General features: G+C 50.1%; 41 protein-coding genes, 1 pseudogene and 1 CRISPR repeat array (1 of these 43 only partly in view). Of the genes and pseudogenes, 21 read left to right on the forward strand and 21 right to left on the reverse strand.

Annotation, left to right across the window (positions count from 1 at the left end; all coding sequences use genetic code 11):
• Window positions 1–558 carry the end of an MFS transporter gene (locus AB2U10_RS15430; protein ID WP_367915738.1) on the forward strand. The gene continues 696 nt to the left of window position 1, outside the view, so the window shows 558 of its 1,254 coding nt (coding positions 697–1,254); the start codon falls outside the window, past its left edge; its stop codon occupies window positions 556–558.
• On the opposite strand, the gene AB2U10_RS15435 is transcribed toward AB2U10_RS15430, so the two are convergent.
• A complete protein-coding gene (locus AB2U10_RS15435; protein WP_367915737.1) occupies window positions 543–1,799 on the reverse strand; it encodes a sterol desaturase family protein in 1,257 nt (418 codons plus the stop codon). The genes AB2U10_RS15430 and AB2U10_RS15435 overlap by 16 nt on opposite strands.
• A gap of 181 nt (window positions 1,800–1,980) precedes the next feature.
• Between AB2U10_RS15435 and AB2U10_RS15440 the strand changes: the two genes are divergently transcribed.
• Both AB2U10_RS15440 and AB2U10_RS15445 read left to right on the forward strand, forming a co-directional pair.
• Window positions 1,981–4,053, forward strand: a complete 2,073-nt coding sequence (locus AB2U10_RS15440) for a fibronectin type III domain-containing protein (protein WP_367915736.1) — start codon at window positions 1,981–1,983, stop codon at window positions 4,051–4,053.
• Window positions 4,054–4,223: 170 nt separating this feature from the next.
• The gene (locus tag AB2U10_RS15445; RefSeq protein WP_367915735.1) at window positions 4,224–10,616 is read left to right on the forward strand and encodes an Ig-like domain-containing protein; all 6,393 of its coding nucleotides are present in this window, start codon (window positions 4,224–4,226) and stop codon (window positions 10,614–10,616) included.
• Here the strand turns inward: AB2U10_RS15445 and rfbC are convergent.
• The gene (gene rfbC, locus AB2U10_RS15450) at window positions 10,611–11,150 is read right to left on the reverse strand and encodes a dTDP-4-dehydrorhamnose 3,5-epimerase (protein ID WP_367915734.1); all 540 of its coding nucleotides are present in this window, start codon (window positions 11,148–11,150) and stop codon (window positions 10,611–10,613) included. The genes AB2U10_RS15445 and rfbC overlap by 6 nt on opposite strands.
• A gap of 128 nt (window positions 11,151–11,278) precedes the next feature.
• Between rfbC and pyrF the strand changes: the two genes are divergently transcribed.
• Together pyrF and AB2U10_RS15460 are read left to right on the forward strand one after the other, a co-directional pair.
• Window positions 11,279–12,103 (forward strand): orotidine-5'-phosphate decarboxylase, encoded by an 825-nt coding sequence (gene pyrF, locus AB2U10_RS15455; protein WP_367915733.1) that lies wholly within the window; start codon window positions 11,279–11,281, stop codon window positions 12,101–12,103.
• Window positions 12,104–12,250: 147 nt separating this feature from the next.
• Window positions 12,251–13,507 carry a DUF2851 family protein gene (locus tag AB2U10_RS15460; protein ID WP_367915732.1) on the forward strand — a complete coding sequence of 419 codons (1,257 nt, stop codon included), beginning with the start codon at window positions 12,251–12,253 and terminating at the stop codon, window positions 13,505–13,507.
• A gap of 50 nt (window positions 13,508–13,557) precedes the next feature.
• Here the strand turns inward: AB2U10_RS15460 and AB2U10_RS15465 are convergent, their stop codons facing one another.
• The gene (locus AB2U10_RS15465; protein WP_367915731.1) at window positions 13,558–15,018 is read right to left on the reverse strand and encodes a CCA tRNA nucleotidyltransferase; all 1,461 of its coding nucleotides are present in this window, start codon (window positions 15,016–15,018) and stop codon (window positions 13,558–13,560) included.
• Window positions 15,019–15,116: 98 nt separating this feature from the next.
• On the opposite strand from AB2U10_RS15465, the gene AB2U10_RS15470 reads away from it, so the two are divergent.
• Both AB2U10_RS15470 and AB2U10_RS15475 read left to right on the forward strand, forming a co-directional pair.
• Entirely contained in the window at window positions 15,117–15,287 is a 171-nt protein-coding gene (locus AB2U10_RS15470) for a hypothetical protein (protein WP_367915730.1), read from the forward strand.
• A gap of 3 nt (window positions 15,288–15,290) precedes the next feature.
• The gene (locus AB2U10_RS15475; RefSeq protein ID WP_367915729.1) at window positions 15,291–17,123 is read left to right on the forward strand and encodes a M1 family metallopeptidase; all 1,833 of its coding nucleotides are present in this window, start codon (window positions 15,291–15,293) and stop codon (window positions 17,121–17,123) included.
• Between the two features lie 6 nt (window positions 17,124–17,129).
• On the opposite strand, the gene AB2U10_RS15480 is transcribed toward AB2U10_RS15475, so the two are convergent.
• The gene (locus tag AB2U10_RS15480) at window positions 17,130–17,633 is read right to left on the reverse strand and encodes a nucleoside/nucleotide kinase family protein (RefSeq protein ID WP_367915728.1); all 504 of its coding nucleotides are present in this window, start codon (window positions 17,631–17,633) and stop codon (window positions 17,130–17,132) included.
• Window position 17,634: 1 nt separating this feature from the next.
• On the reverse strand, window positions 17,635–19,185 hold the full coding sequence (locus AB2U10_RS15485) for a helicase HerA-like domain-containing protein (protein WP_367915727.1): 1,551 nt from the start codon (window positions 19,183–19,185) through the stop codon (window positions 17,635–17,637).
• Between the two features lie 234 nt (window positions 19,186–19,419).
• Here AB2U10_RS15485 and AB2U10_RS15490 point away from each other — a divergent pair, with 234 nt between their 5' ends.
• Complete coding sequence (locus tag AB2U10_RS15490) at window positions 19,420–20,703, forward strand: citrate synthase (protein ID WP_367915726.1); 1,284 nt, start codon at window positions 19,420–19,422, stop codon at window positions 20,701–20,703.
• A gap of 102 nt (window positions 20,704–20,805) precedes the next feature.
• Here the strand turns inward: AB2U10_RS15490 and AB2U10_RS15495 are convergent, their stop codons facing one another.
• The 5 genes from AB2U10_RS15495 to AB2U10_RS15515 all read right to left on the reverse strand — a co-directional run bounded on the left by AB2U10_RS15495 (window position 20,806) and on the right by AB2U10_RS15515 (window position 24,329).
• Window positions 20,806–21,132 carry a LytR/AlgR family response regulator transcription factor gene (locus AB2U10_RS15495; RefSeq protein ID WP_367915725.1) on the reverse strand — a complete coding sequence of 109 codons (327 nt, stop codon included), beginning with the start codon at window positions 21,130–21,132 and terminating at the stop codon, window positions 20,806–20,808.
• Between the two features lie 52 nt (window positions 21,133–21,184).
• Window positions 21,185–21,721, reverse strand: a complete 537-nt coding sequence (locus AB2U10_RS15500) for a hypothetical protein (RefSeq protein WP_367915724.1) — start codon at window positions 21,719–21,721, stop codon at window positions 21,185–21,187.
• A gap of 325 nt (window positions 21,722–22,046) precedes the next feature.
• Complete coding sequence (locus tag AB2U10_RS15505; RefSeq protein WP_367915723.1) at window positions 22,047–22,481, reverse strand: DUF3299 domain-containing protein; 435 nt, start codon at window positions 22,479–22,481, stop codon at window positions 22,047–22,049.
• A complete protein-coding gene (locus AB2U10_RS15510) occupies window positions 22,474–23,700 on the reverse strand; it encodes an ABC transporter permease (protein WP_367915722.1) in 1,227 nt (408 codons plus the stop codon). The genes AB2U10_RS15505 and AB2U10_RS15510 overlap by 8 nt, the downstream gene beginning before the upstream one ends.
• A 2-nt stretch (window positions 23,701–23,702) precedes the next feature.
• Window positions 23,703–24,329 (reverse strand): ABC transporter ATP-binding protein, encoded by a 627-nt coding sequence (locus AB2U10_RS15515; RefSeq protein WP_367915721.1) that lies wholly within the window; start codon window positions 24,327–24,329, stop codon window positions 23,703–23,705.
• Between the two features lie 130 nt (window positions 24,330–24,459).
• On the opposite strand from AB2U10_RS15515, the gene AB2U10_RS15520 reads away from it, so the two are divergent.
• Together AB2U10_RS15520 and AB2U10_RS15525 are read left to right on the forward strand one after the other, a co-directional pair.
• Window positions 24,460–25,098 (forward strand): peroxiredoxin, encoded by a 639-nt coding sequence (locus AB2U10_RS15520; RefSeq protein ID WP_367915720.1) that lies wholly within the window; start codon window positions 24,460–24,462, stop codon window positions 25,096–25,098.
• Between the two features lie 131 nt (window positions 25,099–25,229).
• Complete coding sequence (locus tag AB2U10_RS15525) at window positions 25,230–26,066, forward strand: CvfB family protein (RefSeq protein WP_367915719.1); 837 nt, start codon at window positions 25,230–25,232, stop codon at window positions 26,064–26,066.
• A gap of 10 nt (window positions 26,067–26,076) precedes the next feature.
• On the opposite strand, the gene AB2U10_RS15530 is transcribed toward AB2U10_RS15525, so the two are convergent.
• The 3 genes from AB2U10_RS15530 to AB2U10_RS15540 form a co-directional block, all read right to left on the reverse strand.
• Window positions 26,077–27,273 carry a DUF255 domain-containing protein gene (locus AB2U10_RS15530; protein ID WP_367915718.1) on the reverse strand — a complete coding sequence of 399 codons (1,197 nt, stop codon included), beginning with the start codon at window positions 27,271–27,273 and terminating at the stop codon, window positions 26,077–26,079.
• Window positions 27,274–27,277: 4 nt separating this feature from the next.
• Window positions 27,278–28,525, reverse strand: a complete 1,248-nt coding sequence (locus AB2U10_RS15535; RefSeq protein ID WP_367915717.1) for a thioredoxin family protein — start codon at window positions 28,523–28,525, stop codon at window positions 27,278–27,280.
• 115 nt (window positions 28,526–28,640) lie between these two features.
• Window positions 28,641–29,681, reverse strand: coding sequence for a thioredoxin family protein (locus AB2U10_RS15540; RefSeq protein ID WP_367915716.1), 1,041 nt, complete (start codon window positions 29,679–29,681; stop codon window positions 28,641–28,643).
• Window positions 29,682–29,764: 83 nt separating this feature from the next.
• Between AB2U10_RS15540 and AB2U10_RS15545 the strand changes: the two genes are divergently transcribed.
• On the forward strand, window positions 29,765–30,112 hold the full coding sequence (locus AB2U10_RS15545; RefSeq protein WP_367915715.1) for a Spx/MgsR family RNA polymerase-binding regulatory protein: 348 nt from the start codon (window positions 29,765–29,767) through the stop codon (window positions 30,110–30,112).
• 28 nt (window positions 30,113–30,140) lie between these two features.
• Here AB2U10_RS15545 and AB2U10_RS15550 read toward each other — a convergent pair whose 3' ends face one another.
• Entirely contained in the window at window positions 30,141–31,655 is a 1,515-nt protein-coding gene (locus AB2U10_RS15550; RefSeq protein ID WP_367915714.1) for a glycosyltransferase family 39 protein, read from the reverse strand.
• A gap of 419 nt (window positions 31,656–32,074) precedes the next feature.
• Here AB2U10_RS15550 and AB2U10_RS15555 point away from each other — a divergent pair, with 419 nt between their 5' ends.
• The 3 genes from AB2U10_RS15555 (at window position 32,075) to AB2U10_RS15565 (ending at window position 36,335) form a co-directional block, all read left to right on the forward strand.
• Window positions 32,075–32,701: a gluconate 2-dehydrogenase subunit 3 family protein gene (locus AB2U10_RS15555; RefSeq protein WP_367915713.1), complete on the forward strand. Its 627-nt coding sequence runs from the start codon at window positions 32,075–32,077 to the stop codon at window positions 32,699–32,701.
• Window positions 32,702–32,726: 25 nt separating this feature from the next.
• Window positions 32,727–34,433, forward strand: coding sequence for a GMC oxidoreductase (locus AB2U10_RS15560; protein ID WP_367915712.1), 1,707 nt, complete (start codon window positions 32,727–32,729; stop codon window positions 34,431–34,433).
• A 246-nt stretch (window positions 34,434–34,679) separates the two neighbouring features.
• Window positions 34,680–36,335, forward strand: a complete 1,656-nt coding sequence (locus tag AB2U10_RS15565; RefSeq protein WP_367915711.1) for an FMN-binding glutamate synthase family protein — start codon at window positions 34,680–34,682, stop codon at window positions 36,333–36,335.
• Between the two features lie 119 nt (window positions 36,336–36,454).
• Here AB2U10_RS15565 and rlmB read toward each other — a convergent pair whose 3' ends face one another.
• Together rlmB and AB2U10_RS15575 are read right to left on the reverse strand one after the other, a co-directional pair.
• Entirely contained in the window at window positions 36,455–37,237 is a 783-nt protein-coding gene (gene rlmB, locus AB2U10_RS15570; protein WP_367915710.1) for a 23S rRNA (guanosine(2251)-2'-O)-methyltransferase RlmB, read from the reverse strand.
• Window positions 37,210–38,481 (reverse strand): GWxTD domain-containing protein, encoded by a 1,272-nt coding sequence (locus AB2U10_RS15575; RefSeq protein ID WP_367915709.1) that lies wholly within the window; start codon window positions 38,479–38,481, stop codon window positions 37,210–37,212. The genes rlmB and AB2U10_RS15575 overlap by 28 nt, the downstream gene beginning before the upstream one ends.
• Before the next feature lie 102 nt (window positions 38,482–38,583).
• Between AB2U10_RS15575 and AB2U10_RS15580 the strand changes: the two genes are divergently transcribed.
• Together AB2U10_RS15580 and AB2U10_RS15585 are read left to right on the forward strand one after the other, a co-directional pair.
• A complete protein-coding gene (locus AB2U10_RS15580; RefSeq protein ID WP_367915708.1) occupies window positions 38,584–38,976 on the forward strand; it encodes a group III truncated hemoglobin in 393 nt (130 codons plus the stop codon).
• A gap of 94 nt (window positions 38,977–39,070) precedes the next feature.
• Window positions 39,071–40,708 carry an ABC-F family ATP-binding cassette domain-containing protein gene (locus AB2U10_RS15585; protein WP_367915707.1) on the forward strand — a complete coding sequence of 546 codons (1,638 nt, stop codon included), beginning with the start codon at window positions 39,071–39,073 and terminating at the stop codon, window positions 40,706–40,708.
• A 3-nt stretch (window positions 40,709–40,711) separates the two neighbouring features.
• On the opposite strand, the gene AB2U10_RS15590 is transcribed toward AB2U10_RS15585, so the two are convergent.
• On the reverse strand, window positions 40,712–41,263 hold the full coding sequence (locus AB2U10_RS15590) for a DUF1572 family protein (protein WP_367915706.1): 552 nt from the start codon (window positions 41,261–41,263) through the stop codon (window positions 40,712–40,714).
• Between the two features lie 478 nt (window positions 41,264–41,741).
• Between AB2U10_RS15590 and AB2U10_RS15595 the strand changes: the two genes are divergently transcribed.
• The 3 genes and pseudogenes from AB2U10_RS15595 (at window position 41,742) to AB2U10_RS15605 (ending at window position 43,681) form a co-directional block, all read left to right on the forward strand.
• On the forward strand, window positions 41,742–42,680 hold the full coding sequence (locus tag AB2U10_RS15595; protein ID WP_367915705.1) for an AraC family transcriptional regulator: 939 nt from the start codon (window positions 41,742–41,744) through the stop codon (window positions 42,678–42,680).
• A 222-nt stretch (window positions 42,681–42,902) separates the two neighbouring features.
• Window positions 42,903–43,248, forward strand: a pseudogene (locus AB2U10_RS15600) (MauE/DoxX family redox-associated membrane protein).
• Window positions 43,249–43,375: 127 nt separating this feature from the next.
• Complete coding sequence (locus AB2U10_RS15605; protein ID WP_367915704.1) at window positions 43,376–43,681, forward strand: DUF6520 family protein; 306 nt, start codon at window positions 43,376–43,378, stop codon at window positions 43,679–43,681.
• Window positions 43,682–43,881: 200 nt separating this feature from the next.
• Here the strand turns inward: AB2U10_RS15605 and AB2U10_RS15610 are convergent, their stop codons facing one another.
• From AB2U10_RS15610 to AB2U10_RS15625, 4 genes are all read right to left on the reverse strand, one after another.
• Window positions 43,882–45,243 carry a RagB/SusD family nutrient uptake outer membrane protein gene (locus AB2U10_RS15610; RefSeq protein ID WP_367915703.1) on the reverse strand — a complete coding sequence of 454 codons (1,362 nt, stop codon included), beginning with the start codon at window positions 45,241–45,243 and terminating at the stop codon, window positions 43,882–43,884.
• Between the two features lie 30 nt (window positions 45,244–45,273).
• Window positions 45,274–48,483, reverse strand: a complete 3,210-nt coding sequence (locus AB2U10_RS15615) for a SusC/RagA family TonB-linked outer membrane protein (RefSeq protein ID WP_367915702.1) — start codon at window positions 48,481–48,483, stop codon at window positions 45,274–45,276.
• Window positions 48,484–48,495: 12 nt separating this feature from the next.
• Entirely contained in the window at window positions 48,496–49,824 is a 1,329-nt protein-coding gene (locus tag AB2U10_RS15620) for a TlpA family protein disulfide reductase (RefSeq protein ID WP_367915701.1), read from the reverse strand.
• Between the two features lie 325 nt (window positions 49,825–50,149).
• Window positions 50,150–50,368: a hypothetical protein gene (locus AB2U10_RS15625; RefSeq protein WP_367915700.1), complete on the reverse strand. Its 219-nt coding sequence runs from the start codon at window positions 50,366–50,368 to the stop codon at window positions 50,150–50,152.
• A 175-nt stretch (window positions 50,369–50,543) separates the two neighbouring features.
• Between AB2U10_RS15625 and AB2U10_RS15630 the strand changes: the two genes are divergently transcribed.
• Together AB2U10_RS15630 and istA are read left to right on the forward strand one after the other, a co-directional pair.
• Window positions 50,544–51,203 carry a helix-turn-helix domain-containing protein gene (locus tag AB2U10_RS15630; RefSeq protein ID WP_367915699.1) on the forward strand — a complete coding sequence of 220 codons (660 nt, stop codon included), beginning with the start codon at window positions 50,544–50,546 and terminating at the stop codon, window positions 51,201–51,203.
• Between the two features lie 41 nt (window positions 51,204–51,244).
• A CRISPR array of direct repeats spans window positions 51,245–51,793; the repeat unit is 29 nt; unit sequence GTTTCAATTCTACAAAATACGATTAAGAC.
• 177 nt (window positions 51,794–51,970) lie between these two features.
• The coding region (gene istA, locus AB2U10_RS15635) for an IS21 family transposase (RefSeq protein ID WP_493820686.1) at window positions 51,971–53,162 on the forward strand (1,192 nt) is incomplete at its 3' end.

Here is a 53,162-nt window from a genome sequence, read left to right on the forward strand (position 1 = left end):
GGAATAGGACTGCCCACCTGGTTTTGTATCGGCATACTGGTTTACCTGAGCAACCAGTTCGGCGAAGCCCTGGGTATTTCTGAAAAAGTGATCCCCGGCATGGCCATCATGTGGGCATATGTGGGCATTTCTGCCGGCGACCTCCTCAGCGGCTTCATCAGCCATTGGATGGAATCCCGGAAAAAGGCCATCGCTTTTATGATGGGAATGTCGTTCCTGGGGGTGCTCTATTACCTTTTCGGCGGGATGAAAAGCGTTACCACCGTATACATCGTATGTGTGTGGCTGGGTTTCTGGACGGGCTACTGGGCCATGTTTGTTACCGTAGGTGCAGAACAGTTCGGTACCAACCTGAGGGCTACAGCCGCCACTACCATTCCGAACATGGTACGGGGTGCCGTAGTGCTTATGACCACCCTGTTTATGTATTTCAAGCCCACCGTAGGCACTATTATGGCAGGAGCCCTCGTAGCAGCCCTCTGCTACGGCTTAGGGTTTTACTCTACCATCACCATTAAAGAAACGCATAACAAAGACCTGAACTACCTGGAAGACTGATCCAGCTCGGTTCTGAAAAACAGCAGCGAAAGCAGCCCGGATAAAACAAAATACCCGGCCAGGATTTCTTTGCCTTCAGGATACCCGGTAAACAGGGACTCCCAGAAAGAAGTATCGTAAAGCATATAAAGACCGAAAGCATTTTTTAACAGCTCAAAAAACAGGAAAGAACGGTTCCTGTCCATAAAATCGGTATACGCATATACGTTCAGGAAGATCAGGAAGCCGAACGTCATCAGGCCGTAAACGTCCAGTACGGCCACATGGCCGAAAAACCATACCAGCATCAGGAGGGTAAACAGGAACTGCAGCCAGATAAAGGTGCGCCCGGCCGGGGAAAACTCAGTACGGTATTTCTCGAAATGATAAGGGTCTTCGATTTTCTGTACAGGATATTTCTCTTCAAACCCTGCCGGCCGCCAGCCGGTAGGCATAAACCAGATGCGCAGCTTGTCTTTTATGTTTTCAGCCCGCCACGCATCGCTGATCAGCAGCGCCAGGTGCTTGAAATTGATTTTCATGGGATTCCACGTGCTCATAGGCCGGGTTACCCCGTAAACGGGTGGAGAAGAGGGCAGCTCTTCCTGGAACGTACCGAACAGCTTATCCCAGAAAATAAAGATCTGCCCGTGATTCTTATCAATATACTCCTTGTTAATGGCGTGATGTACCCGGTGATGGGAAGGAGTTACTATGATCTTTTCCAGGAAACCCATCTTACCGATGTAAACGGTATGGTACCAGAACTGGGCAAACAGGTGCAGCGGTGCCACTACCGCAATTACCTCCGGTTTCACGCCCAGGATAGCCGCAGGAACCAGGAAAAAGGAAAAAATATTAACAAAAACCGAAATGCTCTGCCGCAGGGCACAGGCCAGGTTAAACTCTTCACTGCTGTGATGGATCACATGCCGGTTCCAGAGGAAATTAATGCCGTGCGACAGCCGGTGTACCCAATACCCGGCAAAATCAAGCGCAAAAAAAGCCGTCACATACACCCAGAAGGTAGACCGGATCTCGAAAACAGCCACATGCCGGTAAAACCACTCGTACCCGAGAATGGTCACACTCAGCCCCAATACATCTTTTAATACATTGGTATACCCCGAGCTCAGGCTCGAAATAGTATCCATTGTCCTGAACTCATGCCCGAACTTCAGGTATCCGTACAACTTTTCCGAAAGCACCAGCACCAGGAAAACCGGTGCGGCAATTAACAGGATTTTGGCATAACTCTCCATTATTTACCAGCCATTTTCGCAAAAATAACAATAAACCTTGTCATTCCGGAAATGCCCGCCTCTTAAAATGCATTAATATTTTTATACCGCATCCTCATAAATTTATAAAACTTATTTCGGGAAATATGAAATCCTGTGTAAATTTGTGGTATTATCGATCATTGGAATAAACAAACCCTCCATGAAAAGAACCTTACTACTCATTTCATTAGTTCTGATCTCAGTTTTCACGTATGCACAGGTGAATGTACCTACAAGTGTGAAGGCTCAGCAGGTTGACCTGGAAAATAAAGCACTGATTGAATGGACGGCCCCCACAGGCGGTGCAGTGGCCGGTTATAAAGTTTACTATAACATTAAAGGGGCTACCACTACAGATTCTGTAAGAGTAACCACCACCAATCATACCCTGACAGGCCTGACCGCTGACACGGTTTACGTGATAAAAGTCAGAGCCTTCAAAGTAACTACCAGTCCGGCAGATACTACCTATTCTAACTACACTATTCCAATGAATGTGGTCATTTCCAAGCCGCTGGTGGCACCGGAAATTGCAATAGAGCCTTCTTTCACCACGCCCGACCGCATCACCATGCGCCTCATCGATGCCAACCTGTACGAAACCGGGTTTGAAATCAAGCTGGAGAGCGACGGCCCGGATATTATACTTACCGCCGGTAAAGCTACTCCCGAAATAGTGGTGAACGCCCAGAGCCTGAAGCCCAAAACCAAATACAAGATTACGGCAAGAGCTATCCGGAAAGTAAGCGAAACGGTCACTCATAACGGCCCGTGGTCGGAAGTCAAATATGAAACCACCAAAACCGCCCTGCCTCCTGCTGCCGTAAACTTTAAAAAAGAAGCCGATTGTCCCTACGGTGTTGCATTCACGTGGGACTACTCCGAGCGTTCGGAAGACATCACTTACGTGGTGGTGCAATCGTCATTTGACGGGTGGAACTTTACCAATATCGGTTCAGTACCTGCCAACGAAAAATTCTTCTACTACAGCGGTGCCGAACCGGGGGTAAATTACTTTTACCGGATCAATACCCAGAACAGCACAGGAGAAACCTATTCTGCGCCTTTCCAGATATTTACGCAAGCATACAAAGCCCCTAACCCGCCACAGAATCTCCGGTCAATTGAGAAATATACTGACTTCCTGACCGTAGCATGGGATCCGGGTATTGAAGATAATGTGTGTAAAACCAATATTATTGCCAATACGGAAATCGCTGTCCGTATCAATGGCGAACCCATGAAGGTAGTGGCCAATGTTCCGATCTGGATCAAGAGCTACAAGATTGAAGGCCTGAAACCCAATGATGCCGTAGAGATTTTCTTCAGAAACTATAGCGACAAAGGGCTTTACAATGACCAATGGGTTTCTTTCAGGGATACTACCTACGGCCCGCCTTCTAAACCTCTGCACTTTATTGGCGTTCTGAATAAAAACAATTTCGGTGAGCAGGTGCTTTATCTTTCCTGGGATGACACCGCCGATGAAGCCCAATACTATATTGAACGGTCAACAGACAAAGTAAACTTCACCCTGCTCGCCTTCCTGAAGCAGGATCAGACCCGTCTGCCCGATACCTGGTTACAAGAAGGGGTAGACTATTATTACCGCGTCAAGGCTGAAAACTGGGCCGGATCATCGCCTTATTCCGACATAATCGGACCCTTCAATATCGACTATACCTCCGCTCCCAATGCACCTTACGGGCTCGTAGCCAAGAAAAATGGCAACGGTGTGGACCTGACATGGATAGACGACACCATCAAAGAGAAAGGGTATATAATAGAGAAATCTGTTGACAATGAAAATGCCTATGTACAAATAGGTGAGTTGGGAAGAAATGCCGTTTCTTTCCGCGATGCGAACATTTCAGCCGGGAAAACCTATTTCTACCGGGTGAAAGCATGGAACGACACGTTTGGATCATCACAGTATTCAAAATCAGCGAAAATAGAGATTCCGGCTGCTACCTCCGGTTTTGTCTTTGATGCTACCGTATACCCGAACCCTGTTTCGGAAACACTGAACATCAAAGCCGAAGGTATCAACAGCAATTCCGCGTATCACCTGCGGGTTTTCGATCCCAACAACCAGCTGGTTATTGACAAAGAAATCCGCTTCGGGCAGGAAAACACGGCCAGCGTGGCGATTCGCTCCCTCGCTCCCGGAGCCTACAACCTGGTTCTCTCCAGTGGAAAAGAAAAAGTTTCCAGGAAGATTGTCAAGCTTTGAGATTATCCTCTATAGAAAAGGGCCGGAAGAAATTCCGGCCTTTTTTGTTTAACCGGCCGGGAGAATACCCTCTATTTTTTATCTGCAGATAATTAATTTTCAAAAAAGAGCCCTGGTATTTGTAAAACACAAGCGAGTAGTTCAAATTTACTCCCCTAATCCATGCGCTCATGAATCTGTTCACACGCCTTCTGGCAGCATGTTTTATCTGCTGCCGCCTTTCTGCACAGGATCCTTATTTTGTGCAGGATATATCTGCCGACAAAGCCCATCCCTGCCGGGGAGAACAGGTACTGCTCTCGGCGCAGGTGGTACAGGCCACCTTTTACGAGTTCCAGTTCCGGGATCCGCAATCGGGTGAATGGATTCATTTATCCTCAGGAAACACCGATACCACCTTATCGGTTATTGAGCACCTCTTTCCATCCGTTCAGGCTTCGCTTACGGTACGGATCGTATTGAAAAACATGTATTCACAAATCACAGGCGCTGCGTTTGATATACAGGTTCATTTCCCTGTTTTCGACATTCAGCCGCAAGACCTGGTCCAATGCAACGGCGGCGAGGTTATTTTCAGGGCATCAGCAAGCGGAACGCAGTCCTGCCAATGGGAGAGTAGCACCGGCGGGCACGACTTCAGCCCCTTATCGCTCACCACCAAATTTAGAGACGTCAATACCCCCAACCTGAAAATCACGGGCATCATTAACAGCCATCATGGCCTGGCGTTCCGTTGCCGGGTAAAAGATGCCTACGGATGTGAAGCGATCAGTGAGCCGGCGGTACTTTCAGTTAACCAGCTCAGCACAGCAGTTTCACCTACTACTGCCACGGCTTTCTGCGAAGGTGATACCGCCCGGTTCTTTCCTTCAGCGGTAACCGGCACCCCCGTTTCTTTTCAATGGTACCTCCGGAAAACGGGAGAAACTACCTATGCTCCCCTCGCAGAAACCGGGAAATTCACGGGAACCTCTGCCTTGCAACTGCAGGTTAACGGGATACTGCCCCACGAGAACAGCTACCGGGTAAAGGCCGGGTTCACCGCCCTCGCCCAGAACCTGTCAGGACACGCAGACAGCACCGTCTGCTACCTGGAAAGCACCCGGGCCAATTATACGGTACACCCCAGGCCTGCTCCCCCGGGCCGCCTTGACTCTCTGGAAAGCTGCGGGCCGGCAAGCTTCCTGATCACAGCAGCAGAAAATTATTCCTGGTACGAAGACACCCTCACATCTCCGGTGAAGCAAAATGCCACCTCTTACCAGACACCCGTGCTTGCGGCTTCCCGTACGTACTATTACGCTGTAAAAGATACCCGGTTATGTGAAAGCTACAGGCTCCCGGTAAAGGTAAGGGTACACCCCGTACCGCACCAGGTGTTTTCCCTGCCTGACGGCGTATGCCCGGAAGCAAGCCGGGTAACCATCAACCTCACTGAGGCAGAAAATATGCCCCGGTATATTTTTGCGGGCTGTCCGGACCTGGAAGGCTTTACAGCCGTTGACAGCCTCCCGTTCAGCTCTGAAACAGGTATCAGCCTGCCTTTGCACAAAAATACAGGTATTTATACCCTGGAGCTGTACAGTAAAAATGAGCACTGCATTTCTCCCGTTACAGTCCTGCCGCTGAAAGTTTTTCCAATCACCCGTATTTCATCCGTCCCGGCAGGTATCACCGTATGCGAGGGGGAAAAGATCCGTATCCAACCCCAGCTGGAAGGCATGAACCCGGTAAGCATCAGCTGGTACCGGAACGGGATGGAATTGCAGGATATAACGGCCGACTCGCTTGTCATTGCGGCGGCAAAACCCGGGCATGCGGGCGATTACCGCGTCAGCATCAACGGCAGGTGCGGACAGGCATCGGCTTCTTTTCCTGTACAGGTGCTGCCGGCTACCACTATTCTTGCCCAACCCGAAAATACAACGGTTTGTGAAAACAGCAAGGCCCTTTTCCGGGTGAAGGCCACTGGCGAAGGCCCGCTGAGTTACCAATGGTTTATCAATAACCGGCCGGTTCCCGGAAATGCCGACAGCCTGCTGTTAGCTCATACAGATACAGCGCTTAACCAGGCCAGGGTATACTGTACAATTACTTCTGCCTGCTTAGGGGAGATCAGCTCGGATACGGTTGTCCTGAGCGTTCATCCCCTGCCGCCCCTTCCGGCCGTGAGAGATACCCTGGTTTTCTGTACCTCCGCAGCCACCATTCTTTTAAGTGCAAAAGAAGATATCTATACCCTTAACTGGTTCGATCCTGAGGGTACGCGCCTTCCTGTTCCTCAAATAAACACTGCGGGAGTAAAAGACCAGACCTGGTTTGTATCGCAAACCGACGCAAACGGGTGCGAAAGCCTGCGGAAGCCTTTCATAACCCGGATCTATCCTTCATTTCAGATCACCGCCATTTCCGAAAGGGAAGAGCTGTGCCTTACCGGTCACTTCAACCGGCAGGTACAGCTGGCCGTTTTTACCAATGCTGCGGGTCCGGCGGTTTTCCGTTTATGGCAGGATAGTCAGGTACTGGATACCAATTCCACGGGCAACTTTTGGGTAAGCCAGCCGGGCTTGTATACCATTGAAGGCATCCGGGGGTACTGCTTTGCCACAGACAGCCTGGTGATCCGCCCGGCTGCGGCAGCACTCCCGCACCCTCCGGCCGTATCTGCAGCAGCGGCCTGCCCGGGCGGAACGGTCATAGTACAGGCAATCTCCGGGTACAGCAACGGAACCTATTACTGGTGGACAAGCAGCGACGGTCCGGACGGTTTCTCTACCGGATCAGAAACCGGGATTTCAGGTATCGTGTCCGACACCACCTTCTATGTGTCTTACGGCAGGCAGCAGGACGATCTTTTCTGCGAATCTCCCCGAAGCAGGGCAGACGTGAAAATCATGTACACCCAACCGCTCAGGGCCGGTCGTATTGCAGAAAACAGCACCGTTAATTGCGCAGGTCATAACCCGCCCCTGATCAGCAGCTCCGAACCGCCTCAATCTTACGACCGGATTCAATGGCAGTTTACTGAAAACTGCGAAAACCCGCAGTGGCGGGATATCAACGGAGCCACCGCACTCACGTACAATCCCGGTGTTTTGCAGGTAACCACCTGTTACCGGAGAAGAACCTGGAACCGCTGCGATACGCTCGCTTCCAATACGGTAACTATCCATATTGTACCCGATCCCGGCATTGTCCTGTCGGCCGATAAAAATACCGTTCTGCCGGGAGACAACCTCACCCTTCATCCCACCATCAGTGGCGGTACCGGTAACTGCACGATTCAATGGCAGATCAACCGGGTATCTTCTGCTGCTTCAAATCCCAACTGGACCGATGCAGGTACCGGTGAGGTGCTGCATTACGCCCATCCGGGTTCAGACATCACCCTCCATTTCAGGGCGCGGATAAGCTGTGACCTCAGCTCCTGTAACCTGGCCGTATCCAACCCGGTTTCCGTCAGGTTTCTTCCCCGGCCGGTAGCCCTGCATATTCTTTCCCAGACGCAGGAAATGGTCAACTGCTACGGGAGTGTTTCTCAACTGCAGATCCGGGCAGAAGGAGAAGGCACACCGGCTTACCGGTGGCAACGGATGCTGCCCGGCGATTCGGTCTTTACAGATATAACAGAAAATAATTATCTCAGCGGTGCGCAGTCATCTTCCCTGCGGATAGCCGGAACCGGGAATGCAGAAAGTCCGCACCAGTCGCGTTTCAGGTGTATGATTACCGATGCTTCCCGTGAAATCTACAGTACCGAAATCCCACTGACAGTCAACCGGCTCACCGGAAGCCTGCCTAACCAGACACACTGCACCGGCAATGACCTGCACGCCGACCTGGCCGCTTCACATACCCTGAGCGGGTCACCCCTGCACTACGAATGGCAGCACCGTACCGGAACCGGGCAGTCCTGGACAGCCCTGAAAGATACGGGGAATGTATCCGGAAGCACGACTCCTTACCTGCACATCCGTGACCTGCCTGAACTGGACCAGGAACAGTACCGGTGCGCGGTGACGTTCTCTTCTTCTGCGGGCTCCTGTGTAGAAACAACTGACCTGATGACGTTGAAAGTGGGTGCAATCCCTGAAAAGCCCGGCGATATGGACAAAGAAGTTTGCCAGGCTGAAAAGCCGGAAAAAATAACGCTATACCCGCCGGATAACCTGAAAGCGATATGGTATGACCTCCACGGAACTACCGCTCTTCCGCGCCAGCCGGAGATCAGCACCGGTACTCCCGGCGATTATTTCATGCAATATGCCTACATCACCGACAAAAAATGCGAAAGCCCGAGAGCACTGGTCCGGCTCACCGTACACCCGGCTCCCTCCCAGCCGGTCAATACTACACCCAACGTTTACGACGAGAGCGAATCCCTTACCTTTTCGGCTGAGGGAGAAAACCTGAAATGGTACCGGACAAAAACCCTCAAACAATTTGAGCTGTACCCGCCCACCTTTACCTCCACCGGCAAAAAGAGCTACTACGTCAGCCAGACCAATACCTGGGGCTGTGAAAGTGAACGCCTGCTGATCAGCTCCGAAATCCAGGCGGTATTCGGGATTACCACGCAGCCCCGGGACCAGGCCAACTGCGACGGCAATACAGTCACTTTCACCGTACGAACGGCCGGCGGGAGCGACATAAGCTACCAATGGCAGCAGGAATACCAGGGGCTATTTATCAACATTGCAGGAGCTACTGAACGCGATTATAAAATAGCCGATGCCGGGAAAGAGCCCGATATCAGCGGATCCCGCTACCGTTGCATCGTTCGTTCGGGAGAAAAGCAGCTGGTTTCTGAACCGGCCGTGCTGCAGGTAAACCGGCTCAGGCCTTCCCTGCCGTCTATTGACCTGTGCCCGGGCACAGCCATTGACTTCTCCCGCTACCGCGACAGTGTAACCGGTACAATAGAAAAAATGGAATGGCAAAAGAGAACGGGAAATACCTACAGCACGGTCTTCGAAGCCCCTGCACTTACAGAAGCCTTTACACCGGAGCCTGGCGATTCGGGCAGCTACCGCTTACGCATCACCTTTCGCAGCTCAGGCGGCACCTGCGTCAGGAACTCTAATGTTATCCATCTGACCCGGCACCCGCTGCCCGATCTGGGCAACTTTGATTCGGTAGCCGTATGCGAAGGCGTAACCGTGGCCGCCTTTCTTGAAACCCTGCCGGCAGGGCTTACCCTTCTGAACCGTGACAGCTCCCGGGCCGCCACCGGTTATCTGCTGCAGGCAGGCGATCGTTTCCTGCTCAGTGCCTCCAATGATGCCGGCTGTTATGCTCCTTTCCGGGAATTCCAACCGCAGGTTCTGCCCCGGCCGGCACAAAATCCCGTTGATACACTTATCCATGCATGCCGGTTCTCACCGGCGCTGAACGGCCGTGCCCTGATGAAAGATAAAACCTGGTGGCAGCTACCCGGTGCTGCGTGGAGCCCTGAACTGGATATATCTACTGAAGAGGTCGCTGTGCACCTCATTGCCTTCAAAACAGAAGGAGAAAACGGTTGCTTTTCCCGCCCGGCCCGAATGACCCTCCAGATCAGCCCCTGCTACTTTGCCGGGCAGACCGATACCTGCATTGACTTCCCGGCTCCCGGTCTGCAACCGGGCACCTGGAATTATTTCTACCGGGAAAACGGTGAGATTTTCGCTGCGGTACATCCGCAGGGCGTACAAACCGGCCGTGTTCACCTGAAACTAACCTCCACCGCCGCCGCCTTCCTGGATGATCCCTTCGGGAACCGGTTCTACCCCAGGAGCCTGTCGTTCAATACCTCCCGTAAACTGTCTTCTAAAGTAAAAATACGCTATTATATGAGTCAACATGAAATCCATAGCTACCCTGCTGAAACCGGCAAAACGCTGGTGCTTCTGCACCGCAACGAGCTTCCCGCCGACTGCACGCCGGGTACCGCTGTTCTGTGGGTCAAAGACACACTGCAATGGCTGGCCAACGAAGACTTCCCCTACCTCGAATTTGAAACAGAAGCACCGGGACAATACTTCCTGTGGGAAAACCAGGTACCCAAAGGCCGGCTGACCCTGGTACCCGAACAGTCTTCCCTCCCCGGTCTCGCTGTGGAAGATCTTCGTGTTCTGCCCTTCGGGAGATACCTGATCAATAAAAGCAGGGACGGCACTACCTGGCAGGAATGGACGTCGGGAATCAGCATCACCCACCCGGTAAAAGATATTACGCCTTACATTCCCGAAACCTATTACCAGCTGGCCTTTGATTTCGGAAACCGTATCATGGCCGCACTCGATATGCAGAAAGCAGAAATCTCAGGCCGGGTACCCGGGTGTGTCGTACCCGGAAATCCCTTCAGCGATACACAGGCCATCAGCCTTTATTTTCCGGATCTCGATAAAAGCAGCACAAAGCTGCTTACGCTCAACGGGCAGGAAGTGCCATTGATGAAAATCACGGAAAAAGATGAATATTACCGGATAGACCCGGTCAACCGGCTGGCAAAAGGCATCTATTACCTCACCGCCAGGAACCGGTCGGGTGTTTCCTGTACAAAAAGAATTATAAAATTATAAAGTGGCTTTGATTGCACTGAAAGCAGGTAATTCCAGGTCTTTTTCGGAAACAACAGGATGATTTACCTGCCAGTCAATAGCCAGTTCAGGGTCATTGTAAATAATACCGCCTTCTGAAGCCTTATGATAGACATTCGTACATTTATAGGAAAAAACGGCATCTTCCAGTGTGGAGAAGCCGTGGGCAAAGCCGGGAGGCAGGTAAACCATTTTCCGGTTTTTTTCGGTCAGCAAAAACGACTCGTGCCGGCCAAAGGTAGGCGAACCGGGCCGGATATCTACCACCACATCCAGCACAGCCCCCCGGATAACCCGCACCAGCTTGCCCTGTGCATAAGGCTCACGTTGAAAATGCAGGCCCCGGATCACTCCTTTAACAGAAAAAGACTGGTTGTCCTGGAGGAAATCTTCCGCAATTCCGTTTTCCCGGAAAAGATTGACGGTATAGGATTCGAAAAAATATCCTCTTTCATCTTCAAATACGCGCGGAGTAATCTCGATGACCCCGGCTAAGGTGGTAGGTGTAAATTGCATTAACTTTTCTTATATCTTTCAATAACGTAAAAACCAGGGCATTTGTGAACGGGTGGTCGGTTTTTCAGCTTCAAAATTATTCAAAAGCAGAATTACATGGCTAACTTTACGGTAAATTTCGGGCCTTTATGACAAAACAAGACATTATTTACCAGATTTTCAAAAAAAAATCCTACCTCTGTGTAGGCCTCGATACCGACATACGGAAGGTACCGGAACACCTGCTGGATTTTCCTGATCCTGTTTTTGAATTTAACCGGCAGATCATTGATGCCACCCGTGATTTTTGCGTGGCTTACAAGCCCAACATCGCATTTTACGAAGCTGCCGGCAGGAAAGGATGGGAGAGTCTTGAGAAAACACTCGCGTATATCCCCGGCGATTGTTTTACCATAGCCGATGCCAAAAGAGGCGATATCGGGAATACATCAGGGCTGTATGCACGGGCATTTTTTGATAAAAGTGCCTCGGGTCTCGATTTTGATGCCGTCACCGTAGCTCCGTATATGGGCAAAGATTCGGTTACCCCCTTCCTGGAATACGACCGGAAATGGGTGATCCTGCTGGCCCTGACGTCCAACACCGGTGCGCAGGATTTTCAGAACTCCGCCCTGGCAGAAGGCGGCCGCTTATTTGAAAAGGTACTGGAAACATCACAGGCCTGGGGTTCGGAAGAAAACCTGATGTACGTGGTGGGAGCTACCCGCGCAGCCAGCCTCCGGGAGATCCGGAAGATTGTCCCGGGGCATTTCCTGCTGATACCGGGAGTAGGCGCCCAGGGCGGAAGCCTCGAAGAAGTGTCGCGGTATGGCTTAACCCCCGACTGCGGATTACTGGTAAACTCATCGAGAGGCATTATCTACGCTTCTTCGGGCCAAGACTTTGCCCTGCGGGCGCAGGAAGAGGCCGCTGCTATCCAACGGGAAATGGCGGGCTACCTGGAACGGGCGTGAGCCCCGGCTGAAACCCGGGAATAGTTACGTGATGCCTCAGCGAAGCACCTGAAACAGGGTCATTTTTCGGTTAACAGGCAGGCCGATTGCCAGAGTCCTGTAAACCGGTGACCGCACACATCGTTTAAATTCAAAGCTTTTATCCACATGAAAAACGAAGAGCTATTGCACTATGTCTGGCAATACCAGCTGTTTGACGCTGCCGGCCTTCAAACTGACGACGGCCAGATGCTGCGGGTCATTAAAACGGGTACACCCCACAGCCACGCCGGCCCCGATTTCGAAAATGCACGTATTGCCCTTGATGGCATGATATGGGCCGGTAAGGTAGAAATTCACCTGCTGGCCTCTGACTGGGAAAAGCACGGCCACCAGCACGATGCCGCCTACGATGCGGTAATCCTGCATGTAGTCTGGAAAAACGACCGGGTTATCTGCCGCCGCGACGGCACGGCGATCCCTGCCTTATCCCTCCACGAGCGCATACCCGCGGCCATCCGGGACAAATACCGTTATCTCAAAAACAGCCAGAAGAAAATCCCCTGCGAATCTCTTTTCGGGCCGGTTCTCTCTTTGTCAAAAGTATCGATGATTGAAAAAGCCCTGGCATTCCGCTTACAGAGAAAAGCAGAAGAAGTATTGCAGATGTACCGGTCTGCCGGGCATGACCTGGAAGAAACGGCCTACCAGCTGTTGATGAAAAACTTCGGTTTCCATCTCAATTCCGAAGCCTTCCTGCGGCTGGCCAGGGCACTTCCACACAAGATACTGGCCCGTTACCGGGGAAACTCCTGGCAAATGGAAGCACTTCTTTTCGGGTTGGCCGGTTTTCTCGAAGAGCCTGCCGATGCCTATGCCCGCCGGATGCATGACGAGTACCGCTTTCTGAAACATAAGCACGACTTGTCAGGAAACGCCCTGAGCCGCTCCGACTGGAAATTCCTGCGTACCCGGCCGCATAACTTCCCCACCGTACGGCTGGCCCAGGTGGCTACCCTGCTAAACTGCAACGGCAGCTTCTTTAATGCCTGCATAGAAAACCGGTTAAACCTGGACAGCGGGGTATCGGCCTACTGGCAAAGCCATTACGATTTCGCTAAACCGGGAAAGAAATTCACCGGGCCAGGGAAAGAGTCGGTTGACAACCTCCGGATCAACACGATCGTACCGCTCCTCGCGGCTTACTACCGGCTGACCGGCAACGATAGCTACTTTAATGAAGCGCTCAGGCTGCTGGAAGACATTCCGCCGGAAAAGAATTTTATTACCCGCCTGTGGGATACCCTTAACCTGAAAAGCCTGTCGGCCTTTGACTCGCAGGGGCTTATAGAACAATACAATGAGCTCTGCACACAGAAAAAATGCCTGCAATGCCCTGTAGGCCTTACCTTGCTCAAACTCTGAACAGGTCCGGGTCACATCAGCGGGTTACACAAAACCGGGAGAGGGTCTTCTTATAGGGTAGGGTCTTTAACGGGTACAAAGCCCATTTTCTTTCCGGTTTCTACCAGGAAAGGATAGGCCGACTCCCAGGTATTTTCAATGCGGCAATCCAGGATGGCCTCCCGTACTTCTGTCTTGAGCTGGCCTACCTCGCGGGAGGGTCCCAGGCCAAAAATCTCCATGATTATCTCGCCGGTGATCACGGGCTGGAAATTCCGCAGCTTATCTTTTTCCTCGATCTCCCGGAGCAGCTCCTCTACCCGGTCGAAGTTCCGGAGATACCGTTTGACCCGTGTAGGGTCTTTCGACGTGATATCGGCACGGCACAGGATCATCAGGTCGTCAATATATTCGCCGGCCTCCACCAGCAAGCGGCGCACGGCCGAGTCGGTAACCCCTTCTTTCGCCAGCGCTATAGGGCGCAGATGCAGGCGAACCAGCGTGGTTACTTTCCTCATTTTCTCATCCAGCGGCAACTTGTATTTCCGGAAAATTCCTTTCACCCACCGGGCTCCCAGCTCTTCATGGCCGTGGAACGTCCAGCCCACCTTCGGCGAAAACCGTTTGGTAGCCGGTTTGGCAATATCGTGCAGCAGCGCCGCCCACCTCAGCCAGAGATCAGATGAACGCAGGGCTGTATTTTCCAGCACCTGCAGCGTATGGTAAAAATTATCTTTGTGTCCTTTTCCGTCCATGGTCTCCACTCCCATCAGGTTGACCAGCTCCGGGAAAATAAGGGGCAATATACCGGCCTGCTGCAGAAGCTTGAACCCATAGGCAGGCTGCGGAGACAGGATAATTTTGTTCAGCTCATCGGTAATGCGCTCCTGCGAGACGATCCCGATGCGGTCGGCCATAGAACGGATTCCCTCAAAGGTATCGGGATCTATATCAAAGCCCAATTGAGAGGCAAACCGTACGGCCCGCATCATTCGCAGGGGGTCATCGGAAAAGGTGGTTTTCGGATCAAGCGGCGTTCGGATGATCTTTTCACGAATGTCGTTCCAGCCGTTAAACGGGTCTACCAGGGTACCGTAGTTGCCGGCATTCAGCGAAATGGCCATGGCGTTGATGGTAAAATCACGCCGGTTCTGGTCTTCCTCCAGGGTACCGTCTTCCACCAGGGGCTTCCGGGAATCAGACCGGTAAGATTCTTTCCTGGCCCCTACAAATTCATATTCATAGCCGTCAACAACAAACTGGGCTGTTCCGAAATTTTTAAATGTATTCACGTGAATTCCCTTTCCCACCAGGGCTGCGGTAGCCGTGGCCAGCTCTATTCCGCTTCCCACACAAACAAAATCCACATCCTTGCCGGGCCGGTTCAGGATCAGGTCACGCACAAACCCGCCAATCACATAGGTTTCCACACCCAGCCGGGCAGCTGCCTCACTGACCGCCTGGAACACGGGATTGAGATGTAACGCTGCTATAAAATCTTCTCTTTTCATTCCGGATGCAAAGTTAGCCATTCCGTTCGGGTTTTTACGTTATCCGGGGTGTATTGTCAGGCAAAACCGCACTAAAACCGCTCTTTATTCGTTATACAGTATATCAACTGACCTGTGTAATGAAACTGCTGACCTTATGGATGGCCCTGCTGATCTTCCCTGTGGAGAGCTTTGCAACCGAACACGCCCCTGTTTCGGAGCAGGCCGTGATGTTCAAAACCAAAAAAAAGAAGGGCGGCCTCTTCAAACGCATTTTCAAAAAGAAATGCAAGTGTCCTAAAGTAAGCTAAAGGATGCTCCGCCTGGTATTGCTGCTGCTTTTCCTGGGTTTCCAGGCATGGTCTCAGAACCGGAAAATCGCCAATTACACCATTGAGGTATCGCTGGATCCCGCGGGGAAGATGTTGCAGGGAAAGCAGCGCCTCACCTGGACCAACACCAGCACCGTTGCTGTAAACGAGCTGAGGTTTCATACCTACCTGAATGCCTTCAAAGACACGGAATCTACCTTTATGAAGGGTTCCGGGGGGATGCTACGAAACGACCGGCTGAACACTTCGGTACCGGGTCATTTCGGGTACATCAAAATAAACCGGACCCTGCTGAACGGCAGCACGGTTCTTACCGGGAAATACATTCAGCCCGATAACCTCAACGATAAAGACCAGACCGTCATGCTCTTCGGGCTGCCCAGCCCCGTTCAGCCCGGAGAAACCCTCACGCTCGATATGGATTTTACGGCCCGGCTGCCCCGCATATTTGCCCGCACGGGCTGGGCGGCCGATGATTACTTTTTTGCGGGACAGTGGTTTCCGAAAATCGGGGTTCTTGAAAAGTCGGGCACCTGGAACTGCCACCAGTTTCACGCCAACACCGAATTCTTTTCCGATTTTGGTGAATACCGGGTGAATATTACCCTGCCCCGCCGTTTTACAGTGGCCGGAACAGGCAGCAAAATAGCCGAAAACCCGGTTAAGGGAGATAAAAAAGTGGTCAGCTTCCGGGCAGAAGATGTGCACGACTTTGCCTGGGCTGCCTCGCCCCATTTTATAGAAGTGACCCAGCCCTACCGGGGCATCACCCTCCGGGCCTACCTGCAGCCTGAACATAAAAATAAGGCTGCCCGCTACTTTGACGCAGTCACAAAGGCCATCGACTACATGGAAAAGCATGTAGGGCGGTATCCTTATAAAACCCTTTCTCTCATAGACCCTTCCAAAGACGGGAGCGGATCAGGCGGCATGGAATACCCCACGCTCATTTCCTGTGGTGCTACCTGGGGAGCCGGCACCTGGGTGAAAGACCAGGAGGTGGTCACCATCCACGAGTTTGTTCACCAGTACTTCCAGGGAATGCTGGCCAGCAATGAGTTTGAAGATTCGTGGATGGACGAAGGCTTTACCCAGTATATGGAAGGGCGGATCATGGATTTCGCCTACCCGAAAGGCTCACTCTTCAATTTCCTCGGCTTTACAGTCAATGATGCCGCAGCTTCGCGCTGGAATTATGTAAGCATGAAATACCCCGCCATCACCGCCATCCGGACCGATACCTGGAAATACCCCGGCGGAACCTACCCCGTGATGAGCTATACCAAACCCGCCACGGTATTGCAGACCCTGCAGAACCTGGTGGGCGACGAGGTAATGGACGAAATCCTGCAGACTTATTTTGAGCGGTTTAAGTTCCGGCACCCCGTTCCCCGTGATTTCTTTGACACAGCCAATGAAATAGCCCGGCGAAAAACCCGCTTCAAAGACCTGGACTGGTTCTTCGAACAGACCATCCTGGGCACAGAGGTGTGCGACTATGCCGTACAGCACCTCGAAAATACCACCCGTGGCGGAAGCTTCCGTTTGGTTAACCTGGGGGATATGCATATACCGGTCACCGTACGCGTAACTTTTAGCAACGGCCGGCACACCGGCTTCCGGTGGGAAGGTAAAACCGGCGACTACCGCTACCCCGAAAACATTACGGCCGTAGAGATAGACCCCGGTAACGCCAATCGCATGGATATCAACCTCCTCAACAACAGCCTGTCTGCTGAGCCTCAGCGCCTGTTTTCTTTCAAATACGCTGCCAAAATGCTCTTCTGGATACAAAATGTACTTCAGATGGCCTGATACGATTCAGCTGATCAGCGGTATGATCTCTTCCGGATCATAGGCCGTTTCACCCGAGATCCGTACATAGGCATGCTGCGTAAAGTCAGGAATGCCGTACTTGAGATAGCTTTCCCAGATATGATCAAAAAACCAGCGCGGGATATACCCCCAACGCAGGTCGTTCTCTTTTCGCTGCAGGAAAGTTTCCCTGGAAACCTGCACAAAAATACGCTTGTCGTATTGTTCCCGTAAACGGCTGTCGTGAAAAGCCAGGAAACCGTCAACGATAACCACCTCGAACCTTTCCCTGTAAAACCGGACAGTCTCCCACAAAAGATCATGGTTAATTGACAGGGGATGCTCCCAGTCTACCTTGTCTTTCACATGGGGTATCTGTGTAGTAGGGAAAACGAAATCATCCTGGTAGAGAACAATCGCCGTTTTCCCTGAATCTCTGAAATAATTAACCAACATACGGGCCAGCGTACTCTTGCCCGAACGACTCACCCCTCCTATACCGATCAGCATATCAGAACCAGCTGGTCGATTTTTTCTTCCGGGTGGTGGTTCCTGAGAAACCTATGGCGCCCAGCAGCGTGCGGGTGATCAGGTTGGCGGCTGTACGGGCCATCTGCTTGCCTGCCGAACTGCTTAAAATGGTATCGAGCGTAGATTTTTCTACCTTAGGCCGGCCTCTCTGAGCCGGTGCTGCAGGCGCTTCTTCCGGAGAAGAAAGCTTATCATTCAGGATTTCGTAAGCGCTTTCCCGGTCTATCACTTCGTTGTACTTCCTGACAATCGAAGAGCCGGCCACGATGCTGCTGATCTCGGTATCGGAAAGCACATCCATCCGGCTTTCGGGCGGAAGGATATAGGTAACAGCCAGCGGAGTAGGGATACCCTTTTCATTCAGGCAGGTAACCAGCGCTTCACCGATTCCCATCTGGGTAAGCACTTCTTCTGTCTTATAAAACTGCGTTTCGGGGTAGTTCTGAGCCGCTTCTTTAATGGTTTTGCGGTCATTGGCCGTAAACGCCCTTAAAGCATGCTGTACTTTCAGTCCCAGCTGCGAAAGCACAGACGCAGGCACATCCTGCGGGTTCTGGGTACAGAAATAGATACCCACCCCTTTGGAGCGTATCAGCTTAATCACGGTTTCAATCTGCTGCAAAAGGGCTTTAGATGCCTCCTGGAATACCAGGTGGGCCTCATCTATAAAAATAACCAGCTTGGGCCGGTCTTCATCGCCGGCCTCCGGCAGGGTGGAATACAGCTCGGCCAGCAGGCTCAGCATAAAGGTGGAAAACAGCTTGGGCCGGTCCATCAGGTCAATCACCCGGAGAATGGAAATAATGCCCCTGCCCTGGTTGTCAATCCGCATGAGGTCATCTACATCAAAGGAGCGCTCCCCGAAAAACAGATCGGCTCCCTGGTGCTGCAATTCAATGACCTTCCGGAGGATAGTACCCAGCGAGGTGGTAGACATCTTGCCGTAGCTGGTTTCAAACTCGGCTTTTCCTTCTTTGCCCACGTACTGGATCACGCGGATGAAATCTTTGAGATCGAGCAAAGGAAGCTGATGATCGTCGCAAAACTTAAAAATTACGGAAACAATCCCCTCCTGGGTGTCGTTCAGCCCGAGTATTTTAGCCAGAAGAATAGGGCCGAACTCGGAAACGGTAGCCCGCAGCCGGGCGCCTTTCTCATCGCTGAGGCTCAGGAATTCTACCGGGAAACCCTGGGGAGTATAGGCTACCCCTGCGGCATTGCTCCGCTCCAGGATAAAAGGTTCGGCTGATCCCGGCTCAGCCAGGCCGCTGAGATCTCCCTTGATGTCCATTAACAGCACCGGAACACTGGCCTTCGAGAGCCCTTCGGCTATTCCCTGGAGGGTCTTTGTTTTGCCGGTACCGGTAGCTCCGGCAATCAGCCCGTGACGGTTCATGGTTTTAAGCGGCACTTTCACCTGTGTACCCGGCACCACTTCACCGTTTAGCTTGGCGGCACCCAGGATCAGCGAGTCTCCTTTACTGGTATAACCGTTCACTATAGTCTCTTTGAATGACTCTGTTATAGACATAAACTGAATAAAGTTAAATTTCTATCTGCAATTTGTAGATAATCCGCTGAAAAGTAAAATATCAGCACCAAAAACAAAATAAAGAATAGCGAAAAGAAGGCCCGTTTTGCCCATTTTCTTACTTTCTGTGCCTTTTTACCATATTTTCAATTTTTCTTTGGGGTTTAGTACTTTTCTGAGTATTTTAGCAACAAATAAGTAAACAAAACCTGGATAACCAGACCTAATCGACTAATGCAAGAAACGGTTAAGATGATCATTGAGGGACAGGAATATGAGTTCCCGGTGATTGAAGGCACAGAAAAAGAAAAAGCTATCGACATTTCAGCTTTACGATCCAAGACAGGATACATCACGATAGATGAAGGTTTTAAAAATACAGGCTCTACATACAGCGGTATTACTTTCCTTGACGGAGAAGAGGGTATCCTGCACTACAGAGGTTACCCGATAGAAGAGTTGGCTGAAAAAGCAGAGTTTCTTGAAGTGGCTTACCTGTTGATTTACGGAGACCTTCCTTCCAAAGAGCAATACGCCAAATTCAAGCACGAGGTAACTACCCGGTCGCTGGTGAATGAAGATATGCGCAAAATTTTTGACGGATTCCCCGTTAATGCTCACCCGATGGGTGTGATGTCTTCACTGGTTGGGGCCATGTCGAGCTTCTACCCGGATAATCACAAAAAGAACAGCGGCGACTTCACGGAAACGCATATCCGCCGGCTGTTGGCGAAATTCCCGACCATTGCTACCTGGTGCTACAAAAAATCGCAGGGACACCCGATCAATTATCCTAAAAACCACCTGGACTATTGTTCCAATTTCCTGCACATGATGTTTGCCCTGCCGGTAGAGAACTATGAAGTAGATCCGATTGTGGCAGGTGCGCTGAATAAGCTGCTTATTCTGCATGCTGACCACGAGCAGAACTGCTCCACTTCCACCGTGCGGCTTGTAGGCTCATCCAAAGCCAATATCTATGCCAGCATCTCAGCCGGTATCTCGGCCTTGTGGGGACCGCTTCACGGCGGAGCCAACCAGGAGGTGATCGAAATGCTGGAGGCGATCCGGGAAGACGGAGGCGACGTAAACAAATACATCGCCATGGCGAAAGATAAAAATTCATCTTTCCGCCTGATGGGCTTCGGACACCGGGTGTATAAGAACTTTGACCCCCGCGCCAAGATCATTAAAAAAGCAGCCGACGACGTGCTGAGCAAGCTGGGCGTAAACGACCCTGTACTGGAAATTGCCAAAGGACTGGAAGAAGCAGCGCTGAAAGACGAATATTTCGTATCGCGCAAGCTGTACCCGAACGTAGACTTCTATTCGGGGATCATCTACCGGGCACTGGGCATACCAACCAACATGTTTACAGTGATGTTTGCCATAGGAAGACTACCGGGCTGGATTGCCCAATGGCTGGAGCTGCGCGATTCAGGCCAGGCTATCGGCAGACCGCGGCAGATTTATACCGGCGCTACCAAAAGACACTATGTGGATCTCGATAAAAGATAAATGATCATCGGTTTTAGAGAATAATTCAATATAAAAGCGGGTCAGTTTTGACTCGCTTTTATTTTATCGGAATACCAACGTATCACACTCCAAAACCCGACCTCAGATCAGCTTATTCCGGCGGATCTCCAGGATATCGTTCTTCCGCCTCCGGCTTATTTCTACCTGGTGATTATTGGACAGCACAATATTCGGACGGTCTTCGTATACCGAAGTGGATACCACATGACTGGGATTGATCAGGAAGGATTTATGCGGCCTGAAAAAACCGAAAGGCCGCAGCAGCGGCTCCAGCCGCTTTAATGTTTTGGACAAGGTCATCACGGTTCCGTCTGCGAAAAAAACTTCTGAATAGTTTGATTCCGCTTTCAGATAAATCACCGACTCTGCCGGGACGGTCGTGTTTCTTACAAGTCTGATTTTATCCATAGTTGGAGGGGCTTTTAGTATATAGACTAAATGCCCGTCCAAAAGGTTGGAATTACCTGCCAATATTTAATCTTACACCCACATTGGCGGGTACAGCCATATAGAGGATCTTCGGAGCCAGCTCCACATACAGGCCCAGGTCAGCAAAAATGCTCAGGTCATTCTGCGGCAGACTATACTCCAAACCACTGTTCAGCACCCCTCCCAGCGAAATCTGTTTCTGGGCTACATTGTTTCCTACCGGCGGCACGGTTTTGCGGGAATTCACCTGTCCGCCGAAACCGTAATACACCTGGAAGCGTTCAGCCGACCCCAGCTGCTTGTTCCAGTGGAAAATTCCCTGCACCATCAGGCCGGTCTGGTTGTAGTAAGGCTTTTTGTTGTATTCCCGGGTGCGGCCCCACAAAAAGCCGTACGTACCGAAATTGACGTCTACGTTCTTGGAACCGCCGTCAAAGTATTTCCTAACGTTCAGGCCTACCGGCTCACCTACTTTAAGGCCTACCGCCCAGTTATTATAATTTTGCGCAAAAGAAGTGCTTATACCTATTCCCAAAAAAGCAACAAGCAGGAAAAGCTTCTTATTCATACCGTTTATGTTAATATGTAAAACCAAAAATTTTGTGTTGTATTCTTTATCCGGTTACCGGGAAATTTAACTTTTTAACGAAAACAGCGTTAATCCCCCCTATTCGACCCCTTCGGGGTCGGTCGTGCCGGGTGCTACCTGTATTCTACAAATATTTGACCCCTTCGGGGTCACATCCTGTCGAATAAAAGTTCGCCATGTATATCCGAGCAAAAAGGCGACACCTACTTTCCACCCGGAACTCTCTACTCGGAACTCTCTACTTCCAACTTTCCACCCGGAACTCTCCACCCGGAACTTTCTACTTCCAACTTTCCACCCGGAATTAAAGCACCTCCGCCCCTTCCAATATATAATTCAGATCATTGATATCATCTACATTGAGACGCAGGATTCCCTTAATGGTTACCTTATCATCGGTATTAAATCTTTTGGTCACTTTCTTAAATTTGATCGAGACCACCGATTCCGGGCCTGCCCCGCCGCAGAAAAAACAGGAAGCAAACGGGTTAGAAGACAGAACATAATAGTTGGCATCCACATCTACAGGGATCATATAACCGCCCAGCTGCACCTCCTTCCCTTTCAATTCGAGCACTTTGGGTCCGAACTGCGGCTCCAGCAGGAACATGTTCTCGGTAGCATTCCATTTCTTTTTAAAGGTAACATCACTTAACTGTTCCCAGGTTATCTTAACGGGGTTAGCGGCAAACACTACGGCCGGCACGAATAACAGGGACAAAATCAGCTTTTTACTCATTTGCTAAAGTTTTTGAAATATTAATTTTATAAATTCCCGATGAAGGAATAACGGCTGCAACTATACCTATGCATAACGCTAATACGAGCAAATAAATTTCCTCTTTCTGGAGGAATTGCTGCTGCAGGCTATAATTATACCCTCTTTTCAGGGCACCTGAGGCCAGCCACAGGCCCGTTCTGCTGAAAAGTATACCCAATACATATCCTGACAATGCCAGGAAGATCCCTTCCAGCAGGAGCATGAAAAACAGCTTAATCCGTGTTCCACCCATAGAAAGCATCAGGGCCAGCTCGTATTTTCTTTCTTTAAGCGCATTGAAGAGGGTAATAAAAACACTCACCCCGCTGATGAGCATAATGGCAGCGGCCAGGGCCTTCACGGCATCCATTCCAATCCCCATCAGCTCAAAAAGCCGGTTGACTTCAATGGCCGGCAAAGCGGCCTGCATTTTGGTATTCTGGTTGATCAGCCGGGGCAGTGACATCATGCCCATGGGCGAACGGAACTTGACCAGGGCACAGGTGACCTCCGGCTCATGGCCAGCATCTTCTTCCCCGTGCTCATCATGCCCGTCTGGCTCCTCATGATCTCCGTGCTCCTCATGCCCGGCATGAACCTGCCATACACTTTCCAGGTTGCTTACCAGCAGGTTATCCAGCACCGAGTTGGTATAATCCAGGATACCCACCACGGTATAGCGCTGATCTTCATGCGTATGCCCTTCTTTATCGTACCCGTGCGAGCTGGCAAACGTGTCGTTCAGCTTCAGCTCCAGGTTACGCGCTACCGTGGCCCCCACAACTACTTCCATGGGTCGCTCAAAAACACGTCCCTGAGTCAGTTCGGCTTTAAAGTGCTGCAGGTATTTTTCATTGCTGCCCACAATCCGGTAGCCTTGGTAATTGTCGCCCATCGAAAGCGGGATCACCTCTTTCACCAGCGGGTTGGTACGGAGCATATCCAGCTCGCTAAGGGCGATATTCCCTGTGGGGGAATCAATCTGGTACACACCCGAAAGGATAAGCTGCAGGGGACTGCCCTTGGCGCCTACCACCATATCAACTCCCGAGATATTCTTGGCAAATTTATCCTGGAGCTGTTTCCCCACGGTAATAAGCAGGGAGATAATGCCAATACCGAAAGCCATGAGCAAAACGGCCAGGATACTGTTCAGCTTCTTATCAACTATATTTTTCCAGACTATTTTCAGCAGCATGATTACAAAGTAATTTGATTCGGAAACCGGGTTTTCAAACGTTGATCGTGGGTAACGATGACCAGTGCGGCCCCGTTTTCTTTGGCCTGCACCTCCAGCAAATCGGCCACCTTCCGGCAGTTCAGGTCGTCGAGTGCAGAAGTGGGCTCATCGGCCAGGATCAGGCTGGCCGAATTCATCAGCGCCCGGGCAATGCCTACCCGCTGCTGCTCGCCGCCGCTGAGCTCGGTGATTCTTTTGTGAAGCAGGGCCGAAAAGCCCAACGAGTCTGCCAGGTGGTCTACCCTCGCCTTATCGGGCGGGTTACCGGCAAAATAATTGGCCATTAAAAGGTTATCTTTGACATTCAGGGCATTGACGAAATAGGGTTTCTGGAATACCAGGCCGATATTCCGGGCACGAAAACCCGGAAGCGCACTTAACGGGAGGGTGGTGGTGCGGGTTCCGTTGATCTGCACCTCGCCTCTGGCAGGCATCAGCAGAAGAGCCATCAGGTTAAGGAAGGTGGTCTTCCCGGAACCCGAATTTCCCAATATCAGCAGGGTTTCTCCTGAAGCGCAGCGGACATCCGGAAAGTCAAAACGGGCGGATTCGCCGTAGTGGAACTCCAACGAACGGGTCTCAAGCATTAACGGTTAGTTTAAAAAGTAAAAATCGGAAATAATTTTATTTTTTCAGGGCTTTCTTAAAAATAATCGCGTTATTTGCATTAGTCTACCAAACTGGTAGTTTAATTGTTAAATCAAAATTTTCAACATTATGTCACTTAGACTTGGAGATACTGCACCTGACTTTACAGCGAATACCACTGACGGTCAGATCAGTTTTCACGAATGGCTCGGCGATTCCTGGGGATTGCTGTTTTCTCACCCTGCAGACTTCACACCTGTTTGTACGACAGAGCTGGGAATGACGGCTCTGTTGAAAGACGATTTTGCCAAGCGGGGCGTAAAAATAATCGCCGTTTCAGTGGATGACCTGGATTCTCACCGTCGCTGGATCCCGGATATCGAAGAAGTTAACAACGTTAAATTCAATTTTCCTATTATTGCCGACGAGGGACGCAAGGTAGCCGAACTCTACGATATGATTCACCCGAACGCTTCAGAAAAAGCCACAGTGAGATCGGTATTTATTATCGGGCCCGATAAGAAGATCAAGCTGACCTTAACCTATCCTGCCTCTACCGGCCGGAATTTCCAGGAGATTCTCCGGGTAGTAGACTCCATCCAGCTGACCTCCAATTATTCGGTAGCTACACCGGCTGACTGGAAACAGGGAGAAGACACGATCGTATCTCCGTCTATCTCTACGGAAGATGCCATCAAGAAATTCCCGAAAGGCGTGAAAGAGGTGAAGCCGTATCTGCGTTATACACCGCAACCGAACGTGGATTAAGTTAAAAGCTAAAAACTAAAAGTTAAAAGTTAAAAGTTAATGTACAATTGTTCCGCAACTTTTAACTTTTAACTTTTAGTTTTTAACTACTATCTGCTCTCCCGTTGTATCTTTACATCCAAAACAAGCGTATGGAAGTAGGCAAATACAACACACTCCAGGTCTTACGGGCCACCAGCGTAGGACTTTACCTGGGCGATGCAGAAGGCAATGACGTACTTCTTCCTCACAAATACATTCCTGAGAACATAGAAATGGGCGGTGAAATTGAGGTATTCATTTACCGCGACTCAGAAGACCGCCTGATTGCTACCACCCTTACCCCGGCTATCCTGCTCAACCAGTTTGCTATCCTCGAAGTAGTGGCGGTATCGCCTATTGGTGCCTTCCTGGACTGGGGCCTGGAAAAAGACCTGTTCGTGCCCTTTAAAGAGCAAAACCATAAGCTTCAGAACGGGCAATGGGTACCGGTTTACCTCTATCTTGACGAAGAGACCGACCGCCTGGTGGCCTCCGCCAAAATCAATAAATTCTTTCAGAATAACGACACCATCGAGCTGGAAGAAAACCAGAAGGCAGACATCCTGGTCTATGAAAAAACAGACCTGGGGTACAATGTCATCATCAATAACCGCTACAAAGGCCTGGTCTATGAAAATGAGATCTTCCGCCGGCTGGCCTGGGGCGATCAAACCACGGGTTACATAAAAAATATCCGGGAAGACGGCAAGATCGATGTTTCTCTTCAGCCCCTGGGTTTCCTGAATGCACGCGATGAAAACGCCCGTGTAATTATGGAAAAGCTGGAAAGCAACGGCGGCATACTTCACCTGAGCGATGCCTCAGACCCCATAGATATACAGGATCAGCTGGGTATGAGTAAAAAAGCTTTTAAAAAGGCCATAGGCGGACTATACCGCGAAGGCCTCATCACGCTCTCCGACGCCTCTGTTCAAAAGGCGCACTAAGCGTACATGCTTAACGGCCATTGACCAGCACTTCAAACCGGTCTGTGCTAATCTGGGCCAGGCGGGCCAGCCTCAGCGCTTCGGTGGCATTTTTCCCGGCTTCTGCTATATCACCGGCCCGTTTATTTAAACGGCTCAGCTCATAGTGATATTCGGCCAGGTAGGCATTGTCTTTCAGCAGGGGCCGGGCTGTGTTCAGCCAACCGGTAGCCGATGCAATGTACCCCGTATCCGGGAAATTATCGTTAAAAATATGGGTGACATAGATCAGTGATGGTCCGCTGTCGCGGAAAAACCCGGCGGCCTTTTCCCCGGCAGCCAGTGCCTCGGCCTTTTTCCCCTCGCGCAGGTAAGCCAGCGCGCTGTGCTCCCAGAGAAACGTATCCACATACTGCCCTGCTCCTATCTTTTCCATATAGCCTTTCAGAAGATTCACCTGCGCCACGCTGTATTTTTTACTGGCCGGGCTGAAAACCGTACGCTGCACGATCAGTCCCAGCGCATTCATTTCATAGCCGGGATGTCCGCCCGCTTTTTCCAGCTCTGCCGCACGGGGCACATGCTCGATCCAGTACCTGAAAAACCCGTTATCCGTATCGGTCACTACCCGTTTGGTAAGCGACCAGCTCAGGCTACTGCCCAGGTCTTCTTTCGGGAACAGTTCGTAAAGGGTGTCTGCTACCTTGTGGTTATACAGCGTGTCCATACTTACACGGGTATAGGCCCCAAATTTCACCAGGAAAGCCATATCACGGTACCCCTGGTCAAACCGGGTTCTGTAATTAGAGCTCCATTGTGCAGGATCCAGGGCTTCTTCAGCCACCTCCAGCACAGAAGCCGGTGTAGGGTTGGCTTCCCCGTGATGCACCAGCCGGCCGTCTCCGTCAAAAAAGAGGAACTGCGGGAAGCTCGGGATCTCGATCTTCCGGTCGTCCAGGAACTTGCGGGCCCCTTCCACGCTAAGGTCCATCTTGTAATTCACAAACCCCGTATTGAATTTCCGTGCTACTTCCTTATCGGAAAAATTGGGTTCCATAGCCTGGCAGGCCGGACAGGTAGGCAGGTAAGCTTCCACAAAAAGCAGCTTCCCGGAGGCCTTCGCTTTGTCAAGCGCCTGCTGTACGTTGGGTTCCCATTGCACTTTTTCCTGGGCCGGCGCCGGGAAAATGCTAATTATCGAAATAATCAGAAAAAGTGTTATACGCATATATCTACTTCACTGAGTTCACCAGGTCATTAAATTTCTTCAGGTCGGCACCGGCAGAGCCTGCCAGCTTTAATGCCTCGCCGGCATGCTGGGCGGCAGCGGCCCTGTCTCCGCCTTTCAGGCTCAGGCGGGCCAGCTCATAATGGTATTCGGCTTTCTGGTTAGGCTCGGTCACCAGGGGGCCGGCGGTGTTCAGCCATTCACGGGCTACAGGCAGGAAGCTGTTATCCGGGAAATTATCGTTAAACACCCTTGTAATGTACACCAGTGAAGGGCCGCTGCTTGCAAACTTCGCTGCCATATTGCGGCCTATGGCCAGGGCGGCTGCGGGTTTTCCTTCGCGCAGGTTAGCCAGGGCTTCCTGTTCCCAAACATAGGTATCGGCGTATTCTCCGCCCCCTACTTTCCGGATATACTCTTTTACCTGCGCCAGCTTCTGCGTACCGTAGGTCTTACTGTCTTTGGCCACCGAGGTTTGCACAATAATGCCGAGGGTATTAAGCTCCTGGCCGGCATGGCCCACTTTTTTCTCCAGTTCAGCGGCCTGCGGGATATGGTTGATCCAATATTTAAAGAAGCCGTTGTCAACGCTGGTCACCACTTTTTTGGTGGCCGCCCAGCTGGTTTCACTGCTTATCTGGTCTTTCGGGAACACTTCGAATAAGGCATCGGCCACTTTACGGTTGGCTGTCGTATCTTTTGTGAGACGGGTATATACCCCGTATTTCACCAGGAAATCAAAGTCCCTGTCTCCTTTATCAAAACGGGCTTTGTAATTTCCCGTACGGCTTTCCGGCGTTCTGGCATCGGTAGCTACGGCCAGGAGAGACGCCGAATTGGCCGTTACCTCGCCCTGGTGCACCAGGTGACCGTCACCGTCAAAGAACAGGAACTGCGGAAAGCTGGGCAGCCAGATGTTCCTGTCGTCAAGGAACTTCACCTGCTCTGCCACGCCCACATCAAGCTTATAGTTTACAAAATCGGTATTGTAGCGCTCTGCCACCTCCGGGTCACTGAAAAACGGTTCAATAGACTGGCATACGGGGCAGGTGGGCGAATAGCACTCCACAAACAGGAGCTTGCCGGTGGCTTTGGCCTTGGCCAGCGCTTCGGTGATGTCAGGCACCCAGGTGACATGAGTTTTATCTATTACGGTTTCTTCAACCTGCTCCTGCTTCGATTCCGAACGGCAGGAAGTAAAAAAAAGGGCGCATAAAAATGCGGGTAGTAAGTAAGCGGTTTTGAATTTCATATGTTTAAAAACAATCAGCGCCAGGCCTGTTCTGTTTGCTGTAACGGGGCTTCCGGCTGTTTAGGTTAAATACTCTTTATAGTAGTAGAACACCGGAAAAAGCCCGAATGTTACTTCATTTCTTAATTTCTTTCTCCGGCAAATGCCGTGCCGATTCCCGCCAGGCTGAAACGGCCTGGCTGCAGGCCTTTTCTTTGCAGCTTTTCTCCAGGGTGTCGGCCAGGTAGGTCAGGCCCGGGGCATCGTCGCGAAAAAACCCGGCCATCTGCTCCCCAGTGCTTACGGCAGCCGCCGTGTTTCCTTCCCGCAGGTGGGCCAGCATTTCCTTTTCCCAGGTCAGCCCCCGGGTTTCTTTTTCGCCGAGCACGGGGGTAAACTTTTCCCGCAGTGTCTTCCATTGTGCTGCGCTGAAGGTACCGGCTTCCCGGCTGAACAGGGTTCCGTAAAGCAGGCGGGAGAATGCATTTTCCACATTTCCATGGGCCGATGCCGCCTCATAGGCCGTTGCCTGCGGCACATTACCGAGCCAGTAATCGGCAAACCCGTTCCGGGCATCGGTCAGGGCTTTTTTCAGGATGATCCAGGAAGTTTCAGAATTACGCTTTTCTGCAGGAAATACCTCCCACAAAGCGTCTACTACCTTCCTGTTGGTCACGGTATCCTGCTTCACCCGGGTAAACAGGGCGTAATGGGTCAGGAAATTTTCACTCCGTTCGCCGGCCTCGAAACGGCGGGCATAATTTTCACCGGTGTAGGTCTTTTCTATTACCATTTTACCCGGTTGCAGCACCGAGCTGAGCGTAGCCGAGACCTCACGGGCATGCACCAGGGTGGAATCTCCCCTGAAAAAGAGGAAATACGGTATACCGTACACATCCAGCCCTGCTGATTTCACAAATGCCACGGCCTCTTCCGTTTCCACATTCAGCTGGTAATTGATAAACGCCGAATTGTACAGGTCGGCTACAGCCTTTTCTTTAAAAAACGGGGCTACACGCTGGCAATAAGGGCAGGTGGGTGAATAAAACTCTACAAACAGCACCTTATCCTGCCTGCGGGCCTCCGCAAAAGCCCCGGCAAGGCTGCGCTGCCATTTTACCTCCTGGGCATGGGCGAAAAACGGGAGAAAAAGAAAGAGACAGAGCGTGTATTTCATAGGCATATCTGATATAGTATTAACGTTTCACGGGCAGAACTAATTTCAGGATCCTCCCGTTAATTGTATATAACATTTACTTTATGGTTACATTGTACGGAATCCCTAACTGCGACACCGTAAAAAAAACGCTCACTTATTTTAAGGAAAAGAACATACCGGTTTCTTTCCATAATTTTAAAACGGAAGGAATTTCAGCAGAAAAGCTGGAAGAATGGTTCTCTGCCGCAAGTATTAACAAAGTAGTTAACAAAGCCAGCAGCACGTATAAGGGCCTTGACGAGGCGGCCCGTAAAGCGCTTGAAGAGCCGCATTCGGCTATCCCGGTGATACAGGAGCATACCTCCGTAATCAAACGCCCGATAGTGGAAGCCCGGGGGAAAACCCTGGTGGGCTTTAAGAAGGATGAGTACGATGAGATCTTCGGGTAATAGTCCATGAAGGGTACCCATCATTCAATTACCATTTCTCGCTCTTAATTTCCTCCCGTATCCTGTCGTTGACAGAGATTCGGGCATTCTTAAAAACAAAGATGTCGGTTTTGTATTCCCGGGCAAACACATTGTTTACTGAGTCAGCCAGCACGCCGCTTTCAAATAACGGGCCGGTTTCCTGCATCTCTTCAACGCGGTTTCCGGCACTCTTCACCCTGATCAGGTGCCGGTAAGGTTTAGAGAGGTCAAACCATCCTATATAATCGTCGTGAAAGGAGTTGGCCCGGAGCCGGCCACGGGTATAGTAGTTGATGGCACCGGCCTGTCCGTAATTATCGCACAGGATCAGCACCTGGTCTTTGTCCGGCAGGGCATTGTATATCTTCTCCGTTTTCTCTGCCAGCTCTTTCCACCCGATCATATCGGCGAAATCCTGCGAGAGGGGATATTCTTTTCCGTCCTCCCACCGGTGCATACCCAGTGCGGGACGGGCTTTCGCAAATTCCACAAACTCTTCAGGCGTTCTGACCGGGAATTCAATGCGCACAATCAGCAGGATGAAAAGCACGGGCAGGCCGGCTACCAGCGGCCGCAGGTACCTTTTGCGGCCCGATTGAAGCGCCCGCTCCAGGTACACCGCTCCCCAGGCCATGTAAACGGGGTAAAGGCCCAGGGCATAATACGATTTGGCCTTAAAATACGTAAAAATACCCAGGGTAAAGATAAGGCTCCATGCCATAAACCGGTACGCTGAAAACGGCCGGTAAAACAGCAATGCATACACAGAAGCAATTGCCACCGGTAATGCCCCGATAACATACAGCAGCTGATCTTTCAGGAAACCTGTTCTGCTGATGTGCGCCAGGTGGTATTTCTGCAGAAGCTTCATATGGTGAAGTACCGGGAAATGGTGGGTGTACTGCCACAGGAGATTGGGCAATATGAGCAGGAAAGCCAGCAGGACGGCACCGTAAAACTCTTTTTTCAGCACTAGTGTACGGTGCGGGCTCAGCAGCAGCGCCGGCAAAAGCCCGGCCAGCAAAAACAGGATATTGTACTTGTTCAGGAAACCCAGGGCAAAGGTCAGGGCCAGCGCATACAGCCATTTTGCTTGGCGGGTGTTCAGGTATTTTACCAGGAAATAGTATACGCCCGTCCAGGCCAGCACATCAAAAGAATTAGGTTGAAACAGGCTGTTAAGTCGTAAAAGGGGAGAAAACAAAACACACAGGGCGGCCAGGATCTTGGCATACCGGTTTCCTTTCAGCTCAGCGGTGAGCTTCCAGACCAGCATCATGGTGAGCGCACCGAAAAGCGCCGGGAAAAAGTGAATCCAGAATTCCGAGTTACCCAGCATGCTGATCAGCCGGGAGATCCAGGAGGTAAAAGGGGGAATTGAGAGATATCCCCAGGCCGGATGGTTGGCCTGGTCCAGGTGCAGGAATTCATCGCGGTGCAGCTCGTATACCTCCCTGACCAGGAAATATTGCAGGAGGAATTTCAGGAGCACCAGTGTGCCGGGTATAAGTTTTCGGTTCATCGTCTAAAAAATCCCGGCCGCCGGGCAGGGAGTTCCGTTTCCATGCCGGCCACCGTTCCGGTAAAAGTAAATATTCTGCTTCCGGGTGCTGAGCAGAAATACACAAACGGTAAAATAAAATTTTAAAGGTTATACAGATCACCCGCCAGGACATGAACATTTTGAGCTCCAAAGGCATCACATCCGACAAAAATTTAACTACGCTCTAAAAACATTATATAGCATTTAATAGACTTATTGGTCTACTGAATATTTTATCTTATCTCCACAAACCGATTTCATTTCAGGCCGATATTATTTATACATATTCTATATAGAGGTGTTTGAGGAAGAAATTACCCTAATAATTCATGGAAAATTGACATCCTTCGTTACTTTTAGACTTGTTTTTACATCAACCATAACATTTGTATTAATACGTGAAAAGAAGATTAGCCTTACAGAGAGTAGCTCTCATGGTGGGTGGCGCAGTGACCGCACCCAGTTTAGCTGCCATTCTCAACAGTTGTAAGTCTCCCTCTGATTCTGCGGCCTCCGGGTTTAGTCTGGATACGGATCAACGTTCACTCCTTGCTGAAATTGCAGAGGTGATCATTCCTAAAACCGACACTCCGGGCGCTAAAGACACAGGGACACCGGAAGTGATTGAAATACTTCTGAAAGACTGTTACAGTGAAGAACAGCAAAAGCATTTTGTAGCGGGTCTGAAAGATCTGGAAGCAGAGTCCAAAAAACTGGGCGGAAGCTTTGTATCCCTCGATGAAGCCAATAAGCTGGCGGTAGTGCATACCATGCGCGACAAGGCCCGGGCTGAAAAGGAAGATGCCGAAAAGGTAAAAATTGTGGATGCGGAAACAGGTAAAGAAAAAGAGGATGTAACCAAAAAAGAACCTCTTATTCCTTTCTTTACCCTGGTTCGCGACCTTACCATATTCGGGTACTACTCATCAGAGTATGGTGTTACCAAGGCGTTCGACTACAGCCCGGTTCCGGGCAGGTTTGACCCCTGCATGAAGGTTACCCCGGATCAAAGAGCTTATTCATAAACCCGTTTTCAACCATCGTTTAACAATGAATATTCAAGGAAAAGGAAAAGAATCCGTAACATACGACGCCATTGTAGTAGGCTCAGGTATTTCCGGAGGATGGGCAGCAAAAGAATTAACTGAAAAAGGCCTGAAAGTCCTCATGATTGAAAGAGGACGTGAATTAAAACATATAGAAGGGTATGACACCGCCATGAAGGAGTCGTTCGACTTCCCGCACCGGAACCGTCTGACCGAACAGATGAAGAAAGATTACTGGGCGGGTATCCGGACCGGTTATACCATTACCGAAGCTACCAAAGACCTTTTTGTAAAGGATAGTGAAGATCCTTACGAAGAAACCCAGCGCTTTGACTGGATGCGGGCATACCATACCGGTGGCAAGTCGCTGCACTGGGGTCGCCAGACCTACCGGTGGAACGAAAGAGACTTCACGGCCAATGGCGAAGAAGGAGTAGGTGTTGACTGGCCTATCCGTTACAAAGATATCGAGCCCTGGTACAGCTACGTAGAAAAATTTGCGGGTATCTCCGGCGAAAAGCGCGGCCTGGATGTGCTGCCTGACAGCCATTTCCAGCCGGCCATGGAGCTGAACTGCGTAGAACGCGAGGTGAGAAAAGGCATTGAAAGCAAATTCAAAGGCCGTTACCTGACCATCGGTCGTGTGGCACACCTCACCAACCCTACCGAAGAGCAGCTGGCCCTGGGTAGAACCAGCTGCCAGTACCGTAACAAATGTATCAAAGGGTGTCCTTACGGCGCTTATTTCAGCACACAGGCGGCTACCCTGCCGGCGGCGGAAAAAACCAACAACCTGACGCTGGTCAACGACAAGATCGTTTACGAAGTGATCTTTGACGATGAGAAGAAAAAAGCAATTGGTGTAAGAACCATTGACCGGAACACCAAGAAAACCGAAGAATTCTACAGCAAGGTGATCTTCCTGAATGCCGGTGCCATGGGTACGGCCTGGATCCTGATGCAGTCGAAATCAAAAACCCACCCTAACGGACTGGGAAATGAGTCAGACCAGCTGGGAAGAAACATCATGGACCACCACCTGGGCGTAGGCGCATCAGGATCATGGGAAGGCTTTGAAGATATGTATTTTTATGGAAAACGCCCTAACGGGGTGTATATTCCGAGGTTTGCCAACTGGGGATCGGATAAGCGCGACTTCCTGCGCGGATTTGGCTACCAGGGCGGTGGCAGCCGGGGCAACAAAGGTGCCGGCGACCTGATCGGTGCCGAACTGAAAGCCACTTACACACACCTGGGTGGCTGGGGCTTCGGCATAGGCGGTTTCGGTGAAACCCTGCCTGACCCGAGAAACCGTTTCACCCTGTCGCAAAACAAAGACCAGTGGGGACTTCCCATTATTAACTTTGATGCAGCCTGGCGTGAAAATGAAATGAAAATGCGGGTAGCCATGGAAAGCGAGGCTGCGAACATGCTGGAAGCCGCAGGGCTGAAGAATGTTCGTTCGTATAACGACAAAGAAAAAGCACCGGGTATCGGTATCCACGAAATGGGTACTGCGCGGATGGGTCGTGATCCCAAGACCTCTGTGCTGAACGGGAACAACCAGGTTTGGGGAGCTGAAAACGTGTACGTCACTGACGGTGCCTGTATGGTTTCTTCTTCCTGCGTTAACCCCTCACTCACTTATATGGCGCTGACGGCCAGAGCAGCTGACCACGCCGTAAATGAGTTGAAGAAGCAGAACATCTAATGCGTTTTTGTTTTTTAACCGGGATGGCCGATGTTTTTCGGTTGTCCCGGTTTTTTTATTCCTTCCCGCGTAAAAACAAAATAAAATCCTCCGTTACCGTCAGGTCGCGATCAAATAAATTCCCCGCATCGAAAAATACCAATTTTTCTTCCATCCGTCCTATTTTATATTTATTCTGAATAACAATAAGTCATTTTTTTTATTTCCCAAATCGCTGTAGCTTGCATCCAAATTGACCTGTTTACAATGCGTAAGACGTTTGTTATTTTCTCAACGGCCCTGATTATTTTCCTGCTGCTGTTGTCGGTTTACATGAACCCTAACTGGTATGTGGTGTTAGGAACGGTGGTATTTTTCACGGGAATGGGGTACTACGATATGGTACAGACCCGGCATTCCATTATGCGGATCTACCCCGTATTCGGGCGTCTCCGGTTTTTTATGGAAGAGATGCGCCCTAAAATTTACCAGTATTTTATTGAATCGGATATTGATGGCCGGCCCCTGAACCGGGTAGACCGCTCTACGGTTTACCAGCGGGCCAAGAAGGAAAACGACACCATGCCTTTCGGAACCCAGCTGGATGTGTATTCAGAAGGATACGAATGGCTGGCCCACTCTATGGCGCCCAAAGATTTCCATAAAATGGATCATAACCTGAGAATAAAAGTGGGCAATAAAGACTGTACCCAACCCTACTCGTGCAGCATTCTCAATATATCAGCCATGAGCTTCGGCTCGCTGAGCAGCAATGCCGTAGAGGCCATGAACGGCGGGGCCAAACTGGGCGGATTTGCGCACAATACCGGCGAGGGCGGGGTAAGCGAATACCACCTGAAGCACGGCGGCGATGTGGTCTGGCAGATCGGTACCGGTTATTTCGGTTGCCGGGCGGCTGACGGCGGTTTTGACCCCGTACAGTTTGAGGAAAGGGCGCAGCATCCGAATATCAAAATGATCGAGATCAAGATCTCCCAGGGGGCCAAACCCGGTCACGGCGGTATCCTCCCGGCTTCCAAAAACACCCCGGAGATAGCCCGTGCACGGAATATCGAGCCGTATACGCTGGTGGCTTCGCCTCCGTTCCATAAAGCGTTTGACTCGCCGCTGGGCCTGATTGATTTCATTACCCAGTGCCGCCGGCTTTCGGGCGGGAAACCGGTAGGCTTCAAGCTTTGCATAGGCCATAAAAGCGAGTTTATCAGCATCTGCAAAGCCATGATCGAAACCGATACCTACCCCGACTTCATCACGGTAGACGGAGCAGAGGGCGGTACCGGTGCCGCACCGCAGGAGTTTTCCAACTATGTGGGGGCGCCGCTGCTCGACGGCCTGGATTTCGTGGTGAACGTACTGCGCGGGCTCGATATCAAAAAACACATCAAGGTATTTGCTTCCGGGAAGATCACCTCGGGCTTCCATATTGTACGTGCGCTGGCGCTGGGTGCAGATGCCTGTTATTCAGCCAGGGCCATGATGCTGGCCGTGGGCTGTATCCAGGCTTTGCAGTGCAATACCAACAAATGCCCGGTGGGCGTGGCTACCCAGGACCCCGCCCTGACCGTAGGCCTGGTAGTAGAAGACAAGAAAACACGGGTGGCCAATTACCACAACAATACCGTAAAAAGCGTAGTGGAACTCATAGGTGCCACCGGCCTCGACGACATCAAAAACCTGTCGCGCAGCCATATTTACCGGCGCATCTCGTTCAGCCAGATGCTCAGCTACGAGGAGATCTTCCCTACCACGCCTATCGGCGCCTACCTGAAAGAGGAGACCATCACCAAAAAATACCAGGATGACTTCCGTAACGCCAGCGTCAATCACTGGGGCGTATTTAACGTGGCTACGATTGGCAGTGTGGCAGAGGAGCGGATTGTGGCAAAAGCCAACAGGTCATAACAACGAGCAAACGCTCAGGATCCCCACAGGTTTTCATCTGTGAGGATCCTGAGAAGGCTCGTCAGAGAATTCTCACACATGCACGATATTGAAGTCAGGCCCGGCTCCCGGCTACACTTTCAGCTCCTTTGCCGCACCGCCTCAAAAAGGATCACTCCGGCTGCTACTGACACATTCAAGGACTCCACCTTGCCTTTCAGCGGAATCTGGGCCTTGTAATCAGACTCTCCAATGAGCGAATCGGTGATCCCGTCTTCTTCCGAGCCCATAATGATAGCGGTAGGAAGGGTAAAATCCACGTCATACACCACGTCATTCCCCTTTTCTGTACAGGACACCACCTGGAAGCCTGAATTTTTGAGGTATTTCACCGTATTCATCAGGTCGCTTTCGCGGCATACGGGAATAAAGCTCAGAGCGCCCGAAGAAGTCTTCATGGCATCGCCGTTGATCTGGGCAGCACCACGCGCAGGCAGCACCACAGCGTGCACCCCGCTGCATTCTGCCGAGCGGCAGATAGCACCAAAGTTCCGCACATCTGTGATACGGTCGAGGATCAACACCAGCGGGGTTTCTCCCGATTCAAAAACAGAGGTTACCACATTGGAAAGCTGGGCAAAATTAACCGAAGACACAAATGCAATGGCGCCCTGGTGGTTTTTCATGGTCACCCGGTTCAGCCGTTCCTGGGGGACCTTCTGTACGGGTATTCCCCTGTTGCGGGCCAGGGTTTCTATTTCTTCCACGTGCTTCATATCTTTCAGAAGCAGTATCTTGTCTATTTCCTTCTCACTTTTCAGCGTTTCGACTACCGAATTAATACCAAAAATGAAATCGGCTTTATTGGGCCGGTTTACGGGCTTATGAAATTTCTTTACTCCGCTGCTTTTCCTGTTCTCCATGATTCTACATAAGGGTACCAGAACGCACTATACTCCGGATACCTCACCAGCTCATAATTTTGTTCTGAAAATACGTTTGGTTTTTTATAAAATGTATAAATGATTTCCGAGGTGTTCCGGTTCTGGGAGTAGAGCCACACTTCACGGGTACGGTTACGCTGCACACGGGCCGGCGGCCCCATGATGATGTACACCATGCCCTTATCGGTTTTCCAGCCCTCTTTATAGGTAGTAAAGAAATCGTTGGCCTCTTCCACCCGCTTATAATAGCTCCTGATGATCCTGCGGGCCAGGTTCTGATCGCCCCGGGCCAGGTTCAGGAAGTACATGTCCATGGCGTCTTTCCCGTTTTCATATACGCCTGAATTCTCCATCTCCTTCGAGGTGCTCATATACACCAGGGCCTCTTTCAGGGTTTCGGGGCGGGTGTCGCGCGGGTACCGTTTATCTACCACCAGGAAACCGTAGCCATCCTTCACCTCGTCGGGGTTCTGGGTCAGCACGTACATCCCGGTTTCTGTAAGGGTCAGGGTCTCCCGGTCTTTGATCTCCAGGGTTTCTGCTATTTCAAATTCGCTTTCTGCCGTTCTTTTGGTGCCTGACATGGGCGATAGCGCCGGTTTTGTGTTGTTCCGGTACCGAATCAGGAAGAGCGGTTCGGAAGACGGCTTCACCGACTTGATCACAAAGCGCTGTCCGCTGTACACATAAGGCTGAAAATCGGGGATATCGTCAGATGCTTTTTTATATATCTCGTACCGGGTATTGCTTCGCTTCGCCGTGAAATCTATGGCCATGTCATACGAAAACTTCGTTCCTGAAGCCGGGTGCACAAACTCTACGAGGAGAATTCCTCCCGGTTGCTCTTTTACCCGCGGAATATCAAAGGTAAGCAGGCAGGTATCACCCTGGGTACGTGCAAATTCAGGCGTGAAGGCCAGCTTACCCGCGCTGATCTTCTCGCGGATACCGAAATCGGTCTGGAGGGTCCATTGTACCCGGAAGCTCTCGTTTAGCTTTTCCAGCGACATCTTCTCTCCCAGCAGCGTGATATGGGTTTTTATAAATACCCGGGCAGAAACCGAATCGATGAAATTGTATTTCCCCACCACCGAATTCACCGTAGGCTTATCTACGCTCCGGGGTGTTTCTTCTTTCATGACGGTCTCTGCCGGCTTCTTCTCCCGTACCTTACAGGCTGAAAAAGCCAGCACTAACACCAAAAACAGTATTCCTCTCTTCATCAAAAAAGTTCTGATGTCTTAAAAACGACTTATTCTTACGAATGTTGATGCAATATAGCATTTTTTCTCAAACCTAAACCGCTGCTATCTTGTTATACCTGTATGACAACCGAAAAACCAACCGAACGGAAAGACATCAGCAGCCGCGAAGACCTTCGTTTGCTGATAGACACCTTTTATGACGGGGTGCTGAATGATCCCGTCATGCGTCCGGTATTTGAAGACTCCCTGCCGCACTGGGATCATCACAAAGAGCGGGTAGTCAACTTCTGGGAAAACTGGCTGTTCCAGACAGGCGCCTATGACGGCGGCATGATGTGGAAGCACTCGGCCCGCCACCAGACCCAGCCCATGACCACCGGGCGGTTTGAACGCTGGCTGGCCTACTGGTTCACCACCACCGACCAGCTTTTTGAAGGCAAAAACGCCGAATTTGTGAAGAGCAAAGCGCTGGAGATCGGGAAAGTGCTGCATCACAAACTCAATGCTGTTTAGTTCCGAGTACTTAGTTCCGGGTAAGTACTCGAAACTAAGTACTCGGAACTCACAACTTCTCCCCTATCTTTGCGCCTTAATTCAAAAAGCAGATATGATCTCGGTAGATAACGTAACGGTGGAATTCAGCGGCCACCCCCTTTTTTCAGACATTACCTTTAACATCAATGAGAAAGACCGGATAGCCCTGATGGGTAAAAACGGTGCAGGAAAATCTACCCTCCTGAAGGTCATTGCGGGGGTGAATAAACCTACACGGGGCAAGATCTCTGCCCCGGCCGATGCCGTTATTGCTTACCTGCCCCAGCACCTGCTTACGGAAGATGACACTACTGTATTTGCAGAAACCTCCAAAGCTTTTGCCGGTGCACAGGCCATGCAAACCGAGCTGGAAGAGCTGAACCGGCAGCTGGAAACCCGCACCGACTACGAGTCAGACCAGTACATGGACATCATCACGCGGGTATCCGAGCTCAGCGAGAAGTTCTACTCGCTCGAAGAAGTGAATTACGATGCCGAGGTAGAAAAAGTATTAAAAGGCCTGGGCTTTACCCGCGAAGATTTCACCCGGCAAACCTCCGAGTTTTCAGGCGGCTGGCGGATGCGCATTGAGCTGGCCAAGATCCTGCTGCAAAACCCTGACCTGATCCTGCTGGATGAGCCTACCAACCACATGGACATCGAATCGATCCAGTGGCTGGAAGACTTCCTGGTCAACAGCGCTAAAGCCGTGATCGTGATCTCGCACGACAGGGCCTTTGTAGACAATATCACCAACCGCACCATTGAAGTGACCATGGGCCGGATTTACGACTACAAGGTACCCTATACCCACTACCTGCAGCTGCGCAAAGAGCGCCTGGAGCAACAGCAGAAACAGTATAACGACCAGCAGAAGATGATTGCCGAAACCCAGGAGTTCATTGAACGCTTCAAAGGCACTTATTCCAAGACCCTCCAGGTGCAAAGCCGTGTAAAAATGCTCGAAAAGCTGGAAATTGTGGAAGTGGATGAAGTAGACACCTCTGCTATCAACATCAAATTTCCCCCGGCTCCGCGGTCGGGCAATTACCCCGTGATTGCCGAATACGTGGGCAAAAGCTACGGTGACCACCTGGTATTCAAAGACGCCAGCTTCTCTATTGAGCGCGGACAGAAAGTGGCCTTTGTAGGCCGGAACGGCGAGGGGAAATCGACCATGGTGAAGGCCATCATGGGCGAGATCGACTTTGAAGGCAGCCTGAAAGTGGGGCACAATGCCGAGATCGGCTACTTTGCCCAGAACCAGGCCTCGCTGCTTGATGAAGAAATTACGGTATTTGATACGGTAGATCAGCTGGCCGAAGGCGAGATCCGTACCAGGATCAAAGACCTGCTGGCGGCCTTCCTTTTCCGGGGCGATGATCTGAACAAGAAGGTAAAAATGCTCTCCGGCGGCGAAAAAACCCGCCTGGCCATGATCAGGCTGCTGCTTCAGCCCGTTAACCTGCTGATCCTGGATGAGCCCACCAACCACCTCGACCTGCGCACCAAAGACATCCTGAAAGATGCCCTGCGGGCCTTTGAAGGCACCATCATCCTGATCTCCCACGACCGCGACTTCCTGAGCGGCCTGGCAGAAAAGGTATTTGAGTTCGGAAATAAGCGTATCCGGGAGCACTTCGAAGACATCGACAGCTTCCTGAAGAATAAGAAAATGGAAAACCTGAAGGAGATTGAGCGAAAGAGCTGATCCTTACAGATCGTCGGTAAAATGCCGGCGGTCTTTTTCCTGCGAGAACTTGCGCTGGTTATAATCTCCCGAGCGGTTCCGGGCTATAGACAGGGTTTGCCATTCCTCATTTCTGAACATCTTGGCCATAAACACAATCTGGCCGATGTGATACGGGTAATGCGCCAGCTGCCGGTTCAATGCTTCTGTAACCGTGTGGCCGTCATTCCGGATATAAATGATTTTTTCAAGATCTGCCGGTGTAAGTGCGTTCAGGGCGTTCATCAGGCAATCCCAGCCTTCGTTCCAGCGCCCCATCAGCTCTGCCCGGTTACGGAAGGGGTTGGTAAATTCGGCGTCGCGGTTACGCCAGGGTTTCTCGCCGTCAGTAGTAAGAAAATCGGTGAACCGCGACAGCATATTGCCCGCCAGGTGATTCACCACCATGGCTATGCTGTTACTCTCCCCGTTGTATTGCAGAAAGAGCTGCTCTTCTTCCAGCTGCACCATCGCTTTTTCTCCCAGCATTTTATAATAGAGAAACTGTTTTTGGGCGCTTTCCAGGTAACTGTTCATTTATTCCGGTGTTTTAATAGTTCAAAAGTCGTCAAAAACAACCAGCGGAAGAAGCTCGCCCGATAAATTCTCCTTATGATCGTGCAATTGTATAAAGCCATTTTCATGTGTATAAAATTTTAGCTTTCAGCCTTCAGCTATCAGCAGTCAGCCGCAGCGGCGGACCGCTTATTCATGGGCCGGTTGGTGATACGTCACCCGGTGTGCCCGACTTCTGATAGCTGATAGCTGACTGCTCATGGCTATTTCATATTAATACACCGGGCGATATATTCCCGGCGGCTTACTGCTCACCGGCCGGTTTGCGTTAATGCATGCTCTCTGAACACGGAAAATCCGGCTATTTCTTAACTGCAGATAACTTTTTACGCAATTCCTCACCCCCGGCTTGTATTTCTCATTTTACTCCCCTAATTTCAGCAGCATAAAAGGGTGGGCACGGCCTGCCCGCGTGTTCCACAGCAGCACCACATAACTCATGAAAGCACCTTATCTTCTGCACTTTGAGGCACCTTTTAAAACCGTAGCGGGGGCATCGGCCCTGGGCCCTGCCTACCGGCTGACTACGGCCTCTGCCACTGATCAGTATGTTTTTGATACGGCCACCCTGGTTGTGCAGCGCCTGAACCTTCACCCTTTTTACGTGGAGCTGTTTGAGCTCAATACCCGTGACCCTTTCTCTCTGGGTCTTGAGCTTGCCGTGCCCCGGCATTTCCTGTTTTTTATGCGGCACGGCCAGGCCCGGTTCACCACCCCTGAAGGCTTTTATCTTTCCCAGGCCCCCGAGGCCCACCTCTGCGCCTGTTACAAGGCTTCGGGCTACTACCGGGTAAGCCTCAGGCGCGGGCGGCACGTGGCCTGCTGTGTAAATCTTGACCCTGACTGGCTTGACTATGCCACAGAAAAGCTGCCGGTTTTCCGTTATGCGGCCGGGTCTCCACTCTCCTGCACTTTTCTGCCTTATGTGCCGATAGATCCGTACATCAGGCAGCGCCTGGAAGAGGTGCTCATGTTTAAACGTAACGGCCACGGCCGGCTCGACGGCTTCCTGCGCCTGAAGTTTGCCGAGATCCTGGAGTACTACGCTCCCCGTGCCGAAGACAGGCAACAGGGCCTGGCCAGCAGGATATACGGGCACCTGCAGGAACACTTTACTGACCCCGGCATCAGCTACCAGCATCTCTCTGCCCGCTTCAAAGAAGGAGAAAGGCGGCTCAGGTATCATTTTTACAAAGAATACGGCATCTCTATCCACCAGTTTCTGACCCACAAACGGCTGCAGCTGGCCCACCGGCTGATTATGCAGGAGGGGCTGCCCATCCGCGATGTTTACCTCCCGGCCGGCTACCACGACGAGAGCACCTTCCGCTACGCCTACCGCAACTTTTTCTTATCTAAAGGAAAATCTGACTTTTAGCCTGTAAAAAGACCGAAAAACCGCGTCAACTTTCTGTTTCACAAGCCGTAAGCCCTCTGGAACTTTGTCATAAAGTTTTAAAGAAAATGTATTAAGGCTGTAATCGCCTTATATACTTAGCGCTCAGTTCTTATGAAAAAGTATGTGAAACATCCGGATCTTTCTGTTCTGCCTGCCGGGGCATTAATTGTCTTGTTCTGCTACACGGCCCTAGCCAAGCTGATGCACCTCGCTGAGTTTGAAAAGCAGCTGAGAAATCAGGTTCTGCCCGATTGGTCAAAAGGTGTACTTACGGGACTGATTCCGGGCAGTGAGTTACTCCTGTGTATTGCCCTGGCTATCCCGGCCACGCGCCTGGTCGGGATTCTATGGCTCAGCTCTATTAATGGCCTTATTTACGGGCTATACAGGCCTGGTAGTTATCGGGTATTTTGACCGTACTCCCTGCAGCTGCGGCGGTGTACTGCGCTCCATGAGCTTTGAGGTCCACCTCGCATTTAACCTCTTTTTCCTGGCCCTTTCACTTCTGGGGATATACATGTTTCATTCTAAACAAACACCGTCATGACATAGGCATGCAAATGAAAGTTTCCGGTATACCGTTTCAGAAACCCTATACCGGAACCAGGCCCTTCTCCCGAAAACCTGAAAACAGAGTAGGGAAAACTAATTTTCAACTATAATTTTTTTAAATCATGAAAAATGTAATGAAGTTTTTGCCTGCAATGGCAATTGTATTAGGTGCCGGATTAGCCGTAGGAGCGCAAAGTCCTGCCCCGAAGGTAAAAAATGTACAATCACAGGTATGGTACAGAACCGCAGCTGATGATAAGCAGCCGGGTACCTGGCATCAGGGTGCGCCTTCAGAAGGCTGTGATTCATCGGAATTGCTCTGTAGCGGAGAATTTGCGGATGGCTATAACCCAAATGACTACGATAATAATACCAATGCCGCTAACAACCTCAGCACTACTGTAGAAACAGGATTTATACAGGAATAGCAGGGTAAATCAGGCTTAAGAACGTGTCTAAAAAGTCCGCAAACTGCTCTTTGTTTCCGGAACCTGACTTCGGGAGCACATTACAGTGTACTCTTTCGGTCTCTTCCTCAACACTTTGCATTTTGTTGCAGCGGCGAACCGCTCCTTTTTAGGCACGTTCGGTATTTTCAAACAAGGTAGCCTTTTGGGGCAGCCTCTCTTTATTCGCTTCTCGGATTTTGCTCTATCCCACTTACACTAATTTCGTTATCCGGAATCGGGAATACATACCGGTTACTACCCGGACGTAATTCAAATTTTTTCCCGTTAACTGTCCTTGTCAGTGTTGTTTCCAAACCCGGCTCCTGGTTAAGCCTGCGCAGGTCTGACCACCTCAGGCCTCTTCCAAAAAGCTCTTTCCTTCGTTCTTGCAATACCTTTTCAAGAAGGTTTTCCTCCCCGGCTTCCAGCTTCACGAATGTTCCCTTTACATATCTTTTTTCCAGCAAAGTGTTCAGGTCATCAACGGCCTGCCGGTTGTTCCCCAACCGGGCATTGCACTCTGCACGGATAAGCAGCATTTCAGCGGTGGTGAGTCCGCCGAAAAGTGTGTTCCCGCTCAGGTAACTTCCTTTAAAACCATTTAAGCCGTTTCTGGCATTAAAAAAGCAGGTCTTTCTCAGGTCATTATCATGATACGATTTATACAATTCAGGATTAACCCCGGTATACGTTGAATTAAGAATACTATAGGAATTCATCTGGGAATAATAGATTATCTCAGGATTCAGGCCGGACAACCCGACAGGGAACGGCCGGGTTGCCTGCGGATTAAGTGTGTTGTAGTCCAACAGCCGGTCATAAATTTTCAGGCTTTGGTCTGCCGCTTCAAGCGCACTCCGGTACTCCTGCATTACTAAATATACCCTGGCCAGCATGGCAAAAGTTGCTGATCTGGAAGGCCTGGAATTATAAGACGACGTATTGGGAAGCAGCTCAACGGCCTTCAACAGGTCTCCAACGATCTGATCATAGGTATGTTGCAGATTTCCCCTCTGTGCTATTTCATTTATATCGCTGGTAAGCCTGACAGGAATGCCCGGAAGGTGCCCGGAGCCGGCCTTATTATAGGCGGGAGCAAAAAGCTGGGCAAGGTGAAAAAAGGCGTATGACCTGTAAAAAAGGGCCCCGCCATATACTTCTTTCCATTCTGCAGATTGGTGTTCCTGCTTATCCAGCTTTATCAGGCCGTCCAGCACAATATTGGAGTAAAAGACACACCTGTAAGGCAGATCCCATTCATTGCTGGCTTTGCCTTCAAAAATATCTTCATTCCACAGGTAGGCATTTCGTTCTACTGCATTAAGATTATATACATTATCCTCCAGGTGAAAAAACTCATCGCCGGCAACAACCTGCAGCACCGGCATCGTATTCATTCCGTTGGGATATGCGTCAAGTATTGCCCTGTAATGAAACAATTTATGGGGAACCACCAGGTCTTTGCTGGGTTTCTTATCCAGGAACTCCGGTGTGCATCCCCACAGGTTAAAAAATATTAAAACCGCTATTATCCTTTTCATTTGTGTAATATTGAGGTGAGAGATCATGATCTATAAATCGATTTTAAGCCCCAGTGAAAGACTACGCGGAGCCGGCGGAGAGGTCAGGGCATCAGGATCCATCTTCCCTTTATTTTTCTTCCAGAGTATAGCCAGGTTATTGGCATAAAGGCCGAGTTGAAAACCTGTTTTCGAAAGACCCGTTACATGGGGCAAGCCAAATGAATACGTAAGGTTAACATCCTGCAACCGGATGTGATCTCCCCTTTTTACCAGCACAGAAGAATAATTATAGAATTCATTCCGTTGTGAATTAGATATAGCAGGCATAGAGGGTACGTAAGTATGGGCTTCGTCTCCGGGGTTCTGCCAGCGCAGGCTGTAGTCGGCATGCCCGCCCATACCCGCAAGAATAAAGCCGTAATCTACAGAAGGCATCCTGACATAGTAATCTAACCGGTAGCTTACATTAGCCGATAAATTCCAGCCTCCCAGCTGCAGATTATTCCTGATCGCGCCAAACATCAAAGGCCGTGTGCTGCCGTGGTAAACCACGTTCTCTAAAGTAGCTGCAGAACGCATTGCAGCATAATCTTTGCTTACTTCATCTCCCAGGTACCCCATAGGGTCGCCGGTATCTGGATCCAGGCCTGCCCACCTGAAGCTGTACATAGAGTACAACGATTTGCCTACCGTAGGCACACGCATTCCTCCGATCATGTACGAACCTAAGGCATTGGGCAGCGTAACCAGGTATTTGGTGACCTTATCCGCAGAATAGCTGAAGAAGAAGTCGGTGTTCCATTTGATACGGGCATCTATATTCCGGGAAGATACATTAAAATCAACCCCTTTCCCTTTTGATTCTGCGGTATTGCCTTTAAAAGTACTGAGGCCGGTTTGTGGAGCAAGCGGCGCCTCTCCAATCAAATCAATACCCCTTTTCAGGTAAAATTCCAAAGTACCCCGCAGTATGTTATTTTTAAGTCCGAAGTCCCAGCCCAGGTTGATCATCCGGACCCGCTCCCAGCGCAGCATGGGGTTGGGAGGATTGGCTATAGACGCATAGGGAAGGTTAGCTGCCGAAAAATTGGCAGGCCGGTATTGGGCTGTTGTATAAGCCGACAAAGATTTGTCCACATTTCCGTTATATCCGTAGGTTACCCGCAGATTTGAATACGGCAGCCACGATAAAGCATAGAACTTTTCACGGGCGAGGTTCCAGCTTAAGCCGGCAGAGTAAAGCGGAACGCCCTTTTGGTTGGCTTTTACACCGAACAGGTTGGACTGGTCGTACCGTGTGCTGGCTGACACGATATAACGTCCGGAAAAGGTATAGGATCCGTTAAAATAATAAGAGATATAACGGTCTGTTTTGCTGCTGATACCGTTCAGCGCCGATATTTTGTTGATGGTAGAAGCGGGATTGACATAAGAGGCAAAATTACTCAGGTAGTCAACAATCACACTGGAAGCCAGCTCATCATCGTATCCATAAAAACGATTTGCAGAGCCGTCGCTTCCTACCTGTCTTACTTCACTTCCTGCCAGTAAGGCTATATTGCTTTTGTCCGAAAAATCTCTTGTGTAACTGAATTGGAGCCTTACGTCGTGGCTCAATGTCTGTTCATCCACTAAAGAAAGTATGTCTCCCAAAGGTACCGGCCGGGTGAGTGAGCCATCCGGTTTCACTATCGTAAAGGTATTGATCATATCGCGTACATACCAGCTATCCCCATACTGCCTGTCAGATGACCGGCTGATGGTATTGGCAAACTGGTACAGGATCTGGCCCGTGAAGAAAGGAGTAATTTTATACTGGCTGCTCAGGTTTACCCGGTAATCGGTTAATTTCGAAGAATTATCACGAAGAGCCTGGTCTTTAAGCGGGTTGTATGTCCAGTCTAACAGGCCCTGTTCCCGGGCGGTCTCCAGGAAGCTGGTACGGTAAGTATGTATAACCGGGAGATAATTACCCGCCTCATCGGTAAACTGAGCATAAGGGTATAACGGCCGGCCCGGTGACGTCTGCATACTGGCAGCAGACAGGGCATTCGAGGCAGTTTTGGCGGCAGAATAGTAAATACTGGCCGTCAGGTCAAGTTTTTTCCGGAGAAGCGAATACGTGTTGGAAGACCTGAGCGTAATACGCGAGTAGGCATCCCCCACAGAGGAAGACAAATTATTATCATAGCCTGCCGCCAGCAGATAACGCAGGGTAGAGGTCCCCCCGTTTAAATTAAACGAATATTGCCGGTTAAATGTATTTCTATATAAATAACGGCTGATCTCTTCTCTCACATCCCGGCTCCGGAATGCATTTATCTCCGCCTCAGCTTTCTGAGTGGTAGTACGGCCATCGCGCTGAGCAATCAGCAATTCAATGACCGGCGTCAGTGCGGTTTTGGCATCATTGTTCTCTATTGACTTGTAGTATCCGCGCTCAAAAAGGGTTTTCTCTATATCAATATACTCCGAAGTAGAGATTTGAGGAACATAAAAGAGATCGGGTTTTTCGGAAATCGTCACGTTCGAATTAAACGAAACCCGCGCGGGCTGGTTCAGCTTTCCTTTTTTGGTACTTATAACGATCACCCCGTTACCCGACTGGGCTCCCCAGATAGAAGCCGCGGCGGCATCCTTTAAAATGGTTATGCTCTCCACATCGTTGGGGTTAATAGAGCTGATGTCACCGGTAAACGGGAAATTATCCAGTACAATAAGCGGGTCCTCTCTCCCGAATAACGTATTTTGTCCGCGTATGCTTATCGATGTTTGCGCATTGGGCTTCGTACCTGAACGATTAAAAACCAGGCCCGGTACCACATCAGAAAGCCGGCTGATGACATCTGTGCCGACACTCCGGTTCAGCAAATGATTATCTACCTGGACAAAAGATCCTGTCAGCCTCTCGCGTGGCAGCTCCTGGTAGCCGCTCGAAACGGTTACTTCGTCGAGGTGGGTCATATCCGGTTCAAGCTGCACCAGGAGTGTACCCGCCTCTTTCACCATCATTTCTTTCTTCTTATACCCGATAAACGAGATGACAATTACGGAGCCGGAAGCCGGCAGGGTAAGACGAAACATGCCGGATGAATCGGTAGACACCCCATTCACCTGGTCTTTCTGAGTAACGGTTGCCCCCACAAGCGGGTGCCGTTCTGTGGCGTCTATTACTTTCCCCTGTATAGTGATGTGCTGGGCACAGGCAATTACAGGGAACATCAATAACAGTAGTGAGCTGTAGATATACTTTATCATCTGAATTCTTGATTAAAATTTACCTGAAACTGGATTATCGCGAATGACAAGGACCGGGTGATCCACCTGCTTTTCCGTAACAGTAAGGCCGTTCAGAGCCAGCTGCTGTTTTAATTTGGTCAGATCATGAAGGCCGGCCTCTATTGTTAAGGTCAGCGGGTACTTTAAGCCTGTCAGATCTACGACCGATAAAGGATAGTTCTGCAATTTATTGATCCGGTCCACCAATACGTAGAGAGGCACATTGGCTATTCTCCATTCGTAGGGGTCCACGTATACAACAGGTTCTCCTTTTGTTGACGCAGGGAGCAGCGCGCTGTCGGCTATTTCCAGGACCAGGCATGAAACGGGCCTGTTCTCTACCGAGGCAATGAACTGTGGAAACAGCTTTTCGAGGTCTGTTCTCATGATCCGGTTGGTTTCTCCCACCAGGTAGCGCGGTACTTTCAGCTCATAACAATACCCGTTTTCAGCTCTCAGCCATTGACGGTACCGTTCTCCGGAGAGCTTCGATGTCAGCCTTTCGGGAAAATCAGACTCGATAATCACACTCCCCTCGTCAAACCATTTCCCGGGCTCTGCATAGGCCAGGCGGTAAAGCCATAGCCGGCTACAGTTTGTGACAGTCACTTTTCTTCCTGAAACAGAATCTGTTCTTATAGAAAAACCGCCTTTAAGCCCCTCGGTATAACCTGTTAACAGAGAGTGGTAAATCAGGTTGCTGCCGTCACCGCCATTGCCGTTGGCCAGGAGTGGTTTTTCGATATCGTATGCAACATTACGCGTGGGATCAACCTTGGCTGTCATTACAGGTTTTGCATGATTTAAAAAATCGGAGATTTTTTGAGCATTGATCTCTCCTGCTTCCGTAGCGATGCTGAAAACACCGTCTTCGTTAATCCAGACGTAATGGGGTAAATAGGTATGCGGGAAGAAGCTGCGCAGCAGGGTATCTTCTACCACATCGGGCAATGCGATAAGCCTGTCGGTACGCTGAGCGTACCGGTTCATAAATTCAGATACTTCTCTCCCGGTCTGGTAGGTGACCGGGAGTATCTGTAAACGCCCTTCGAATTCTTTTTGCAGGCTGTTCATTTTGGGGAGCATCCCCACACATGACCCGCACCAGGTAGCCCAGAAATCAAGAATGATCAGCTTGCCTTTGTAATCGTTCAGCGTGATGGTCTCTTTCCCTTCCGGATGGTTAATCACTTTCAGGGGCTGGCTCCAGATCTGCAGCGGGAGATGATCCCCGGCCTTAAGTGCCTGGGCAGACAGATCATGCACAGACAGGCTCACATAAAGGCATAGCAACGCCCTTACGTAAAATTTTACGTTCATAGTTTTTAAAGTTTAGGTTTGTTGATACGAACAGAAAACCAACCCCGCCTACCGGTAGTAAGGATGCACAAAAAGCGGCTAAATGTATAGGATATACAGACCTGCGTACGGGTCTATGCTGTACGGGCGCTTTTGTTGGATAAGAAAGGTTGGGACAGTCAACAGGTTGCCTGGCGAATGAAACGGACAGGCCTGCGGGAACCCGCTGGCTGTGAAGCATAGCGCGGGACTTAGTCTGGAGAACAGATGATGTTCCTGTAGAGTGTTTTTTTGTTGTTAATCATTATTGCATGAGTTTTGCGATAAAGTGACCGGTTAATTTATTTTAATCTCCCCATATATCAATTATCCCCTCTGCCCTGAAAATCTTCTCAATTGCTTCGGCCTCCGTCACTTTGGGTTCTGTCTCTCCCCGCATCCGCATCAGGAAGGCCTTGCGTGAACGTCGGTTAATTCCCAGTGCCTTAAATAATTCTCCTCTCACTTCCTGTACTCTGCCGGCCGGTAACTGGTCATACCCCTTCTTAAATGAAAATCTTTTCATATCTCACCGTTTTGTCGATCAATACCTTATTTTTGCTATTTCTATGTGTAATATTTTATATCACTCCTGTGGTTATCACGATTACACAACAAAGATATAGATAATTATATCTTTTTACAAAATTTTTTGACAATAAATTGTCTATTTTTTAGATATTATTTATAAATATTTGTATATGAACGATTTAGATATAAAGAAATTAAGAAAAAGCCTGAAGTTAACGCAGAGTGAGTTAGCTGAGAAGCTGGGTGTTCATTACAAAACTATCCAAAACTGGGAGAAGGGCGGCACCATACCGGAATCCAAAAAGGCATCGATCAGGAACATCGGGATATTATTATCGGAAAAGAATACAGATTATAGTCATTTACCGGACAACATGAGACCCGATAAGGGAGTTGTGAAAGAGGGCGAAATAGGCTACGCCTTACCCTATTTATCTAACCAGGTATACCTGTTGCCACTTTCTGCCCGGCCCCTTGAAATTAACCGGTCGCATTTTCAACAGTTCGGAGATTCGTATGAAAGAGTGCTGAGCCCGGTCAAAGGAGCTGATTTTGCCACAGTTCTTTCAGACGACGGGCTGGGCCCGGAATTTCCCGACGGCTCCATCGTCTTTTTCAAACACATTGACCCTGAACTGTTTATTGAATGGGGCAAAGTTCACGCCATCAGCACCAAAAACGGGCTGATCATCAAGCGCCTGAGCCCGGGCAGTCAGCCCGGCAGCCTGCTTTGTTCGTGCTCAGACCCGCAGTTTAACCCCTTTGAAATACCGCGCAACCACCCGGACATACACTTTTTTAAGGCAATAGCGTGTACTTCGATAAAGTGACGATAACAGGTCTCCCGTGGAATTGGGACTTTTCATAAAAAGTTTCAATTCCACAAAATACGATTAAGACTGCATCGGTGAGATTTGCAGGGGAATCATTTATACGTTTCAATTCTACAAAATACGATTAAGACTATAACTATAATGCTTGATGAAATTATAGATAGTAGGTTTCAATTCTACAAAATACGATTAAGACCCCGTCTTTGGGTGATGAGCTGTACGGGCTAATGGAGTTTCAATTCTACAAAATACGATTAAGACTAGTTCAGAATCAAGCTCTCCAATACGCTTTTTAATGTTTCAATTCTACAAAATACGATTAAGACTCCTTTTCCTTCTCCATCAGTCCTGCAGTATTTTGTGTTTCAATTCTACAAAATATGATTAAGACAGGGCTAAGCGTCTTTGGCTTAATTGTATCTCAATGTTTCAATTCTACAAAATACGATTAAGACTGCTGGGTAAAAACACTTCCATTTACCACTCCAAGGTTGTTTCAATTCTACAAAATACGATTAAGACATTCCTACAGAAAAGGCATTAAGGACGGCGGCTAAGGTTTCAATTCTACAAAATACGATTAAGACTGTATATTCCGGTCATCATTGCCCCCCTATTCCGGAAAATGCTGACCCCTCATTCCGGAAGTCGTTGACCCCTCTGTGGGCCTGACATTCCGGCAGACGTTGACCCCTGTTGGGCGTTTATTGTGGAACTTAAAATCAGAATTGATTTTAAGAGATATGAACAATAAACGAATCAGGATGAGTACAGTAAAACAGCTATTACGCCTGCATCAGGAAGGGAAAGGTATTAAGACCATTGCCCGGATAGTGGGCGTATCTAAGAACACGGTTAAGTCGTATATTCAAAACTACAGAGGGCACGGACTCAGCCTTCCTTCGCTTTTAGAGATGGAGGATTCGGGACTTTCGGAGTTGTTAAGTTCGCCACCCCAGGACAGCCATAATGAACGTTTAGCCTATTTTAAGAGCCAGCTCAGCTACTGGGAAAAAGAACTAAAACGCCCGGGAGTAACCCGGTATCTTTTATGGCAGGAGTACCGTATCCGTCAGGGAGAAGGCTATGGCTACACCCAATTTTGCTATCATCTGCAACAGCACTTTAAAACCTTATCTACGAGTATGATCATGCATCATCATCCTGGGGATAAGCTCTTTATTGATTTTAGCGGCAAAAAGCTAAGCTACTATGATGTGGCTACAGGAGAAGAGAAACAGGCAGAGGTGCTGATCGGTATTTTAGGCTACAGCCAGAAAGCTTGTGTCGTGGCCCTGGAATCACAAAACAGCGAAGACTTTATCTTGGGCATGAACAGGGTTTTAAGGTATTTAGGGGGAGCACCTGCTGCTATAGTTCCTGATAATCTAAAAGCTGCTATAGTTAAAAGTGACCGTTACGAACCGGTGGTTAACCGGATCTTTGAAGACTTTGCCAATCATTACCAAACCGCTGTGATGCCTGCCCGGGTACTGCATCCTAAGGATAAATCCCTGGTAGAAAACATGGTAAAGATCACTTACAGCCGGATTTTTGCTCCGTTGAGAGATAGGGTATTCAAAAGCATTTACGAGCTCAATGAAGCGATCAGTGAGCCTCTTGAAAAACACAATGCCACCCTGTTTCAAGGCAAAGATCATAGCCGAAACGACCTGTATGAAAGCGAAAAGGCCTTATTAAAGCCTTTACCGCCAGAACCTTTCCTCATCAGGAAATACCGGTGGTATACCGTTCAGAAGAACGCCCATATCTGCCTGAGTGAAGATGCGCATTACTACAGCGTACCCTATGCTTATCTGGGTCAGAAGGTAGAAGTGGTCTATACGCATAACCGGGTAAGTATCTACCATAAATCCAAACTGCTGGCTACTCACCTAAGAACCCGTAAGAAACACGCCTATACCACTGTAGAGGAGCATCTGCCCTCCCGATACC

It is taken from the genome of Leadbetterella sp. DM7 (assembly GCF_040829825.2).
In the GTDB taxonomy this organism is placed as follows: Bacteria; Bacteroidota; Bacteroidia; order Cytophagales; family Spirosomataceae; genus Leadbetterella.

Excerpts from the sequence above, each read along its gene's own strand:
- AB2U10_RS15435 (WP_367915737.1), bottom strand. The coding sequence starts at position 1,799 with ATGGAGAGTTATGCCAAAATCCTGTTAATTGCCGCACCGGTTTTCCTG.
- AB2U10_RS15440 (WP_367915736.1), top strand. The coding sequence starts at position 1,981 with ATGAAAAGAACCTTACTACTCATTTCATTAGTTCTGATCTCAGTTTTC.
- AB2U10_RS15445 (WP_367915735.1), top strand. The coding sequence starts at position 4,224 with ATGAATCTGTTCACACGCCTTCTGGCAGCATGTTTTATCTGCTGCCGC.
- rfbC (WP_367915734.1), bottom strand. The coding sequence starts at position 11,150 with ATGCAATTTACACCTACCACCTTAGCCGGGGTCATCGAGATTACTCCG.
- pyrF (WP_367915733.1), top strand. The coding sequence starts at position 11,279 with ATGACAAAACAAGACATTATTTACCAGATTTTCAAAAAAAAATCCTAC.
- AB2U10_RS15460 (WP_367915732.1), top strand. The coding sequence starts at position 12,251 with ATGAAAAACGAAGAGCTATTGCACTATGTCTGGCAATACCAGCTGTTT.
- AB2U10_RS15465 (WP_367915731.1), bottom strand. The coding sequence starts at position 15,018 with ATGGCTAACTTTGCATCCGGAATGAAAAGAGAAGATTTTATAGCAGCG.
- AB2U10_RS15470 (WP_367915730.1), top strand. The coding sequence starts at position 15,117 with ATGAAACTGCTGACCTTATGGATGGCCCTGCTGATCTTCCCTGTGGAG.
- AB2U10_RS15475 (WP_367915729.1), top strand. The coding sequence starts at position 15,291 with ATGCTCCGCCTGGTATTGCTGCTGCTTTTCCTGGGTTTCCAGGCATGG.
- AB2U10_RS15480 (WP_367915728.1), bottom strand. The coding sequence starts at position 17,633 with ATGCTGATCGGTATAGGAGGGGTGAGTCGTTCGGGCAAGAGTACGCTG.
- AB2U10_RS15485 (WP_367915727.1), bottom strand. The coding sequence starts at position 19,185 with ATGTCTATAACAGAGTCATTCAAAGAGACTATAGTGAACGGTTATACC.
- AB2U10_RS15490 (WP_367915726.1), top strand. The coding sequence starts at position 19,420 with ATGCAAGAAACGGTTAAGATGATCATTGAGGGACAGGAATATGAGTTC.
- AB2U10_RS15495 (WP_367915725.1), bottom strand. The coding sequence starts at position 21,132 with ATGGATAAAATCAGACTTGTAAGAAACACGACCGTCCCGGCAGAGTCG.
- AB2U10_RS15500 (WP_367915724.1), bottom strand. The coding sequence starts at position 21,721 with ATGAATAAGAAGCTTTTCCTGCTTGTTGCTTTTTTGGGAATAGGTATA.
- AB2U10_RS15505 (WP_367915723.1), bottom strand. The coding sequence starts at position 22,481 with ATGAGTAAAAAGCTGATTTTGTCCCTGTTATTCGTGCCGGCCGTAGTG.
- AB2U10_RS15510 (WP_367915722.1), bottom strand. The coding sequence starts at position 23,700 with ATGCTGCTGAAAATAGTCTGGAAAAATATAGTTGATAAGAAGCTGAAC.
- AB2U10_RS15515 (WP_367915721.1), bottom strand. The coding sequence starts at position 24,329 with ATGCTTGAGACCCGTTCGTTGGAGTTCCACTACGGCGAATCCGCCCGT.
- AB2U10_RS15520 (WP_367915720.1), top strand. The coding sequence starts at position 24,460 with ATGTCACTTAGACTTGGAGATACTGCACCTGACTTTACAGCGAATACC.
- AB2U10_RS15525 (WP_367915719.1), top strand. The coding sequence starts at position 25,230 with ATGGAAGTAGGCAAATACAACACACTCCAGGTCTTACGGGCCACCAGC.
- AB2U10_RS15530 (WP_367915718.1), bottom strand. The coding sequence starts at position 27,273 with ATGCGTATAACACTTTTTCTGATTATTTCGATAATTAGCATTTTCCCG.
- AB2U10_RS15535 (WP_367915717.1), bottom strand. The coding sequence starts at position 28,525 with ATGAAATTCAAAACCGCTTACTTACTACCCGCATTTTTATGCGCCCTT.
- AB2U10_RS15540 (WP_367915716.1), bottom strand. The coding sequence starts at position 29,681 with ATGAAATACACGCTCTGTCTCTTTCTTTTTCTCCCGTTTTTCGCCCAT.
- AB2U10_RS15545 (WP_367915715.1), top strand. The coding sequence starts at position 29,765 with ATGGTTACATTGTACGGAATCCCTAACTGCGACACCGTAAAAAAAACG.
- AB2U10_RS15550 (WP_367915714.1), bottom strand. The coding sequence starts at position 31,655 with ATGAACCGAAAACTTATACCCGGCACACTGGTGCTCCTGAAATTCCTC.
- AB2U10_RS15560 (WP_367915712.1), top strand. The coding sequence starts at position 32,727 with ATGAATATTCAAGGAAAAGGAAAAGAATCCGTAACATACGACGCCATT.
- AB2U10_RS15565 (WP_367915711.1), top strand. The coding sequence starts at position 34,680 with ATGCGTAAGACGTTTGTTATTTTCTCAACGGCCCTGATTATTTTCCTG.
- rlmB (WP_367915710.1), bottom strand. The coding sequence starts at position 37,237 with ATGGAGAACAGGAAAAGCAGCGGAGTAAAGAAATTTCATAAGCCCGTA.
- AB2U10_RS15575 (WP_367915709.1), bottom strand. The coding sequence starts at position 38,481 with ATGAAGAGAGGAATACTGTTTTTGGTGTTAGTGCTGGCTTTTTCAGCC.
- AB2U10_RS15580 (WP_367915708.1), top strand. The coding sequence starts at position 38,584 with ATGACAACCGAAAAACCAACCGAACGGAAAGACATCAGCAGCCGCGAA.
- AB2U10_RS15585 (WP_367915707.1), top strand. The coding sequence starts at position 39,071 with ATGATCTCGGTAGATAACGTAACGGTGGAATTCAGCGGCCACCCCCTT.
- AB2U10_RS15590 (WP_367915706.1), bottom strand. The coding sequence starts at position 41,263 with ATGAACAGTTACCTGGAAAGCGCCCAAAAACAGTTTCTCTATTATAAA.
- AB2U10_RS15595 (WP_367915705.1), top strand. The coding sequence starts at position 41,742 with ATGAAAGCACCTTATCTTCTGCACTTTGAGGCACCTTTTAAAACCGTA.
- AB2U10_RS15605 (WP_367915704.1), top strand. The coding sequence starts at position 43,376 with ATGAAAAATGTAATGAAGTTTTTGCCTGCAATGGCAATTGTATTAGGT.
- AB2U10_RS15610 (WP_367915703.1), bottom strand. The coding sequence starts at position 45,243 with ATGAAAAGGATAATAGCGGTTTTAATATTTTTTAACCTGTGGGGATGC.
- AB2U10_RS15615 (WP_367915702.1), bottom strand. The coding sequence starts at position 48,483 with ATGATAAAGTATATCTACAGCTCACTACTGTTATTGATGTTCCCTGTA.
- AB2U10_RS15620 (WP_367915701.1), bottom strand. The coding sequence starts at position 49,824 with ATGAACGTAAAATTTTACGTAAGGGCGTTGCTATGCCTTTATGTGAGC.
- AB2U10_RS15625 (WP_367915700.1), bottom strand. The coding sequence starts at position 50,368 with ATGAAAAGATTTTCATTTAAGAAGGGGTATGACCAGTTACCGGCCGGC.
- AB2U10_RS15630 (WP_367915699.1), top strand. The coding sequence starts at position 50,544 with ATGAACGATTTAGATATAAAGAAATTAAGAAAAAGCCTGAAGTTAACG.